This window comes from Herbidospora solisilvae (assembly GCF_009901565.1).
GTDB lineage: Bacteria > Actinomycetota > Actinomycetes > Streptosporangiales > Streptosporangiaceae > Herbidospora > Herbidospora solisilvae.
In genome coordinates, this window is sequence record NZ_WXEW01000003.1 from 219,273 (window position 1) to 276,585 (window position 57,313).

The window sequence follows — 57,313 nt, forward strand, 5'->3', positions numbered from 1 at the left end:
ACGCGCGAGCACTTCGGGAAAATAGGATAGGTCGAGGAGCCCCAGTTCTGACACTGCGGCAGGAAGAGCGGTTGAGGTTCCTGCGCAATGCAGTAGAGCATTCCGACGAGAAGATCTTAGGGAATCAGAAATATAAAAAGAGTCCGGTTTTCGACCGGGCTGACCCATACTCTCTCCGGCTTGCTAATACATCCATGGTGATCGGCGCGCATGTTCTGACGTACAAGGAACTCGTGTCCGCCATGACGAAATGCCATCAGACGATTGAAAAAGTACGGGGAGTTCCAACTGGAACGCCTAGTCCAAGCTTTCCAAATAGCAAACTACGGACTACTATAGACGGCGCCACTCCGAAGCCGAGTTCAACTCGGTATAGCGATTACTTTAGAGAGTTAACTCGACTCGTCATTACTCACTCCTGAGAGGCGCATGTGGGCCGAGACGGGCGGAGTGAATCACAGGAGCATGCCTAGCGGTCGGATGCTGGCTACATGGACGTCTACGCAGTAAGAATTCCTAGATTTATCAGCCGGAAGCCCATTGCTTCAGTGCTTACATCGAATTCTCGCGCCAAGTTCACAATAAGGTCGCTGTGAACGATGGACGGATTTTCGTCCATCAGTCGAGCAGCACTAGAAAGAATCATATCTTCCGGCATGAGGATATTGGCCGCGAATGCGTTCGCTTCGATTTCTTCAACTTTAGTAGCCATGCTGGAGACTTCATCGCGCAAGTCGATACGCAATACTGCTTGATCCACAGTTAGCTCTCTGCCTTCATGTAGGAGCAAGTGGCCCAATTCATGTGCGATGGTGAAGCGTTGACGCCGTCGACTTGTTTGGGTGTTTACGCCAATTATCCAGCGACTTCCATTGCGGAGGGCGAATCCGGATTCGGGTCCTTCGAATCGGTGTCGAGCAATCTCTGCACCCTCGGCCTGAGCTATTTCTTCTACTGGAATCGGCAGAGTTCTAATCGAGTACTTGTTGAGTACACTCTCCGCTTTGTCACGTGCCTTACCCATCTTTCCCCTCGGGGTGTTTGATTCCTAGTTGTGCAACGGCTGCGCGCACGAAATCCTGAGCAGATTCTGGAGAATCGGCAAGTCTTGCGCTCAGATCGGAGATTTCCTCATTGCCATTCATTGAGGATTCTTGTGGCAGAAGGGCTATCACCTCAGTGCTGAGAGCTTTTGCTATCAAGACACAAAGGTGAAGCGCGATGCGCTGCCGACCCGTTTCCAAGTTTGCCACGGAAGAACGGGTAAGGCCCAAATGTTCGGCGAGTTCGGCTTGACTCAGTCCAGCATTCAATCGGGCACCCCGAATCCGGAGCCCCACAAGGCGATAAAAGTCATCTATGCCGACATTTCGGACTTCAGGCACCATAGCTCCCCGCCGTTGCGTGCGCGAATTCTACCCTATCGTGTCAGTGCTTTGGATGTGATCTTGGAAACGTCAAAAATGATGACGTTGACTCTGTCTGTGGCTGCTGTTGACGAGCGGGATGCGTGAGGCTATGGTCGTTTGCCGTAAGAACAGAGCGCGATCGAGTGTCAGAAATACTGACGCTCGTGCCATGGAGGTGATCGTGGCGAAGAACACGGGCCGGAGCTTCCGGCTCGGAGCTGTCCGTCGGCGTAGCCAGGTCCAGAACCCGGTTACCGGCATCTGGACCAAGCGTGATGCCACCAGCGGACGGTTCATGGACGGAAAACAGCAGGGCACCTTCAAGGGTGTCCGTAAGGAGAAGTAGAGATCTCGTGGCCAGAAAGATCTACCGGGTGGTGCCTGCCGCCTCGCAGTGGCAGGTCAAGAAGGATGGCAACGTCCTTGCCACCTTCAACCTCAAGACTGACGCGGTCAGTCATGGTCAGCAGCTGGCCAAGGCCAACATGCCGAGCCAGCTCGTCATCTACCTGAAGGACGGAACCATCGAGAAGGAGTACACCTACGGCTCGGACCCGTACCCGCCCGCCGGCTAGAGGCACCCAGGACGGTGACCCTTCGAAGTAGCCGTCCCAGGTACCCCATGTTCATAGAACCGCTTACATACTAGAGGGCTCCCACGACATTCGTGGGGCCCTCTAGTTCGTTTGGCAAATGAGGTTGAGGCGCTGTTCTCCTTGCTCAGGGAGGTGGGTGAGTGGTTCAGGCTGTCGCTACTGGTACGCCGAGGCGCGGCAGAGCTCATCCTGTGGCACTCGCTCCGCTTGTATTCCGGGCCATCAGGGGATAGACGGCGGAACCACGCAAGCTGGAGAGCTAGTGATTCGGGTTGCAGTTTGGGTTGCAGTTCCACATTGACCATGGCCGTCCCAGGTCGAGCGCGGCAGCACCCCGGTCCACATGACACGACCTGAGACGATCACGCCCCGAGCTGCTAATGCGGTTTGGGTCTTAAGCCCATCCGGGGTTCAAATCCCCGAACCTCCGCAGTTCAGAGGCCCTCTTCCCAGTAAGGGACGAGGGCCTTTTTGCTGCCTGAAACGGGTGAAGGTTGCAGTTATGAGCCCCAGAGGGCGGAGCGCGAGCGGTCGCCGACGTCCGTCATCTTCGCCGGCATGAACAGAGGGGGTTGAGCAGCCGATCCGCATGACACATGAGACGCACGCGACGCCGACATTTGACCGTTGTGACCCCCCCACGATGAAACCTGGCAGACCGCGGCGCGGGGTAGTGGTTTCACGGTTGCGACTCCTCGCACAAGCGATGCCAGGCACGTGGCAAGGTGTTACGACCCCTCGCAGGGAGGGCTTGCCCCTTCGGCTACGAACGCGATTCGGTTGACCTGTTGTGCTTCCGGGCTGCAGATGCATTTCCTCGCTCAGGAAGCAGGCCAGAATTTTGGCGGAATCTCAGATGGTACGCAGAGTTTGTACCTGGAGCCGGGGCTCGGGTCGATGCCGGTCAAGACGACGAGATGCTGGGCCGTGGCATGGGTGAGCAGGCTCAGGACGCCCGGGAGCGCCGCGCAGACGGTCGCGATCGCGATGCCCGTGCCGGTGAGGCCAGCGTGCTTGTGCGGGTACTGGATGCGGTGGATGCCGGAGCGTGCGATTGCTTCGACCTCATAGGGGCGCTGCATCTGCTTGGCATCGTTGGTCAGGACTGCCCCGAACCCTTCGCCGGCGGCCTTCGGCCACAAGGCCGAGTCCTTCGTGCCCTTCCAGCCGTCGAGGTCGAGGACGTGAGTGATCTGGCGGAGATCCTCGACGAGGTTTCTGATGGCTGCGGCGACGGGGGTGGCGACGTCTCGTCGAGCAGCAGCCTCAAGCGGCCGTCCCGATCTGAGGGCGGTAGCTCTCGACGTACCTTGCGAAGTCCAGGCGTCTAGGCGTCTAGGGCGGCTTCGGGGGAGACCTGCGGGTAGAAACGCTGGATGCGTTCGGGGGCGACGCCGTCGCGGAGCAGGGCTGCGACTTCCTCGTAGGGTACGCGGGTTCCTTCGATGACCGGTTCCCCGCCACGGATCTCCGGGTCGACTTCCAAGTGCTTTCGGGGCTTCATGAGGTCAGGGATCTGTCGACTCTGGACGTAGAAGGGCCGGAGGACGTCGATGAACTGGTCGATGACGATCTGCCCGCCGCGTTTTACCAGGTCGGTCGCGTGTTCAGGTTCGACCAAGTAGATCGTCGAGAGGTCGGCTACCAGCTTGTACGCCGAGAGGTGCTCGGCGAAACCGAGCCCGAAGCGGAGCTCGGTGAGAGCCTTGCGGATGCTCTGCAGAGACTGCTCGCGGCGAAGGCTGACGCAAGTTCGGAGGGCGACGAGGTCCTTGAAGGAGTAGAGGATCGGGCGTTCCGGTGAGATCTCCGGGACGAGGATCGGGGTTCCGTCCGGTCCGGGTTTCCGCCAGTGCTGGAGTTGCCTCAGCGTGGCGCCGGACAACGCGGCCGCGAGTCTCGGCTATACGACATGGATCCTCACCCCCTCTCGTCCACACCCATCATCGCAAACGAGTCCAGCCTGACCCCGGCGAAGCGGGACGTGCCGAAACAGTGCAGGGTGGTGGAGCTGTAGATGCGTGACCATCTCGCTAGGCTCGCGGGACGTTCGGGTTGTTTCGGAGGGATCGTCGGATGGAAGTCCAGATCGTTCAAGGGCGGCTTACCGAAGTGCCGACCGCTGATGCGAAGGGTATGGAGCGGCGCGTCTTTGGCGAGTTCGTGGGCCCTCGGGGTGAACTGGCCTCCTACGCCTTCGGGTGGACGACTGGGGAGGAGCCGAGAGTGGCTCGCTTGACGGTCGGGATCGGCGCCGGCAATCCCGAGGGCGGCACATTCCACGCCATGGTGTTCGAGAACGAGGACGGCCATGCGTTCTCGCTCACCGATGAGCCGTTTGAGCAGGTGCCGGAGGGTGGACCGGACCTGACTGCGGACCAGGCCCGGGCCCATGCGGACCTGCCGTTCATCTGGTGGGTCGTAGACCAGGTCATGGAACGTGATCAACGTGCGTTGTGGATGAGGCACTGGCTTCTCGGCACCCACTGCATCCAGACCGCTGAAGTCTTCGACCTTCGGGAGCCTATTCTCCTCATCAGTCATGACGCCGAGGGCGGCCTCTGGCAGCTCATCGGCACTACGAACGCCGACAGCAGAGGAAAGATCGGCCATCTCCACCATGCGGTGGACACGGATCCGACCTTGGCCGAGGTGCTTGACCTGCCTCCGGGCCACACCGCGACCCGTCCCCACGTCGGAGCACCCTGGACCCGCCACCACGGCTACCCGGCGTAGATGCCTTAGGGCGTTCCCTCCGATTGATGGTCAGGAGCGCCTTCATGATTTCCTGTGATGTCGCGTCATAGCCGATGCGCGTCCCGGTTGGTGACGAAGAACCGGCAGGAATGGGTGATCTACGGAAAGTCATGTAGGCAGTACGTCGCCTGTCGAAGTGGCTGCTGCTCCTCTCGCGTCTGAACTTCGTCCGCTCGCGGATAGGACGTCCAGACTGCAGTGAGGGCCAGGGCGATAGAGGCCCTATTCGGGTTGCAATTCCACGTAGGTCCAGGCCGCCTCGTGCCGACTGCCCGGCGTCCCGAGCTTCATGGAACGGCCTGGGACGATCACGCCCTGAGCGGCTAATGCGGTTCTGGTCTTAAGCCCATCCGGAGTTCACATCCCCGAACATCCGCAGTTCCCTGTAAGGGACGAGGGCCTTTTTGCTGCCCGAAATAGCGGCAAGTCGCCTTTGGTCAATCGTTAGGCTGGGCCCAGCCTCCGAAGGGACCGCCTTGTCGCACTCGCCCCGAATGTCGAGACCGGCACTGGCGACCTGGTTGCTGGCCGCCGCCGTCGCCGCCTTCCCGACCTGGGAGGAATGGCGTTTCCGCCTCGCCCCCGGTGCCTTCGAGGGGTTCTCGTGCATCGGTAGCGGGTGGTCTGAGCCGTCGCCGCTCGACCCCTTACGAGGCGATCTCGACGCCCTTCTGCTGAACGTCGAGGCCTGGGCCATCCCCCCGCTGTTGATCCTGGCCGCACTGCTCGCCCGCCGGAATCCCCGCCGCGCAGGCCGGCGAACGGCGGTCGTTCTCGTCCTGATCGCGGTCGTCGAACCGGCCACCCCCCTCTACAGTTTCCCGGACGAGTGCGGCGGCCTGATCCCGCTCCTCACCGCCGAGTGGTTCACCACGGTGATGGACAGCTGGGGAAGCACCCAGTTGTGCCTCATCGGCGCCGCCGTCCTCATCCTGCTCGCCACCTGGCGAATGAGCGACGCCACCCCGGGAGAGGCGACCGGGGTGACCTGGCGGCGGCCGGTCGCGCTCCTGGTCGACTATCTGCTCGTCGTCGCCGTCCTCACCTTCGTCGTCGAACCGATCCTGTGGCTGCCCGGCGTCGACGAGCTCCCGCTCTCCGTCAGCGTGCACCACGGGCTCCTGAACCAGGCGACGATCAGGTCGGACACCGTGGATTTCGAGGGGCTCATCATCCTCTTCGTGGTGTTCCTGTACTTCTGGGGTCAGCACACCCTGTGGGGACAGACGCCGGGCAAGCGCCTGCTGCGCATCCAGGTCACCCCCACCCGGACCGCGAAACGGATGGCCCTCCGCACGCTGATCTTCGCGCTCCTCGTCTTCGTGTCGCTCGTCGGTCCCGTCGTCCTCATCGTGAACGGCATGTGGACGCTCCTCGACCCCGAGGGTCGGGCGCTGCACGACCGATTGCTCAACACGGAAGTGACCCGTAAGGCCCGATCAACGGGTCAGCGCGAAGCGCGCGTCCGGCCGTTCCCCGGTCAGCGCTAGGTCGGCCAGGACCCGGCCGACCGCGGGCACGAACTTGAACCCGTGCCCCGAGAAGCCGGCCGCCACGACGACCGGGCCGACCCGGTCGAGGACGAAGTCGGAGGTCGGCGTGGTGGTGTAGGTGCAGCTGATCGGGGTGAAGGCGGTCGGGTCGACCCCCGGGAGCCACAGGCGCGCATACTCCCGCAGCATGAGAAGCTGCCGAGGTTCGGCGGTGAAGTCGCGGTCGTCGGGGTCGACCACCGGGCCGGTGCCGTGGAAGCCCACCTTGACGCCCTCGCCGGGGGTCGCCAGCCCGTACACGCCGGAATCGTCGAAGTGGTGGACGAAACTGGGCCACTCGTCGGTGTCGCGACGCGGGGCGAAATGGGCGGGTTGTTCCTGCGTGACCCGCAGGGGCGGCAGCGGCACGAGGCCGCCGAGCAGCTTCTTCGTCCACGCGCCGGCGGCGACCACGACCCGTTTGGCGCGGTAGGCGTCGTCTTCGGTGACGACGTCGACGGCGTCGTCGCCGCGGACGGTGATCGAGAGGACCGGGGTGCGGTGGCGGACGTCGGCCCCGAGCGCGGCGGCGCGGTGCTGGAGCGCGGTGACGGCGTGGTCGGCGTGCAGCCGTCCACTCGCCGGGTGGAAGAAGACCTTTCCGTCGTAGCGCAGGCCGGGCCAGCGCTCGGTGGCTTCCTCGGCGGCCAGCCATTCGCCCGGCACGCCCGCCGCCGCGACGGCGTCGGCGAGGACGTCGAGGTCGGGGGTCCGGCCGTGGTCGACGCTGCCGGTGATGGTGAGCAGAGGGGTGCCCGACTCGGCCTCCAGCTCCCGCCAGAGGCCGTGGGCCTCCTGGGCGAGCCGGATGTAGACCGGCTCGCCGTAGGAGACCCGGAAGATCCGGGACGCGCCGTGGGAGGCGCCGCGCACGTGGCCGGGCTCGAACCGCTCCAGCAGTACGACGTCGGCGCCGTGTCCGGCCAGCCGCCATGCCGCCGCGGAACCCATGCCGCCGCCACCCACGACGACGACGTCGACCTCATGCCTGGCCACGCGCAACTCCCGTTTATTGCATGTATTTCCTACCTATAATACTAGTTATAGGGGTTGTCGTACGTCGCGCTGCTCCGGGTCCTCATCATGTACTGGCCCGAGCTGGCGAACCAGCCTCCCGTCACGTCGAACCGCACGTTCTGGACGGTGCCGCCGAAGTTGACGTCGGCACTGTAGTTGTAGACGAACTGGCATCCGGGGGCCGAGCTCATCCCCGTGTAGACCGGCGACTGGGTGGTCGAGCCGTTGACGTTGATGAGGAAGTAGGGCTGCGGGTAGGCGCTCTGCCAGCACAGGGTGAGGTTGTAGCGGTAGCGCGTGTTCCCGTCGTCGAACGCGACCGTGCCCTGCAACAGGGCGAGCATCGGGCCGCCGCCGGTGGCGTTGAGCTGGACGTACACCGGCTGGTCGGGGCCGTAGGTGGCGTGGGCGGGGGACGCCGGCAGGATGATGAGCGCCAGGGCGGCGAGGATCGCCGCGGTCAGCCTTTTCGGGTGCGTGATCAATTCACACCTCATCCGGTATTCGGGGATTACGGGATACCGGAGGGTATGTTTCGGTTCCTTGGACGTCCAGGAAATCGATGGACCGGCCCATGAACGCCGGTTTCACCGGTGAACGTTTCAGATCTCGACGATTTCCAACCGCCGATAATCCGAAACAGCCCTTTCGGCCTTCATTTCCAGCACTCCGCCGAGTACCTTCAGGCCCCATTCGCTGACCAGGCCGTCATCGGCGTGGTCACCAGGAGCGTCGACGACGGTCAGCGCGTCGCCGGGGTGGCTGAAATGGTGTTTCTCTCCTGCGACGGAGATGTCGAATCCGGCGACGGAGAATGGTTCCGGCATGGACGGCGCGGGCCAGGCGTGGCCGTATTTTGTGATCTTCACGATTTCGAGGGTAGGTCCAGACCATGCTTACCGGTTGGTGGGGTGTCGTCCTGGATGCTCCGGATTCGCGAAAGCTGGCCCGTTTCTACGCCGATCTCCTCGGCTGGGAACTGGTCAACGACGGCGAGGCCGTCCACCCCCGCGAGGGCACCTCTTACATCGCCTTTCAGACCTCCCCCGACTACCAGCCGCCCACCTGGCCCAACACCGAGGGCCGGCAGCAGATGATGCTGCACGTCGACGTCGGCGTCTCCGGCCTGGACGAAGAGGTCGCCCGGGCGGTCGAGCTGGGCGCGACCGTCGCGGAGTTCCAGCCTCAGGACGACGTCCGGGTCATGCTCGATCCGGCCGGTCATCCGTTCTGCCTCTACCTTGACGCCGGATGACAAAATAAAGTTCGAGTCATGCGGATCTTCTCGAACGTCACCGAGCTCAAAGCCGCTCAGGGTACGCATCTCGGCTTCACGGAGTGGCGTACCGTCACCCAGGAACAGGTCAACCTGTTCGCCGACGCCACCGGCGACCACCAGTGGATCCACGTCGACACCGAGCGTGCCGCCCAGGGGCCGTTCGGCGGGACGATCGCCCACGGGTTCCTGTCGTTGTCGTTGCTGCCCACGATGACGAGCGAGCTCATCCGGGTCGACGGGCTGGCCATGGGGATCAACTACGGGCTCAACAAGGTCCGGTTCCCCACCCCCGTCCCGGTCGGGTCGCGCGTCCGCGCCGGGGGCGAGATCCTCGACCTCACCGACACGGCTCAGGGGGTGCTGGGCACCCTCAAACTGGTCGTCGAGGTCGAGGGCGTACCGAAACCGGCCTGTGTCGCCGAACAGCTCATCCTCTACATTCCGGCGTAATAGGCGGCCGCTTGGGCCCGGCTCTGCAGGCCGAGCTTGGCCAGCACCCGGCTGACGTGCGTCTTCACAGTTGGCTCGGCGATGTCGAGGGCGCGGGCGATCTCCGCGTTCGACAGGCCGCGCCCGAGGCACGACAGGACGTCCCGCTCGCGGGCGGTGAGGTTCTCCGGCACCGCCGCCGGTCGCGTGCGGGCGAAGGCGGAGATGAGCTTCCTGGTCACCTGCGGGGAGATCAGCCCGTCGCCGCCGGCCACCAGCCTGACCGCCTCGACGAGCGTGGCGGCGTCGGTGTTCTTCAACAGGAACCCGGCGGCGCCCGCCCGCAGCGCGCCGAAGACGTATTCGTCCAGGTCGAACGTGGTCAGCACGAGGATCTCGGTCAGCCCGGCGAGTTGCCGGGTGGCCTCGATGCCGTCGAGGCGCGGCATCCGGATGTCCATGATCATCACATCGGGCCGGTGCTCCTCGGCCAGCGCGACCGCCGCCCGGCCGTCGGCGGCCTCCCCGACGACCCGGATGTCGCTGGCGCCCTCCAGCACCAGCCGGATGCCCGTGCGCACCGCCGCGTGATCGTCGGCGATCAGAACCGTGATCATGTGGACAGGGTGGCGGTCACCCGCCAGCCGCGCTCACACGGCCCCGCCTCGAACGTGGCGCCGAGCAGTGTGGCACGCTCTTTCATGCCGATCAGCCCCGCCCGCGCGCCCGGCAGGTCGCGCGGCCGCTCGGTGACCGGGTTGTCGATGGTCAGCACCAGTTCGTCCGGACGATAGTCGATCGCCACGGAAACCGGCGCGGCGCCGTGTTTGAGCGCATTGGTCAGGGACTCCTGGACGATTCGATATCCGGCCAGATCGACCGCCGGAGGAAGATCCCTGGGCGTGCCCTGGACGTCGACCACGGCCGTCACCCCCGTGCGTTTCACCAGGTCGTCCACCTCGGCCAGGCTGGGCCGCAGCGCCTCGTCGGGGCCTTCGGCCCGCAGCAGCCCGATCATGCCGCGCATCTCGGCCATGCCCTGGACGCTGTTCTCCCGGATCGACTCCATGATCTGCCGGACGGACTTGGCGTCCAGATCGGTTCTGGACAACACCGCGCTCGACTGGATGGCGATCGCGCTGAAGTGGTTCGCCACCATGTCGTGCAGTTCCCTGGCCATGCGGGTGCGCTCGGCGGTGATCGCGGCCCTGCGGTCGTATTCGGCCATGAGCGCCGCCTGCCGCGCGTTGTCGCGCAGGTTCCGGACGATCGCGGCAGAGGCGACCGGCATGACGGTGATCAGCCCGACCTGGAAGCCCATCACCGTCCCCCACGCCCACGACTGCGTCTGCAGACCGGTGGCGACCCCCGCGGCCAGCACCCACAAGGGGGTGATCCGCAGCAGCACGGTCATCAGCCGGCGGGGCCCGTAGAGGGTGGCGGCGTAGATGTTGTCGGTGAACACGACGGCCGTCCCGAGCGAGGGCCCCATCGCCGCGTCGGCCGCCAGCGCGGCCACCCCGATGACGAACGCCGTCACCGGCCTCCTCCGGCGGATCACCACGCCGACACAGGTGAGCGCGAGCGGAACGAGGAAGAGCTGGATCGGCACGCCCTTCGAGTGGTCGTAGGCCCCCGCGACCAGCAGCACGACCCCGACCACGAAGGCCGCGACGGCCATCAACGTGTCCTGCCGGTGGGGGGTCATGCGTGCAATCCCACCACAGGCCATCTGAAATGGGCATACATCTTTGGATGTACTGAACTTCGTCCGTTCCGGCGAGGCCGGGCCCGGCGAACCCGGCAAGCATGGTTCTCATGCTGTGGCTGATCATCGCGGCCGAGGCCGGCTTCTGGATCCTGCTCGCCACGGGCCTTCTGGTCCGGTACGGCCTGCGCCTGCGCCGCACGAGCTGGGCGATCCTGGCCTTGACCCCGGTGCTCGACCTCGTCCTGCTGGTGGCCGCCGTGATCGACATGCGCTCGGGCGCCGTGGCGACCTGGCAACACGGCCTGGCCGGGGCCTACATCGCCTACTCGATCGTCTTCGGCCACCGGACCGTCAAGTGGGCCGACGAGTGGGTGGCCCGGGGCTTCAGGAAGCCGCCGAAGGTGCTCGGCGAATGGGCGATCTGGTTCAGGATCGCAGGGGCGTACACGATCATGTGCCTGTTGCTCTTCGGGGCCATGGTCATGGTGGACGACCCCTCGCGGACCTCCGCCCTGACCGGTTTCATGCTCAACGCCCTGAAAGTGCCGCTGATCGCGCTGATCTGGCCCGTCGCCGACTCACTGGGGCGTCAGTTCGGTCGGAAGCCGGACGGTGACCCGCCATCCCCCCATGTGCGGCCCGGCATGGACGGTCCCGCCGAGCGGAGTGGCACGGGCCCGCATCAGCCTGACCCCCGACCTGCGCGACGGCCGGACGCCGATCGGGCTGTCGATGGTCAGCGTGATCGATGACGGATGGTAGGAGATCATGACCGTCGCCGAGGTGGTGCCGTGCTCGAGCGCGCTGGTCAGCGCTTCCTGGACGATCCTGTAGCCGGCCAGATCGACGTCTCTGGGCAGGTCCCGGGTGGGCCCCTGGATGTGGAGGCGCGTCGTCAGCCCGGCCTGCTTGCTGCGCTGGAGCAGGTCCATGGGGTCCGAGAGGCTGCGGTGATCGGCCCCCAGGACCCCGTTGATGCGCTCGACGAGCAGACGCTCGGCCTCCTCGGTACGGCGCCTTTTCCGGCGGTGAATGATCGTTGAGGTGGCTAGCAGGATGACGATGGCGAGGATGCCCAGGTTCAGCACGTTAGGCCCCTGATCTGTGCGGTTATGTCGGTTCTTAACCGGCGGTGATCGGGGGTATGCCCGGGGGGTTGGGGACTTTGCCGGGAGTTGGACGAGGGTCTCTTCGGGTAACTGGTTCGGAGTAGGGGCCGGGACCCGCTATGCTTACTTCTGCAAGCGGCCGTAGCTCAATGGATAGAGCATCTGACTACGGATCAGAAGGTTAGGGGTTCGAGTCCTCTCGGCCGCGCTCACTTGAAAGGCCCGCCTACCAGGGGTTTCCTGGGGCGGGCCTTCTTGTTTGTGGACCTCGTGCGGCGATCTTGCTAACGCCCTTGCTAACAGCACTACTGGCCGATGGCCTTGGCGAAGGTCTCCGCTGCGGATGCCTCCGCCGACTTGATCACGTGGGCGTAGACCCGGAGGGTGATCGAGGGGTCGGCATGGCCCAGGCGGGCGGCTACGACATGGACAGACGTTCCGGCGATCAGGAGCGTCGTGGCGTGGATGTGCCGAAGGTCGTGCAGCCGTGCGTGAGGGAGTCGCGCGTTCTCGTGAGCGAGGTTGTACCGCTTGATCAGGACGGCCATAAGGGAACTGACCGTATCGGGGTGGATCGGTCCGCCCCATCCGGTGGTGAAGACGTGGCTGCCCTACCCCCGCCACCGCTACGCCATCGCCGACTTCCTCCAGGTCGCCGAGAGCGAACTATGGCCAGAGATCGCACAGCGGCAACGCGTCATCGCGGACGAGGTGCAGACGGTTTACCCCACCGATGGGCGGTCCCGCAGGCCGCATGGAAACAACTATTCAGGGGCGCTACCAAAGAGATCGGCATCCTGACCTACAGCGGGTTGTTCCTCGCCGAGGACGCCGGGCTTCTCCGGCTGATCGCGGAACGTGCCCGCGCGGGAGTCTCGGTCCGCATCCTTCTTGGAGACCCGGACAGCCGGCAAGTCGCCGCCCGAGGTGCCGAAGAGGGCATTGGGCCAGAGGTCATGGCCGGAAGGACTCGGAACGCGATCACGCTCTACGGGTGCCTGCGGGACGTCGAGCGGATCGAGCTTCGGTTGCATGGAACGGTGCTTTACAACTCGATCTACCGAGCGGATCGGGACGTGCTGGTGAACACCCATGCGTACAGCACGTCGGCGGCCGACGCGCCCGTCATCCACCTACGGAGTAACAGCGACGCAGGAACGGCAGCGGTCCACCTGACGAGCTTCGAGCGCATCTGGAACCAGTCGCGACCGCTAGTGGACGCCTGATCAGTTCGGGGAGCCGCCTTAGCCATGATCAAAAAGAAGAATATCTGTACGTCTTCAAGGCCGGCCCGCCTGCGGCGGTCCGGCGCGCGTCGGGCGGTCGCGGGCCGCGCTGCGGCTCTTCGGCCGGTCGCGGCCCGCACCGCCCACGCGCCGAGCGGAGCAGGTGATCAGCAGATACCCGGGAAGGCGCTGTCAGCAGCCACCAGGCATCACGAGGTGGGAGGCCATCGAAGGCCGCAGCGTCCCAAGACAAGGGCTGTTCAGCGGCCTGTCGAGATTCCCGGCAGACTACGGCCTCGGACGGTGGCGACGGCCCCATGAATGGAGCCGCCGTTACTTCTGCAGCGACGGGCTTTGAGGTCTCTAGTTGCTGCACACGACGCTCTGCCAGTCAGATACGGCATGCTTGGGCTTGTTCCGCTGATGCGAGTCGCGGAAAGTGAGGGCCTTCATGGCATTGGACTTCGGCGTCGACAGGCTGGCGCTGAGCTGGTCACCATGTGTGGCCTCGACCGCGTTGCTCAAGCGAGCGTCGGCTTCGCCAGTCGAGACAAGGTGATGATGTGAGGCGAACACCGCGCGAAACCCCGACATCGGTATCTGTGCAGGTCGTCAACGTTTGAGCAGCTCAGGAAGTCCAGTCCCCGCGCCCGTGGGGGTGAACCGTCTCTGGGCGAGAGTCTCTTCCAGGAACACCGCCAGTCCCCGCGCCCGTGGGGGTGAACCGCTCATCGCGCACCCGCCTTGCGGGTCGCGGCCCCAGTCCCCGCGCCCGTGGGGGTGAACCGGTGAACGTGCTGACGGGGTACTTTTCCCACGACCAGTCCCCGCGCCCGTGGGGGTGAACCGTCGGCATCGTCCTCACCCCCACCGGCTGGGACCCAGTCCCCGCGCCCGTGGGGGTGAACCGACGACCGGGTTGTCGGGCTCGGGGATCACCCCCCAGTCCCCGCGCCCGTGGGGGTGAACCGTTGGGCGTTCGGCAGGTCACCGACCCGCAGCCCCAGTCCCCGCGCCCGTGGGGGTGAACCGCGGGTCCTGGCCCGCTGGTCCGGGTGGGGCTCCCAGTCCCCGCGCCCGTGGGGGTGAACCGGCGCCCGAGGGATGGCGCGACGCGCTACACAACCAGTCCCCGCGCCCGTGGGGGTGAACCGTGCCGGCGGGCGGTCGCATTCACTCCACCCGCCCAGTCCCCGCGCCCGTGGGGGGTGAACCGGCCGTCGCCGCCGCCCTGTTCGCCATGGTCTGCCAGTCCCCGCGCCCGTGGGGGTGAACCGCTGCGGATCACGCTCGCCCCGGGCAGCGAGATCCAGTCCCCACGCCCGTGGGGGTGAACCGTCGAACAGCTCACGCTCGCGCCGGTCGCGGCCCCAGTCCCCACGCCCGTGGGGGTGAACCGGGCAACCCGGTCCCCGTGGCTGGGATGGCGGTCCAGTCCCCACGCCCGTGGGGGTGAACCGCGGGCGGCCGGGACGGCGGCGGATGCGTCGAGCCAGTCCCCACGCCCGTGGGGGTGAACCAAGACAGAGTGGATACCCTCACAGTCGGCCGGGCCAGTCCCCACGCCCGTGGGGGTGAACCGGACCTGCACTCCAAGGACGTCCGGATCCTCCGCCAGTCCCCACGCCCGTGGGGGTGAACCCCCGTCACGCGAGCGACTACCTGCAGTCCCGAGCCAGTCCCACGCCCGTGGGGGTGAACCGGTCGGGCGCATCTTCGGGGTTGCGGACCGGCTCCAGTCCCCACGCCCGTGGGGTGAACCGGGAACCCTCAGCACGCGGCTCACCCCCGACGACCAGTCCCCACGCCCGTGGGGGTGAACCGGGCGAGATGGTCGTGCCTGCCAAACAGGCCGACCAGTCCCCACGCCCGTGGGGGTGAACCGCGCGACCTGCTGGAGGCGGTCGCCGCCGCGTCCCAGTCCCCACGCCCGTGGGGGTGAACCGCGATTTCAGGTCATGTGCGCACGGCAAGAGGCCCAGTCCCCACGCCCGTGGGGGTGAACCGACGCACAGTTGGCCGCCGTCCGGGGGGATCAGCCAGTCCCCACGCCCGTGGGGGTGAACCGCGACAGAACTTCGCGGCGACATCGAGCGATGGCCAGTCCCCACGCCCCGTGGGGGTGAACCGGTCAGGCCGACGGCGTCCTGGTCTGCGCCACGCCAGTCCCCACGCCCCTGGGGTGAACCGCTCGCGGCTATACGGCCGCCCGCCCGGCAGATTCAGTCCCCACGCCCGTGGGGGTGAACCGTCGCCGCCGCGGCGGACGTCGTCGTCGAGGGCCCAGTCCCCGCGCCCGTGGCGGTGAACCGGAGAGGAACGAAAAACATGGCAAAGAACAGCGCCAGTCCCCACGCCCGGGGGGTGAACCGAGCGGACAGAGTCCGAGGTGCGAGAGATCCCCCCAGTCCCCACGCCCGTGGGGGTGAACCTACATACCAGTCGTCCCGGACGGGGGCACCGGCACCAGTCCCCACGCCCGTGGGGGTGAACCGACCGCACCCCAGCCGCCGGAGAGCCTCCTGACCCAGTCCCACGCCCGTGGGGATGAACCGTATGGCGCGACCAACATGACCGATTCGGCCCCCCAGTCCCCACGCCCGTGGGGGTGAACCGAGCTGGCCCGTGTAGTTGGGCAGGTTGAAGGTCCAGTCCCCACGCCCGTGGGGGTGAACTGTACACCCCGATCCAGAACCGCGATCTGTTCGTCCAGTCCCGCGCCCGGGGGGATGAACCGCGAGCGCACAGGCGATCGTGGACTTCCTCGCTGTGCGATAGTCCCGACCTGCGCCAATGCCGATGTCGCCATTTGTCGGCCTTTTTCATTTATCGCCCGAACTTGATTCTATAACCACCAATCAGTCGCATTCTCGTGCAGGCCGCTCTCTTTCGACATATGCTCTCGCCGAACACTAGCCGCCCCGCTTGATCCGAACACGAGGGTGATATGGCAGTCCCGCCAATCAGTGAGGACGTGGATCTTGATCTATGGGGAAAATCAAAGGGCCTCCTCAAGCCATATCCCCTGATCTGCCATCTCCTTGACACCTCGGCCATGACCTTCACCCTTTGGGATGACTACGTATCATCCGGCCTGCGGAAGTACATCACCACCTCCCTCGGTGTCGACGACGGTGGAGCGCGCAAACTTCTAGCCTTCTGGGCCGGCCTGCACGACATAGGCAAAGCTATCCCTTGCTTCCAGATGATGGATGAAAGCGCCTATGAGAATCTCCATGGCTACCCGAGCTCTCCGGATGGAAAAAACCGACACGAATTCGCAACCCATGCCTCGCTCGGCGCAGCCTTGAAAGAATTGGGCTATGACGCACGTCGCGCGGCGAGTTCCGCATTCATCGTCGCTCAGCTGCTTGGTGGCCACCACGGCAGATTCTCTCCCCGTGATCCGAACGAGTGCCGCTACCCGCCAACCCGGCTCTTTCCAGAGTTCGGCTCGGGTAAGTGGGATCTCCAGCGCAGTGCCATCCTCCATGCCGTCGAACGAATCGTCGGCTCACCGCCGCCACCCGCCTCGGTTCCTGCCGAATGCGCGGCCCTCCTCTGCGGCATCGTCATCCTGGCAGACTGGCTCGTCAGTCAGGAAAACCATCTCGTCGGACGTCTGACCCATTTGCCCCGAACGCCAGACGACCTCCCGGATCATTTCAAGCGCTCATTGCAAATCTCCCCGTCGCTGCTCCGCGACGCTGGACTTTTCCCCGTACGCCTCCGGCCGGCCGCCTTCGCCGACGAGTTTCCCCAGATCCCTCAGCCGAACGACCTGCAAAACTCCATCTCGACCGAGTTGCCGGGCCTTGTCGGCTCTGGGCCGGGGATACTGCTGATCACCGCTCCGATGGGTGAGGGCAAGACCGAGGCGGCCTTCCACGGTGCCCGACTGCTGGGCACGTCTAGCGGCTCGCCGGGGTTCTTTTTCGCTCTGCCGACTATGGCAACCGCCGACCAGATGTATGGCAGAGCCCGCGCTTACGCCGAACGACAAGCGGACAACGACTCCGCACTGACGCTGCTGCACAGCATGTCGTGGCTCAACGAGGCATACACAGCAACTGGCGATGCCGATCCAGCGGTACTCGCTGACGTCGCCGCGCCCGAGTGGCTCCACGGCCGCAAACGGGGACTACTGGCCTCTATGGCGGTGGGCACCGTCGACCAGGCGTTGCTGGCCGCTCTCCCACTCAAGCACATGCCGCTGCGCACGCTCGGACTAGCGGGCAAAGTGCTGGTCGTCGACGAGGTCCACGCCTACGACGCGTACATGCAGGCATTGCTGAACACGGCGCTGACTTGGCTCGGGCATCTACGGGTCCCCGTCGTTCTCATGTCGGCCACCTTGCCCCGGCGGATCGCCCGGCGGCTCGTCGGGGCCTATCTCCGAGGCTCGGGTCACCCTGACGCGGATCTGCCGGAGATCCCCTATCCGGGGTGGGCTTATGCCGACGCCGCCACGGGTCAGGTCACCCCCTTCGAGGTCGCGGCGGACGCGAGGGAACTACAGGTTGGTCACCACCTCGTACCGGTCGGCTCCGATGGTGTGGAGCGCTTCGAGGCCCTGCGCGAGTTGCTGGCACCGCTGGTGGACGAGGGCGGCTGCGCTGCGATGATCTGCAACACCGTGGCCGAGGCCCAGCTGACCTACCGAATGCTCGCTGACTGGTTCGAGGAGCTCGGCGGCGAACCGCCCGAGCTGATACTGCTGCACGCCCGGTTTCCGGCCAGGTGCCGGGAGGAACTCACTCGCGAGATCATCAGCAAGTACGGCCGGTGCCGATCGTGTCCCACTCTCGAAAAGTGTTTCCACAGGCCGCGTAAATCCGTTCTCGTCGCGACCCAGGTGATCGAACAGTCACTCGACCTCGATTTCGATCTGATGGTCAGCGATTTGGCACCCATCGCGCTGCTCCTTCAGCGGGCGGGCCGGTGCTGGCGTCATCACCGTGCGAATCGTCCGTCATGGGCGACCGAACCCCGGCTGGCCGTTCTGCGTCCGACCGGTGACAACGGAAAGCTACGCCTTCCTAAGTCGTGGCCGTTCGTCTACCCGCGTTCCCTCTTACGTCGCACCGACGAAACCCTGCCGGACGGGGTGATCGCCATTCCCGGAGATGTCCAGAAGTTGGTCGAGCAGGTATATGACGACTCCTTCGCCGACGGAGACGCGGCGGAGGAGGACATCGAATGGCTTGCTGCGGAGATGGCCGAAACGGGGTTGGCGGAGATGGTGGCGATCGACACCCCGGGCAACATCCGTGGCCTCCATACGCTGACCTCGGCGGAGGTCGACGAGGAACTGATCTCCACCCGTCTGGGCGCCGAGTCGGTCAGGGTGCTCTGTGCCTACCGCGACCCGGCCGGGAGGCTGTTTCTCGACCCCGCATACACCCGTCCTCTGCCGACGGGTCCCAAGCTGCCCCGAGCCGTAGTGAAGGAGATCCTGGCAGAGACGATCCCTCTCCGCGCTTCACTCGTCCGAGGCCGGGATGAGCGTAACGCTCCACCACCCGGCTGGGGCGACAACCTCTGGCTGCGGGACCTGGTCGTCATTCCGCTTCAGGAAACCAAGGGCTTCGATAGCCCCGCAGGCCAAGCTGGTGATCAGATTTTCGTGCTCGACCCAAAAGTGGGACTGATGATGCCCTAAATGTAGGACTTTCTCCAGATGTCGCGTATTAACCCATGGTGCTTCTTTGATTGGCGTATCTTCCATGCGATGTCGATGACGTGGAGGCATGTCGCGCTTGAGCATCACACTGTCCGAAGTCGACGGAGTCGTCTCAGCTGGCGGCCCTGAGCGCGGTTCTCCCGAATCGAGAGCTTCACTCTTGCTTGTCGCTGCGATAGCCGTGCATTTCCCTCCCAAGGGGCCGATCGAGTGCCACGAATTTAGGCACCCCCGTACCCCTGCGGTGTGGGGAATCTCTGGTGACAGGACGCCCACCCAGTCCTGGAGCGCGGCTCACCCTCAAGAAATGAGAAAAGGTGTCAATGCTGCCCGACAGGCCTTACTCATGTGACCTGCTCACCTACCCGTGGTTGCCGATTCCCCCCGGGGGGTCGGTTGGTCTGCGGGAGCTTTACGTGCGGGCACATGAAATCCCGGATGTCGATGCGCCCTTCGCCCCGGCGGGTGCGGCCTTGTGGCGGATCCTGACGGTGATCGCCGCCAGAATCACCGGCCTCGATCGAGCCGACAACATCAACGAGTGGCAGGATCGGCGGGACGGGCTTCTCGACATCAGCATGTTCTCCGGGAACGATGTTGAGAAGTACTTCGCGCAATACGGGGATAGGTTCGACCTCTTCCATCCGTCTCGGCCGTTCCTCCAGGACAGCCGCTTGGCAGACGAGTGTGCCAAGACGTCCGGCATCAACAAGCTGGTGCTGTCCCGCCCGGCCGGCAACAACCAGGTCTGGTTCGATCACCACACTGACGTGGACGCCCAGCGCATCCCGGTGGAGGAGGCGGTCTGGCATCTGCTCGCGCAGATGTACTACGGCCCTTCGGGGCGCTGCACCTCACGGACGGTTTACGGCAGGTCCGAGGCCAACAGCACGGCGGGGCCGTTACGCGGCACGATTTCTTACCACCCGCTGGGCCGCAACGTCTTCGAATCGCTGGTCACAGGCATCCCGTACCCCGGACCCGCAGTGGGCCGAGATGTCGCCGTCTGGGAGGAGCCCGAACCGAAAAATCCTCTCGGAATTTCGCCGACGCCAGGAGGTCTGGGCGGGCTCCTGGCCAACCGGTTCCGCCACGCCATCCTGCTGTCGCGTCAAGACGAACTGATCGAGGACGCCTGGATCACCTGGGCGTGGCGGCAACCCGCCATTCCGGCGGAGGATCCTTACCTGATCTACCAGCACAACAAGAAGGGCGAGTTGTACGCGCGCGGCGCGAGCGCCGCCCGTGCTCTGTGGCGTGACCTTGACGCACTGCTGATGCGCGATGTGGGAGAGGAACGCTCCAGGCGGCCCAAGGTTCTCGACCTGGCCAGGACGCTGCCCTTCGACGTCTTGGACAACTTGCGGGTCCGGGCCTTCGGTTTCGATCAGGACGGGCAGACCCGGGACAAGCAGTGGTTCACCGCCACGACGCCGGCGGTGCTCTCACTGCTGCTGGAGCCGGAGGCCATCAGCGGCGTGAGCCGTGTCCGGAGCGCAGCCGAGGAGGTCGCACAGAAGTTGCGAACGGCGCTCCGCAACGTCTGGGTGGCCCTGAACGACCCGTCCAATGGAGACGGCAAGCCAACCCGAAGCGAGATCCCGGCCGGACCGTGGAGGGATCAAGGAGCAGCGCACTACTGGCCGCGTGCCGAACGCCTGTTCTGGCGCAAGGTTGACGCCAGAGACTTCACCGCCCCCGCATTCGATTTCGTGCGGGAGGCGCTGGAGGTCTACGACGCGATCACGCAACGCGCGGGCAACACCCCCCGGGCACGACGGGCCGTCGAACGCGCCCGCGGGCTGATCTTGGCCGCCCGTGGTCCCCGCCTGTCAGGGAGTGGAGATGACTGACCGATCCGAACTGGAAAGATCCGCAGCCCATCTGGTGAACGTCGCTCTGCGTACGTTGACCAGCGAGGACAAACGCCCTCGCGTCGCGCTGCGACGAGCCCTGGGCAGACCTCCTGAGCATCCGGCGGTCCGCGCCGCCGACATGGTCATCGCACCCGCCCTTCCCGAGAGGCGGGACATAGCGACCGAGCGGGCCTTCTACACCGTAGCCGCCATGATCGCCGCCCAGCCGCGCGAGGCACGCGACGAAACGACCGGCAAAACCGGAGAGCCGGTCCCCGACCGCCCGGCGGTCCCGGTCGCGCAACAGGAGACGCTGGGGGCGACTCTCGGCCGTGCGGTCGCCCAGGCCAAGCTTCGGGAGGACACCACCGAGGCCCGGCTTCACCTGCTGTGCCGTCAGGACGTCGACGGAATCCACCGCCACCTCCCTCGCCTGGTCTCAACGATGCGCGGCGACCTCGTCTCGGTCGACTGGGCCCGGCTGACCGTCGATCTCGCCGACTGGGGCAGGAACCGCGACTACGTCACCAAGCGGTGGTCGCAGGACTACTACCGAGCGCTTTATACGACTCGGGCGACCCAAAACAAGAAGCAGAAAGAGGAGACCAAGTGACCATCCCTCGATACGTCGACATCCATTTGCTCCAGACCCTGCCGTACAGCAACATCAACCGCGATGACCTCGGGTCGCCGAAGACCCTGGTGTACGGCGGTGTCAACCGCACCCGGGTCAGCAGCCAGAGCTGGAAACGAGCCGTCCGGCTGGACATCGAGCGCCACCTGGGCGACCCGGCCGCCCGTACCCGCTGGATCCCCCAGCAGGTCGCCGACCGGCTGATCGAACGAGGATGGCCAGCCGAAACGGCCGCCGCCGCAGGCGCGCAGGTGGTCCTTTCCGCAGGCAAGGGACTGAAGATGGAGGACGACGGTGTCACTTCCGTCCTGCTCTACCTTCCGGTCACCGCCCTGGACGCGCTAGCCGACCTGGCCGCAGAACACCGTGAGGCCATCGAGGCCGAGATGGCCAAGAAGAAGCCCGCCGCAGCGCTGCCCGCCCAGGAGATCTCCGCGATACTGTCCCAGCGCAACGGCGTCATCAACCTGTTCGGCCGCATGATGGCCGAGATGCCTGAGGTCGAGGTCGACGGGTGCGTACAGGTCGCGCACGCCTTCACCACCCACGCCACCAGCGCCGAAGTCGACTTCTTCACTGCCGTCGACGACCTCAAGCCGAGCGAGACGCGAGGGAGCGGCCACATGAACTCGGCCGAGTTCTCCTCGGGCGTGTTCTACCGGTACGCCAGCGTGGACATCGCCGGGCTGGCGGAGAACCTCGGCGACACCTCGTCGGCCGCCGACCTCACCTGCGCGTTTCTGAAGGCCTTCATCGTCTCCATGCCGACCGGCAAGCAGAACTCGACCGCCGCCTACACGGTCCCCGACCTGGCCTACATCGCCGTCCGCGCCGACCGGCCGGTCTCCCTCGCGCCGGCGTTCGAGACCCCGGTGAAAATGTCCGGCGAAGGCGGTTACGCGGCATCGTCCCGGGACACGCTGAACGGCTACGCCACCCGGCTCCGTGCTCTGTGGGGAACCGACGGCATCGTCGCGGACGGCCACGCCGGTATCGACGAGAAGGCCTTCGCGAGCCTCGGTCCGGCGGTTACCGGCTTTGCCGACCTGATCGAGAAGGTTGTGGCCGCGGCCTACCCGCAGGCGGTCCAGGGGTGAGCGGACTCCTGGTGCGGCTCGCGGGACCGATGCAGTCCTGGGGTGAACACAGCACGTTCTCCGAGCGCGACACCCAGCGCTTCCCGACCCGATCGGGCGTCATCGGCCTGCTCGCCGCCGCTGCCGGTATCCGCCGGGGCGAGTCGCTAGGCAGGTTCGATGATCTGCGGCTGACCATCCGGATCGACCGCCCGGGTCTGCCGATGACCGACTTCCATACCGTCGGCGGTGGCCAGCCCCGGCACGCGACTGTACCGACCTCTGAAGGTAAGCGCCGCAGCCTGGAGACGGCCACGATCGTCACCAGGCGCCACTATCTGGCCGACGCGGTTTTCGTCGCCGCGCTCACCGGACCCGACGACCTGATCGATGACCTGGCCGGCCATCTCAACCGCCCTAAATGGCACCTCTACCTTGGCCGCCGCTCCTGCCCGCCCGATCCGCCGGTACTTCTCGGCCGGGTGGACAACCCGGAGACCGAACTGCGCGAGCGGGTGCCGGTCGCCCGCCGCGCCACCCCTGACCTGTCGCTGGACTTCGTCATGGAAGACAGCAGGGGAGCATCGGGCGCGGTCACCGAACTGCTGGACAGACCGGAGAACTTCGACCGGCTCCGCCGCCTCTACCGCCGGCGAACGGTCACCATCACCCCCCTGCCGGTCCCCGAAGCTCTGTGGGCAGGGCGGGGTCGCGGCTACCAGGACGCCTTATTCGCCTATGTCGGAGGGATCGCGTGACCATCTGGCTGACCCGCATCGTCGTCGAACCCCGTTGTGAGGCCGCCCGCCGCGACCTGCGCGACGCCGAAGCGCTGCACCGGCGTGTCATGTCGCTGCTCCCCGACGGGTTGGGCGACCAGGCCCGGAACAAGGCCGGCGTGCTCTACCGCCAGGACGACTCCGCCAACACAGGGCACCACCTGCTCATTCAGACGGCGTTGCCCGTCGACTTCGGCAAACTCCCCGACCGATACGGCACCCTCGCCACCCGTGACCTCACCCCACTGCTGGAAGCACTCACCGAAGGAACGCACGTCAACTACCGCATCGTCGCCAACACCACCAAGCGTCTGGGGCGCAACGCCGATCGTCCCGGCAAACTCGTCTCCCTACGGGGGGAGTCCGCCGAGCAGTGGTGGCACGACCGTGCCGCCGCCAACGGCCTGCTCCTGCACACGGTCACCGCCACTGACTTGCCCGACATCCGAGGCAGGCAAAAGAAGGTGACCCACGCCGCCACCCGCTTCGACGGCGTCGCAACCATCAAAGACGCCGAACTGGTCCGCCAGGCCGTCGCGGCCGGAATCGGCAAAGGCAAAGCCTACGGCTGCGGCCTGCTGAGCCTGGCCCCCGTCCTCGCATGACCCAACGGCCCGCAGCCAAGCAACGACTCGGTCAGCCGACCCTGGCCATGCTCCCGCGCGTGGCCGACTCCCTGTCGTTCCTGTACGTGGAAACAGTCCGCATCGTCCAGGACGACACCGGGATCTGCGCCCAGGTCGAAACACCCTTAGGCGTGGAACGCGTCTACCTGCCGACCGCGTCCCTGTCCTGCGTCCTCCTCGGCCCGGGAACTTCCATCACGCAACCGGCACTGGCGACGTTCGCCCGCCACGGCACAACCCTGGTTTGTGTCGGCGCGGGCGGCGTGCGCTCCTACGCCGGCATCACCCCCGCCCAGCTCACCACCGACTGGCTCGAACACCAAGCCCGCGCCTGGGCCGACCCCGACGAACGACTCCGCGTCGCGGTCCGCATGTACGAACACCGCTTTTCGGCCGTTCCTCCCGGCACCACCCTGGCCCAGCTACGCGGCCTGGAGGGACAGCGGGTCAAGGCCCTGTACAAGATGCTGGCCACCAAACACGGCATCGCCCGCTTCCGCCGCGCCTACGACCCGGCAGACTGGGATGACCAGGACCCGGTCAACTTGGCCCTGTCAGCCGCCAACGCCGCGCTCTACGGCATCGTCCACTCCGCGATCATGGCCATGGGCTGCGCTCCCGGCCTCGGCTTCATCCACTCGGGTAGCCAAATGGCATTCGTGTACGACATCGCCGACCTCTACAAGGCGAAGTCGACCATACCCCTCGCCTTCTCCCTGGCCGGCTCGATGAAGCCCGAACGAGACGCGCGATTGCACCTGCGGGAAGAGTTCCGGCTGATCAGGCTCATGCCTTCCATCGTCTCCGACATCCAGCGGATGATCGCTCCGGAAGCGGCGGGAGATCCCGTTCCCCCGGCTCAGGCGACGGACATCGTGCAGCTATGGGATCCCGAACTCGGCGCCCTTCCCGGCGGGGTCAACTACGGTGACGACTCCGCTGCGGACGTGCCCTGGTAACCATCCTCACCGCGACAAGGCGACCACATGGCATCCATGATCGTCATCTCGACCACCGCCGTCCCCGACCACGTTCGCGGCGCCCTGTCCCGCTGGCTCATCGAGCCCGCACCTGGCCTGTACGTCGGAACGGTCTCGGGCCGCGTCCGGGATGAACTTTGGTCGGCCGTGAGCGGATGCGTCGGCGACGGGGCAGCAGTTTGCATAAGTCCTGCCGACAACGAGCAGGGCTTCACCATCCGCACGGCGGGCCAACGTAGACGCGTTCCGATGGACTTCGATGGACTCCAACTCATCAGGTTCCTGCCCAGCGAGCTCGGGTGATGACGTGAGGCCAGCATGGAGCAAAACCCCGACATTGGCGTCGGCGCAGGTCAGCGACGTTTGAGCAGGTCACGGAGTCCGATCCCCACGCCCGTGGGGGTGAACCGCGATGCCGCCCGTCGTGGTCGTCACCGACGCCCCGATCCCCACGCCCGTGGGGGTGAACCGTGGATCCACGGGGACGACGAGAACAACGCGGCCCGATCCCCACGCCCGTGGGGGTGAACCGGGTGAGCGGGTGCTGGCCCTCATGAAGGCCGTCCGATCCCCACGCCCGTGGGGGTGAACCGTCCGCTTAGTCGGTGACAGGCGTGAGGTCCAGCCGATCCCCACGCCCGTGGGGGTGAACCGCTCACGCGCGCGCAGAAAAAGAGCGCATGGAGCCGATCCCCACGCCCGTGGGGGTGAACCGATGGGCCTCACCTTCGACCGAGCCCAGACCAGCCGATCCCCACGCCCGTGGGGGTGAACCGGGGCCCGGCGCCGTGGTGTACGGCGGCGAGCCCCGATCCCCACGCCCGTGGGGGTGAACCCGCGCCGATCACGATGAACCCGGCCGCGCGGCCCCGATCCCCACGCCCGTGGGGGTGAACCGTCACGTGTTGGGAGCGTGCCACAGGTAGACGCCCGATCCCCACGCCCGTGGGGGTGAACCGGAGGCGTAGACGCGACGCCGCCAGATGAGTCCCCGATCCCCACGCCCGTGGGGGTGAACCGCCACCCCCGAACCTGAGGAAGAACCGCAGGTCCCGATCCCCACGCCCGTGGGGGTGAACCGTGCGCTGCGGAGATCGGCGCCCGATACCCCCGCCGATCCCCACGCCCGTGGGGGTGAACCGGCCGGGCTGCGCGACGTCCGCTGCTACCACCGCCGATCCCCACGCCCGTGGGGGTGAACCGGCGATCGTGAGCGGCATCAGCTGCGCCGCCCTCCGATCCCCACGCCCGTGGGGGTGAACCGGCAGTAATCCCGTAACGCAGTAGAGGAGAACGCCGATCCCCACGCCCGTGAGGGTGAACCGCCGACGAGCTGAATGGGCGTGTACATGCCGAGCCAATCCCCACGCCCGTGGGGGTGAACCGCTGGAGAACGGGAAGCTTCCGAGCCCGCCGGGCCGATCCCCACGCCCGTGGGGGTGAACCGCCGAACGGGACAGTCCAGAGGTGGTCACAGCGCCGATCCCCACGCCTGTGAGGGTGAACCGCGTCGGGCGAGCCCGTCGACGTCGGAGTTGAACCGATCCCCACGCCCGTGGGGGTGAACCGACGGCTACGCCTGGTCTATTTCCAGGAGGTCCCCGATCCCCACGCCCGTGGGGGTGAACCGCCGCAAGACAAGACGCTCGACTCACTCATTCGCCGATCCCCACGTTCCGTGGGGGTGAACCGGTGGCCTACAGCTCGACCGCCCAGGAGGCCACCCGATCCCCACGCCCGTAGGGGTGAACCGCAGCTTCGGTCGCCGGGGTCTCCATCCGCACCCCGATCCCACGCCCGTGGGGGTGAACCGCGCGTCGGCGATCTGTTCGCCGCTCGACCGGTCCGATCCCCACGCCCGTGGGGGTGAGCCGTTGGCCGCGTCCACCGTCAGATACGGGTGACGCCGATCCCCACGCCCGTGGGGGTGAGCCGCGCCTGGTCATCAACCAGTGGCAGTCACACGGCCCATCCCCCGCGCCCGTGGGGTGAGCCGCGGACCATGCAGTCGTCGCCGCGCGCCCCGTCCCGATCCCCACGCCCGTGGGGGTGAACCGCCGGTTCTTGGTCTCCAGGAACCGGTCGTTGACCGATCCCCACGCCCGTGGTGGTGAATCGTCCTCGTCATGCTCCATGAGCGGGTAGCCGTCCCGATCCCTACGCCCGTGGGGGTGAACCGTACTACGTATCGTGGTACCTCAGTCGGTCAGGCCGATCCCCACGCCTGTGGGGGTGAACCGACCATTGTCGGGTCGTCCGCCCGGCGACGGCCGTGGTTCCTACGCTCGTGGGGGGTGAACCGGCCTCCGTCACGGCCCTCGACTCCTACCTTGGGTGGTCCCCACGCTCGTGGGGGTGAACCGGGCAGGCGGTTCTCGACGTACGCCTCGGCGCGGTCGTCCCCAACTCGTGGGGGTGAACCGCGGTAGCGGGTGTGGAGGACGTCGGTCCCCACGCTCGTGCGGGTGAAGCTCCGTCATCCTGAAGTGAGGAAACGATGACACCGTAGTCCCCATGCACGTGGGAGTGAACCGAACACGGCGGCGCAATACCTGTTGCCCCTTGAGTGGTCCCTACGGCCATTGAGGTGAACCGTTCTCGGAGGAGCTTGCCCGAGCCCTCGGCCCAGTGGTCCCCACGCCCGAGGGGTGAACCGCTGATCAAGGGCGAGGGCCCGCGGACCTCGGGTGCTCCCCATGCCCGTGGGGGTGAGCCGTCCAGGTGTCGCTGCGTGATGGAGGCGTAGGTGTGCTCCCCATGCCCGTGGGGGTGCACCGCTGCCAGACCTGCCCGTTAACGTCACAGTGCTTCGTGGTCGCGACGCTCGTGGGGGTGAACCGTAGCGGGGGAGCGTCCCGTCAACGTTCGGGATGTGGTTCCCACGCTCGTGGAGGGGAACCGACGTACGCCTCGTAGCATCACGGGGGTAGGTGTGGCACCCACGCTCGTGGAGGTGAACCGTCAAGGCCAGTGCCGACCAAACGGTGCCGCGCCTGGTCCCCACGCTCGCGGGTGAACCAGCGGACAGAGCAGGCGGGCGGCGCCCCGGCGGTGTGGTCCCCACGCCCGGGGTGAACCGATCCTGTCCGTCATGCTCCACACCGGCCGGCCGTGTCCCCACGCCCGTGGGGGTGAACCGCGCTCGTGATCCGGTCCATCTGCATCCCGAACGTGGTCCCCGTGCCCGTGGGGGTGAACCGCCCTTGCCGCGCTGCTGTCGGGTGCCGAGGTGCCGCTCCCCAGGCCCCTGGGGGTGAACCGTTCCCCGACGCGCCGTAGAGGACGACGGCCCGGTGGTCCCCACGCCTGTGCGGGAACTGCGCGGCGGGCACCTCGGCAGAGGTCACAGCCGTGGTCCCGACGCCCGTGGGGGTTAACCGCCGGGGAGGTGGTTGACGACTTCGGCCAGGGCGTGGTCCCCACGCCCGTGGGGGTGAACCATCGGCTGTCATCGTCGCGTACGGCCCCGGGCTGTGGTCCCCGGCCTGCGCGGCCAGGTAGCGGAAGACTCGCGACGGGTAGCGGCTGCACAGCGGCCCTGGTGATCGTGACGGCACTGCGACCCAAAGAGGCGCCCGCTGATCAAGAATTGCCCGTGTGGACCCAGCGATCTACGCACTGATCCTCACATACACCCAGACCAAGGACCCCGCCGACCTAGCCACCGTCCGCACCCGCGCAGAGGAGCTCGGCGACCCCCACGTGATCGAATTCGCGGACAACCTCCAGGCCATGGCCGACGGTAGGGAACGGCGAATCGCCACCCCAGCGGACCACGATCCGCTCCTGACCATGATCCCGGCCTTTCTCGCCAACGACGTCTCCGGCCTCCGCGACGCCGCCAGGGCATTCCCGCCCGACTCGGTCACCGGTAACTACCTCCGCTGCCTCCTGGCAGGGGATGTCAAGGGCCTGCACCGCGCGATCCGGGGCCTGCGCCCGTCGTACCGCATCGCCCTACTGGTCCTTGCGGTAGAGGCCCAGCAGGAAATGTACGAGTCGACAGGTGACCAGCGCCTGCGCAAGGCGTCGGTCAGGCACCAGAGGGAGGCCACCCGCCTCCGTGAACCGCGCCCCCGCTGGTGGCGGCTCACTCGCCGGTGACGCTCTTGGCCAGCTATGGGCCGCCAAGCCCGGGCAACCAGGAAAAGCCGCTTGAACAGTGGGGGGCATCCCCGCCAGCTACAAGCGCATGGTGTCCGTAGAATGCCCTATGCGCTTTCAGATTGAGGTAGACCACAACATCACTCTCGTATTCGAGCCAACGGCGCGCGAGTATTCACTTCATGCAGGCGAGATAATCACGGTCGAATGGTTCGACGGGGCCGAAGGGGGGATGGTGCGCCTGACTGATGGGATTATAGAAGTCTCGTCCACGCATGGCGGATATACGCGCGCTTGGGATTCGCAGGGAATTGAAATATACGTCGGGCCGGAGTCTGGAGATGATGCCCGTATTTAACTGTCAGAGCCGGCGGACCGGTTGTAGGGCGCAGCCAGGTAGCGGCGGACACGCAATTCGGTAGCGGCTGCGCTACCAATGGCGCTACCTCCTGCACCCCTGCTGAACAGGCGGGACCGCTGCGGGTAGTGGGTAGCGGCATCCGGGGCGGGCGGCGTGCCGGAAGAAGGTGTGGAAGTGGTCCTCACGCTCGTGGGGGTGAACCGCCAAGAGAGCACAGAGAGCCCAGTGGGAGGCCCTGGTTCCCCTGCCCGTGGGGGTGAACCGCGGTGCCCCGGTGACGGCATGGCCGGGCGGATTTCGTTCTTGGCTTGCTAGGTGAGCCAAGGTCGTCGTGGCCTTCCCTGCTGGTCGTCCAGAGCATGTTCGACTAAACCTTGAATTGTCCACGATCAGGGGATTCTAGCCGGTCTCCGGGGATCGCAGTCTGTCTTCCAGAGGGCCAGTCTTTCGGCCGACCGGAGGTGCGCGCACGAGAGGCGGGCCAAGAAACTCTTCAGATGGTACTCGCACTTGAAAGGCCGATGTAGGTTGTCCGACTGGGATTTCCGGGCGCGTGCAACTTAAGCCGTAGCGTCGGCTAATGCGATTGCTCAGGTAGCCATGTTCGCAAACGCCGGGTTACAGAACGCCCCGTCGGGCGCGATCACTCAGGGTAAATGACGTCTCATCTTTCGCAGCCATGTTCGACGAGCGAAGCATCAGCCCCGCCACCGTGGTGGGTGCGCCGGCTGGAGTGGGTTGTGTGTGTGGTAAGTCGCATTCCGTCACTCTTGGGCCTCGAGTCCTAAATGTGATCAATCGGCTGATTGATCGCCTTCATGTGCCGGGTTAACGTCCTGATCGTTGCTGCTTGATCGCTCCAAATCCGCTGTGTATCCGATCCGTGAGCTCTGTGTCGAGCGTCATTTGACGCCGAGGTGAAGGGTGTGCAGGGTGTTTGGACTGGTCCGACGTGGCGTGTTGGTGACCGTTGTCATCTCTCTGGGTATGAGTTTGCTGGGAGGGATACCCGGATCGACGACTGCGTTGCCCTTATGGGCAGGCATTGCGGATGCGGCCACCACGGATCTGCCAGACGGTGTCGCTCCGACGCAGTTACCGGGGATCCCACCAAGCCAGGATCATCTCGTCGAGAGCGCCGACACCACACGCGGAGGGGTGGCGCTCTTGGCGGCGGGTGCTGGTTCGCGCCCTGCAGATTCTCTGCCGATCGAGACGAGGCATGAGCCCACGGAAGTGCCGGCGACGGGTGGGTTGCTGGAGCCTCCGCCATCACCCGAAGAGCTGGAAAGTGCCTTGGAGCGCTCTAGCCCTGATGTGGACCGGCCGAGCGCGGTGGCCGAGGCGCGCCGGACTGGCGAGCGTGTGCTGATCGATTCGGCGACTACGGAATCGTCGCTCACGTACGCGAACGCGGACGGCACCTTCACCACCGAGATGACCACCGGAATCGACCGTGTCGAGCGAGAGGGTGACTGGGTCCCCGTTGACACCTCTCTGGTCCCAGGTGATGGAGTGCTGCGCGCTAAGGCGAACAAAGCAGACGTGGAGTTCTCGGCCGGCGGAGATGAGGCACCCCTTGCTCGCATGAGCTTGGAGGGCGGCGAGTCGGTTGACTTTATCTGGCCGAACTCACTTCCGAAGCCTGTCATCAAGGGCAACAAGGCTACCTACGTCAATGCGGCGGGTGAGAACGCTGACCTGGTCGTAACCATGCTCCCGGGAGGGTTCACTCAGGATGTCGTCCTGCGTGAACGGCCGGAGGGGCCGGTTAAGGTCAGTATCGACGTGGAGAGTGATGGCCTCACCCTGTCTGAGAATGCCGATCAGAGTTTCAATGTGACGTCTGGAACCGGCCGGGTCATAGCTCGGGTGCCGAAGCCGTTCATGTACGAGGCCTCCGGCGATGGCGGCGAGGTGGCGGAAATCGACACCACGATCCTGAACGCGGGCGACCGGCAAACCTTGGTCCTTGAGCCAGATCCGGAATTCCTGGCCGACCCGGATACGGACTATCCGGTCACTGTGGACCCTACGGTCATGCGGTGGGCGAGTCTGGACACGTATGTCTTCAACAACCGCGCTAACACCGAACATGATGGGGAGAACCAGCTAGAGGTCGGTGAATCATCGAGCGGTGGATGGGCGTACCGCTCATTCCTGGAGTTCGATCTGCCCAACCTCTGGGATGCCACCGTGACGGCAGCGACGCTCTCCGTCCGACACCAGCTTCCCCCCTGCTCCACCATGACCGCCAAGCGCCTGACCCAGTGGTTCTATTTCGACACCACGTGGAATGACCAGCCGGCGGCGACCAATACCGGGGCGGCCACCAGCTCGAATTCCGCCTGTCCCGAATCGCGGTTCAACGTGGCCGCCATCGTGCAGGCATGGGCCAACGGGTCCACCAATTACGGTTTCCAGCTCAGCAAGACCTCAGCCTCCGCTGTTCAGACGCTGTATTCAGAAGAGAGCGGTATCGAGCCGGAGCTGTCGATCACCTACTCCTTTGGTTCAGCGCCAGCGGTGCCCACGCCGAACGTCTCACCAAGCCTCACGGCTGAGGACGGAAGCACCATCACATCGTTGACCCCCGCGATTTCCGCTGTGCTGAGTGACCCTGACGGTGGAACCTTGTCGGCGGACTTCGAGGTACGAGTCGGCACGACAACCGTGTGGACGGCCTCTGCCACCGGCGTCTCCTCCGGTGGAACCGCGTCCGTCGGTGTCCCCTCCGGCACTCTGACGGACGGGCAGTTGATGGAATACCGCGTCCGGGCTTCCGACGGCAGCAACACCTCGTCGTGGTCGAACTGGATACCGGCCAGGGTCACCTCGGTGCCGCTGGTGTCGCTGCCATTCGAGATGTTCAGCCCAGTGGACAACAGTCAGGCCGGCACACTGACCCCGGCACTGTCCGCACATGCGAAGGCCCCGGCCGAGGCGTCCACGTCGTACTGGTACCAGATCTGCGAGGGCGCACCCGGGGACTGGGACTGGTGCGAAGCCTCCACGTGGGTGAAGGGTGCCTGGACGGTTCCGGCGAACAAACTGAAATGGGGCCGCACCTACTGGTGGCACGTACAGGCGGCGACCAGTGTGACCACCGCGACCTCGTCGTGGCGGACCTTCACCACGACGCCGGTTCAGGCTTCCATCAACAATCTGTTGGCCAAGGGTACTGACGGTCGCGAGTTCAACGTTGTCACCGGCAACTACACGCACACCGCGACCGACCTCAGCGTTGCTACCGCCGGACCGCCGTTGTCGGTGACGCGGACCTACAACAGCCTCGACCCGAGGACCGACGGGGCGTTCGGCGCAGGCTGGACGACCCGGTGGGACACCCGGCTGGAGAATGAACCGGCGACCAAGACGGTGCTCATCACCTACCCCGATGGCAAGCAATGGCGGTTCGCCGCCAAGGGCGACGGAACCTACGCGTCCCCGTCGGGGATGCACGCCACCCTGGCGACCCAAACCGGCGGCGGGTGGCGGCTCATGGACAAATCTTCGACCTCGTACTGGTTCGATGCGTCAGGGCGGCTCACCCAGGTAGTCGACAACCGCGGGCGGACCCAGACGTTGACGTATACCGCCGGAAAGTTGACCCAGGCGACGAGCACCGGCGGTCGTACTCTTTCCTTCACGTGGACCGGATCTCACGTCACCAGCGTCTCCACCGCCTCCATCGGAGGTACGCCACTGACCTGGACCTACGTCTACCAGGGCGACCACCTCACCAAAGCCTGCCCGCCCTCGTCGGGTGGTGCATGCATTGAGTACGAGTACGCCAGCGACTGGCGTTACCGCAGCTCCGTCTGGGACTCCTCCCCGGTCGGCTACTGGCGGCTGAACAACACCACCGCCGCGCTGGGAACCTCCGTCGGCAACTTGGCCGCCGACGTCTCCGGGTTCGGTCACGGCAAGATCGCCGGCCAGACCGCCAACGTCACCGTCGGTGCCGCCTCGCCGCTGTCCGGTTCCGGCGACACCGCGATGACCTTCGCAGGCACCACCAACTCTGGCTATGTCTCACTCCCGGCTGGAGCGGTGAACGGCCGGGCCGGCGATGTGACGGTAGAAGCCTGGTTCAAGACCACCACCAAGGGCACCATCCTTGGCTACCAGAACTCCGCCGGAAACACCCCCTCGGTCTACACCCCCGCGATCTACGTCGGCGCCGACGGGAAGCTTCGCGGCCAGTTCTGGACCGGAACTGCCAACCCGATCACCTCGGCGGGCACAGTCAACGACGGCAACTGGCATCACGTCGTCCTCTCGGGGGCGGACGCCACCCAGACCCTTTACCTCGACGGCCAGGTCGTCGGAACCAGGGCCGCCGCCATCACGCATCTGGGTCAGTGGGACGCGCGCATCGGATACGGCTTCGGCTCCTCCAGCTGGCCCTCAACGGTGTCGACCAGCGGTGCCTTCCCCTTCCAGGGGTCCATTGACGAGGTCGCCGTTTACGACCGGCCCCTGCGTCTGGAGCAGATCCTCAACCACTATCGGGGCCGCACCGCCCAGGGGCAGCTGACGAAGGTCAGCCGGCGATCCGGCAAAGTCTGGGCGGAGAACACCTATGCGCCCGACGGTGGCCGCCTGCTGACGCACACCGATGCGCATGGCGGCGAATGGGAGCTCTCGGCCCCGGTCTACTCCGCCGGCACGGGTGGGCTGTCCCGGTCGACGATCACCGTCACCGATCCGCACAACGGCACCCTGAAGTACGTGTCGGATCCGTCGCGGAGCAACCGGCTGATCTCGTGGACCGACCAGCTCAACAAGACCATCACGTACGAGTACGACACCGGGGGTTTTCTCACTAAGGTCACCGACCGCGGTGGCGATGTGACAGAGATGTTCAACAACGCCCGCGGCAACACCATCGGACGCCGCTCCTGCAAGTCGCCTACCCAGTGTGCGACGGCCTACAACGACTACTTCGTCGACGTCGACCAGCCGTTCGATCCGCGCAATGACAAGATGCTGTGGGTGCGCGACGGCCGCTCGGCCGACGCTGAGGATGACACCTACCAGACGACCTGGGCCTACGGCGCCGATGGCGAGGTCACTTCGATCACCTCACCGGCAACTCTGGACTTCCCCACCGGCAGATCGATCGTCTACACGTACACGACAGGAACGGAGCCGGCTGAAGGCGGAGGTCTGACCCCGGAAGGCCTGGCGAAGTCGGCCACCCAACCCGGGGGAGTGACGACCTCGTACACCTACACCTCGGCCGGTGACGTCGCGTCGGAAACCGGCCCAACCGGTGTCGTCACCACCTACACCTACGACGCGATCGGCCGCGTCACATCGGTGAAGGTCACCTCTGACGCCCACCCGGCCGGAGTCACCACCACCTACGGTTACGACGCGCGAGGTCATTTGAACCGGGTGACCGGACCGCCGATCACCAATCAGATCACGATGGTGACCCACCAGGCGGAGGCCCGCGCCACCTACGACGTCGACGGCAACAAGCTGACCGCCTCGGCCGTCGACCTCTTGGGCGGTGATGCGACCAGCACCTCCACCTACACCTACGACGACTACAACCGCCTGGAGACTGTCACTGGCCCCGAAGGCGGGACGGCCGAGTACGCCTACGACCACACCGGCGCGCTCGTCTCGTCCACCGACCCCGTCGGGACGACCTACCACTACACGTACACCGCGCGTGGTGAGGAAGCGACCACGATCCTCAAGCAGTGGCGCGGTAACCCGCTCTCGCCCTCCGCTCCCGTTGACATCGTCCTCAACTCCTACGCCTATGAGCCCGGCGGACGTCTTGCCTCATCCACCACTTCGATGGGCCGCAAGCTGCGTTATACGTACTACGACGATGGTTCCCTTGCCGAGGAGATCGCCGACGACGCCCGTCTCAACGGCTCGACCACCGGCCGGGACGTCGTGCTCAGCGCCTACGACTACGACGCCGCGGGCAATGTCACGGGCATCACCTACGGCGGGGGCAAGAGCCGCTACGAATATCTGTACGACGCCGCCGACCGGCTCATCAGCACCACCACCGACCCGGGCGGCCTGGACCGCAAGCTGACCTACACCTACGACGAAGCTGACAACGTCACCCAGATCGTCCGTACCGGCGCTGTCGCAGGGTCCGAAGGACCCTCTGCCCTCGCGGCAGACACCTTCAGCCGTACGGTTTCCAGCGGACTGGGCTCTGCCGACGACGGGGGCGCGTACAGCACGGTGGGTATGGCGGCCAGTTATGCGGTCGATGGCAACGCCGCCAAACTCACGATGCCGGCGACCGGCGCCAATCGGCGCGCGTATCTGTCATCCACCTCGTCCAGCAGCTCCGACGTGAAATTGACCTTCGCGGCAGACAAGGCCGCGACAGGAAACGGGATCATCATCTGGGGGATCGGCAGAAGCGTCACCGGACAGGGCGATTACCGCGCACGCGCCAGACTGCTGGCCAACGGAACAGTGGCTCTGAGCGTTTCACGGGTGGACAGCGCGCAAGCGGAAACGCTCCTCGACAGTGAAGCGACCGTTGCGGGGCTGACGCACGCGGCCGGGTCCGCCTTCAACCTCCGAGTTAGAACGACTGGAACCACCCCCACGACGATCGAGGCCAAGATCTGGTCATCGTCAGAGGCGGAACCGGCCGGTTGGCACGCAACCGCAACCGATTCAACGGCCGCACTGCAGAATTCGGGAAGCGTCGGTTTCGGCTCATTCCTCTCCGGTACAGCGACCAACGCGCCAGTAGTGGTGACCGTGGACAACTTCACGGCCAGTAACGGAGTGATTGAGAGCGGCGGCCCATCCCGCACCGAGACCGTCTCCTTCGACTACGACTCCGCCAGCCGCATGATCGCTGAGACCGTGGAAAACGGCGCCGACGATCTGGTGACGACCTTCACCTACGACGACCGGAGCTTACTGACCCAGATGACCACGCCGCGCGGCAACGCGGCCGGCGCGGACCCCGACGACTTCAGCTACCTGGCCTATTACGACGCGGCTGGCCAGACCACCCGAATCGAGGCGCCGCCGGTGGCCGTCGAGGAGAACGGCGGCAGCCCAACCACGGCCAGGCCCACGGTTCGATTCGGATACAACACCCAGGGTCGGCAGACCCATACGATCGACCCCGAGGGCCGACTCGCCTCCTTGGCCTTCGACCGTTCGGGTCGGCTCACGACCGCCACCGCACCTTCATACACACCGCCCGGCGGCACCCCACTCCTGCCGCAGACCCATTTCGCGTACGACGCCTTCGGCCGCAACACCGCCATCACCGACGCCCGTGGCAACACCACGACGATGACCTACGACGGGCTCGGCCGAGTGGTCCGCGTGACCGACCCTCCGGCCACGACCGGAGCAACTCCCGGCACGTGGAACTACACCTACACCATCGAAGGCGACATGCTGTCGGCCACCGACCCGACCGGCGCCCGATCGGAGGCTACCTACGACGACCTCGGGCGACAGATCACCTCAACGATCATCGAGCGCAAGCCCACTACGGCGGCACTGACCACCCGCGCTACTTACGACGACGACGGCAACATGCTCACCATGGAGCGCCCCGGAGGTGACACAAGCGAGGTAGAGGTCAACGCGGCCGGTCAGGTAACCGAAATGACCGACGCCCTGGGCGAGACCTCCACCATCGGCTATGACATCGCCGGTCGCAGGGTCCGGGTGACCGATCCACTCGGCCGCTACAGCACCATCGACTACGACCTCGCGGGACGTCCGATCACCGTCACCGAGTTCGACGCCGACGACGACGAGCTCCGAACCACCGGCATGGGATACGACGCCAACAACAACGCGGTCTCCTTCACCGACGCGGAGAACCACACCAGCACCGCACAGGTGGATGCGCTAGGCCGCCTCACCTCTCTCACTGAACCGGTCAGCGCCAGCGAATCGATCACGACGTCGTTCGGCTACGACGCGGCCGGACGACAGACCCGCTACACCGATGGGCGGGGCAACCCGACGATCACCACGTATAACACCCTGAGCCTGGTAGAGAAGGTCATCGAACCCTCCACCGCTCAGCATCCGGCTCTGTCGGACCGCACCTGGACGACGAGCTACGACGTCGGCGGTCTCCCCGTCACTCACATCAAGCCTGGTGGAGTCCGCCTGGACCGGGTCTTCGACAACCTGGGCCGACTGACTCAGCAGACCGGAACGGGCGCTGAGGTCGCAACCGCGACCAAGACATTCGGCTACGACTTGGCAGGCCGTACCACCCAGGCCGGTGAGCTCACCTTCACCCTGAACGACCGCAGCCAGTTGCTCGGCACCGCCAAGAGCGGCATCGCCCAATCGAGCTTCGCCTACGACGCCAACGGCCGCTTAGCCCAGCGAGTCGACGCCGCAGGCACTTCCACCTTCTCGTGGGACGACGACGACCGGCTGACCTCGGTCCAGGATCCGCTGACCGGCTCGACGGTCGGCTACTCCTACGACGACGCCGACCGCCTCACCTCCATGACCTACGGCTCGGGCGGCCCCGTCCGCACATACGGCTACGACGACCTGGACCGTCTCACATCCGACACCCTGGTCAGCGGTGGGAGCACCCTGGCATCGATCACCTACGGATACGACGCCGAGGACCGTCTTACCAGCAAGACCACCACCGGCACCGCGGGTGCCGGCACGAACAACTACACCTATGACTTCTCCGGCCGTCTGACCTCATGGACGGCGCCCGGCGGCGCGGTGACTCCCTATGAGTGGGACGCCTCAGGCAATCGGACCAAGGCCGGGAACGAGACCTTCACCTACGACGAACGTAACCGCCTGACCGGCAGCGTGTCCGGCACGGACACCAACACCTACACCTACACCGCGCGCGGCACCCTCGACACCGAGACCAAGAACAGCCTGACGCGCAACTACTCCTTCGACGCCTACGACCGCCTGGTCACCGACGGCCAGGTCAACTACACCTACGACTCCCTCGACCGGATGGCCACCCGCACCAGCGGCAGTGCCACCACCAGCTTCATCTACGCCGACACTGGCAATGATCTCGCCGCCGTCGCGGACGGAACCGGAGCCATCCAGGAGAAGTACGCCCGGGGAGCCTTCGGCGAGACGTTGTCCAGCAAGACGGGCACTGCCGCGGCGCAGTTCCTCATGGCCGACCGGCACGGCGACATCGTGGCTGGCTTCAGCGCCGGAGCAAGCTCACTGAACTTCTCGGTCGCTTACGACCCGTTCGGCAAGGTCACCTCGTCCTCAGGGACCCGCCCGCAGCTCGGCTATCAGGGCGAATGGACCGACGCCGAAACCGGCAAGGTCAACATGCACGCCCGCTGGTACCAGCCGGGTACCGGCAGCTTCATCAGCCGCGACACCTGGACCCTCGTCCCTATCCCATCGGCCAACGGCAACAGGTACGAATACGGACTCGGCGATCCCATGGGGCACGCCGATCCCACCGGCCATACGGACTGCGCATACCAGGTGGTGAATGGCAAGTATGTATGCGTCCCTGTGAGCACTACGCCCAGCCCGAAGCCGGGGTCGGAGTCGGATCCGTTGCCTTGCTTGCACGTGCCTACTTGCGAACAGAAGAAGAAGGCCAAGGCAGAGCAGGAACGACAGAAGAAGATTGATGAGGCCAATAAAGCAGACGAAGCGAAGGGAAATAATCGCAAGAATCATTGCAATGCGGATCGCGGGGACGGGGACGGGAAATGTAATAAAAAGTCGAATAAACCACCCAAGCCGGAGTCTAAGCCTAGACCGAAGCCTAAGCCGTCTGGCGGCGGCGGAAACGAGCATTCCTCCAGTAGTTCGAGTAGCGGAAATCAAGGGAAGACCAAACCCAAAAATTCGCAATCTCGGCCAAAGGAGCCCAAACGAGCTCCAACCCACGTCACGGAAAATTGCGACGAATGCAAAGTTTCCGGATCTGGGCCCGGGCGCTCATACATTCCCTGTCCGACCGACCAGCTTTACGTGATGAGTGACTGCGACGGCGTTGAAATAGGCGTCGTCAACCCCGCTCAGAGCGGCGGAGGTGGGCGGGGCCTGCCCACGCTTGTCGGAGTCGATGAAGGAGAGGAAGAGGGCGGGAGACGCCAGGTCCTCTGCCCGGACGGACATACCCGGGCCGACAGCCTCGTGGAGTGCCCGAACGATGGAGGCACCAACGAACCTGAACCACCTACAGGTGAGGTTGAGCAATGTAACGCCGGCCATGGCCTCTACTGCGAGCCCCCCTGCTACGGGATCGAAGACGCCTGCGGCGGCTGGGATCCGATTCCTGACGGCCCCTGTGGCCCCAGCTGGCAAGGGTGCGGCTACACCATCCCCGACTGGGATGAGTGCGACCTGATCTTAGATGGCTGCGGAGAGGTGCCGATCCTCGATGGCGAAGTCATCGATGGCCCCGGCTCCTGGGATCCATGCCCATCCACCTTGGTCTCGACCTGCCCGGGCGCACACATTGACTATAATTCTGATGACGAACCCGAGCCTTGCTGGGATTGTGAAGTCGTTGTCGATGGGAAGAAATATCCTGAATCGGCACAGCATATAGAAGATGCCCAGAACGCCGGCCACCCCGATATCCTTACAATCAACCGACCTGGAGCGACGAAAAATAGAAGAGAAGCAATGAGGGGAAATCCTCCGGTTCGCGGAAAGCAGCGCGACGAGTATCCTCTGGCTATGTTTGAGGAAGGTGGCGCCGGTGCAAGTGTCAGAGCGATCGACCCCGGCGACAACGGTGGGGCCGGTTCAACAATAGGTAATATTCTGCGCCCCTATCCAGATGGAACAAAAGTGCATATCAAGGTGAAATGGTGATTGGTAGATCTGCTTCTCTGGAGCGTCTAATCAGCCTCGGGTCCAGCCCGCTGGGCCCCGCGTTGTCATCGCCGGACGAGGTGCCCGAACCCCTCTGGCCGCTTCTTTCACAAAAGAACGGATTCTATGCATTCGAATCCGCGTTGCATATTTTCCCGTGGGGCACCGACGGCAAGGAGGGTGCGGCGTTCTGGAACGGTGACGATCTGTGGATAAAGGAATACGGAGAACCTGTTCGTGATCTAACTTTCTTCGCGGAAGATGCTTTCGGGTTCCAATTCGCTCTTGGGAAAAATGGTTTTTGGTCTTTCGATCCGGAGACCGCAGAACGCGAGCTTATCTGTCGTAACATCGCAGAGTGGGCCTCGCTTATAATCGAGGATTTCGAGTTTCGAACCGGTTTTCCAGTGATGCATCAATGGCAGCAGGCGAATGGGCAACTGCCGGCTGGTCGCAGACTTGCTCCTGCCGTACCCTTTTTCCTGGGCGGCGAATTCGACGCCCGCGTGATGCGCATGAAGGATTCGGTGGAATTGCTAAGATTTCGGGCTGATATTTATCGCCAAGTCAAGGATCTCCCAGACGGCGCGCAGATCAAGTTGCGGATTGAGCCATAATCACTGGCATAGTCGAAGACAGGTTCCTAAGCGCCACGCCTTTGACGGAGAGGTGGGCGACAATGTCGAGTGCCTGATCGGATTGACGGGCAGGCGAATCCGACGCTCACCAGAGAAGGGATGAGAGGTTCGGCATCCGAGCCGATCCGGAAGGCAACTACTTCCGCAGCTTTACCAGAAACATTTCCGGAGAGCTGAGTGAGTCGGGAGTTAGAAGTCCCCTCAAGATCTTGTGTTCTGGCCTCGCCTGTTTTGGGTCTGGAGTCATAGTGGTCGAGCTCCGTGCAGGATGCGAGCGAGATCGAATCTGCCCTGAAGGGGATCTCTGGGCAGCTCAGTGCGATGACGCCCGACGCCCGGCTCGATTTGCTGAGCGACTCCATGAGTCGCTCTATCAGATCGACAGGAGAGAACTAGCGGAGGTGTCAGTGACGCTCGCCAATGGTGTGCAGCTTCCGCAGACCAGCGACCACTTCCTCTATGCGCGATGCGCGTGCATCTTGGCGGGAGAAGAGGTGTACGACGAGGTCCTGAATTCTGGCGTCGGATTCGATCGCTTCGTCGCACCGTTTGTGCCGCTGGCTCTGCTGCTCGTGCTTCCGGCGTCGTGCTCGTACTACATCGCGAACTACAACAACCGGTTGCCCACACCACTCGACGGCACGTGGGATGTGACAGCGGGCGCCTTCCAGCCGGAGGGCCTGCCCGGCCCCGTCGAGCGTGTCTACTTCGAACACAACCGCGCTTACCAAGTCGTGCTGCGCAGCGAACACACGTGGCGGCGACACCATTTCGAGGTGGATCCAGCCGCCTCGACCATCACGATCTGGCGGACCTGGCTCAGCAAGGGCGAACAATTGTTGTCCGGCCGCTACGTCCTGACCGGCGACCGGCTGGCGATCACAGCCACCGATACGACCTCAGGGCGACCACTGCTTTGGGAACTACGGAAAAGGGCAACCTCAGAGATCGGGTCTTCCGAAAACTGATCACGGCCGGAAAGATGGAAGGCCATTGACGGTGTCCGCAGAAGGACGGTGCTCCTCGCCCGTCATCGCTGTCCCAGCCTGCCGAGCCGGAATACGGCGATCGTTCCCGAATGATCGTCGAGATTCAGGACAACGGTCACGACGGCGGAGGCCGGGATCTGCGTTGCTGGTGATCGATGCGGGCGCTAGCCGAGTGCGTGGCGGCGCATCGACTCCAGGCCCGAGACCCCGTACACCTCCTCCACCGCGTTCGCCAGCAGGTGGCAGGTGCGGAAGCGGTCGAGCGGGGTCAGGCCCAGCCTCGTCAGGTGCAGGTAGGTGTAGTTGAGCACCACCCGGTAGCGCAGGAAGTCGGGGCGGTTGAACATGTCGCGGCGGTAGTCGGGGGTGCCGAACATCAGGGTGTGAAGTTCGCCCCGGGTCTCGGCCGGGGTGTCGTCCATGGTCGGCAGCAGGTGCACCACCCGGTCGGCTCTCTCGCGGTAGGTCTCCACGAGCGCCGCCCACTCCGGGACGAACGGGCTGTCCCCGTCTCCGTCGATGGTGTCCACGACCTGCCTGACCCGTTGGGTCAGCAGGGCGCGGCGGGAGTCGTACACGCCGTCGAAGGAACGGCGGGCGGCCTCGGGGTCCTTGGACCACATGAGGTAGCCCTCGGCGTGCACCCGGAACGACAGGTAACTGCGCTCGATCGGGTGGGAGGTGTGGGCGACCGTCAGGAGCAGGGCCATGGCCAGGTCGGACTTGCCGTCGCGGCCGTCGCGGCAGTGGTCGAGCATCGTGAACAACAGGCGGGTGCTGTCGCTGTAGAACGACGTGAGCAGGTCGACGGCCTCGTCGCCGCCCAGGACGTGGCGGCGGTCGTCGAAGGGGAACTCGACGATCGAGTTGTCGGCGGGCCACGGCGTGAGCGGGCCGTGTTCCTGCTCGCGGGCGGCCATCAGGCGGTGCCGGGCCAGGCTCTCGGCCTGGTCCACCACGTAGGTCGACGGGTGGGCGCGTAACCAGCCGCCGACGACCGTGTCGATGCGGGGGCGCACCACCTCGTCCCAGATCCGCTGGTCGGTCTTCACGTTGACGCGCACGTGGGGGCCCTGCCGCCAGTGGCGCACCACGTACGCCGCCTCGACGTAGTCGCGGATGTCGGCGAGCAGGGGCCGGACGGCGTCCAGGAGCAGGGGGTCCTTGTCCGGTTCGTGGTAGAAGATGTGGACGCTGTGCCACATGGCGATCACCTTCGCAACGCGGCCAGCGCGCGGGCCGCCAGAGTCGAGATGTGCGATTCCGGGCCGGGGCGCAGGCCGATCCGGTTGTGGAACAGGTGGGCGCAACGCAGCAGCACGCGGGCCCGTTGTGCGTCGTCGCCTATGACGACCAGGTCGCCGGTCGTCTCCGGGAGGCTCGCCGCGAGGTCGTTGATCGAGGCGGCCCAGGTACCCAGCAGGCCGTCTTTCCGGTGCCAGAAGGGTTCGGTCTGGGTGACCGGCGCGGGCGGGAGCAGGCGGCGGGCCGCTTCGGCGAGGTCGGGCTGGCAGGCGGCCATCGTCAGCGTGAGGACGGCGAGGCCGACGGCGGTCCTGCGGTCCAACGCGGGCGCGCCGTGGAGGACGTCGAGTGCGGGGGAGCTGGAGATGGCGAAATGTCGTTCGACGGCGGGCATGTTTCCGTAGACACGCTCTTCCGGCTCATACGGGATGAATACCACGCTGCCGACCGGGTGGAGGGCCGGGTCGTGATTCTCGCGGCCTTCCCCTTTCGCCACCACGGCCGCCGGTAGGCCGGGGCGTCGACGGGTGGTCGGCGAACCATCGGGCGGCTCGGGCCCTGATCTCGTCGCGGGCACCCCTTTCAGGCGCAGCCGCACGTACGGGCGCGACTCTCAGTAGCGCAGGTCGTCGAGGTCGCCGGTGTGGAACAGGTGACGTGCAGGCCGCCGGCGCGGGCGAATTCACCAGGCAGTCATCAAGTCATTGTTGCCACTGTTTTATGGGCCGTAATCAAGGAATTGTCTGGAAGGGGATCGGTGAAACTTTCAACGCCATTGACCATATTCGATGCCGATCGTACCGTTCCGCTAATCGCCTGTGCCCGCCGATTCAGAGCGTGCACTTCCTGACAGGAGAGGCCCATGACAGAACGACGTGTCCGACGGCGCCTGGCCGTGTGGCTGGTGGCCGCCCTGGTCGGCGTGTTCACGGTCGTCACCCCCGCCGGCGCCGCCACCACCTGCACGCTCACCTTCAAGGCCAACTATCGGGGAGACGTCGGCAGCCAGTACAGATGGCAGGTCGATGCGACGCTGACCAACACCGGCACGACCACGTCGACCACCTGGCAGGCGGTCATCGACTTCCCCTTGTCGTCGGGCGCGGTCATTCACCAATTCTGGAACGCGACCAGGCCGTCGGCGAATGTGTGGGGCCCGATGGGGTGGAACGGAGCCCTTCCGAAGAACCAGCGGGCCACCTTCGGGTTCGATATCGGCATGCCCATGCCGAACACCTCGCCGCCTCTTCCCACCTCCAGTTCGTGCACCATCACTTATTAAAAGGAAACGGGCGAGTCTCCGTGAGGCTCGCCCGTCAGTTCGGGAGATTACGAGATGACGAACTTCTCGTAATCTCCGACTACGTCGGCGCGGGCTCGGAGAATGCCGTAGCCGTCGCCCGTGTAAGCCGGTTCGGTGCTCACGTACTTGTTGTTGGCGAGGGCTTCATGGTGCAGTATTCCTCGCCCTTGCACTCGATCACGGATTGCGTCGACGCCCTTGTAGTTCTTCTCGGCGCTCAGCCGGTTGCAGCCGTCTTCGGGGCAGATGGTGAACTTCTCCCAGTCGCCGACCGCTTGCGCGCGGGCGCGAAGCATGCCGTAGTAGCTCCCGGGATATTCGGTCTCCGATTTGATCTGGACTGCGGAGCAGTGGTCGTCGCCGATATCCCAGCCGGGGCCCCTGTGGGCCTGCTGCGCGGCGACGATCGCCGGTGGCGTGGTGGTGAGGGCGGCCGATCCGGCCGCCGCCACCATCCAGTGGTTCGTTCTTGATCGCGCGCAGCTTCAGCCGACGCCGGCTCACTTGTGCCGAGACTTTTATATTCCCCTTTTCGTGACTTTTGTCGCCGCGGGCGACGAACGCGATTGCGGGAAATCCATGCGATTAGCGTGTATCGGCGCCACAGAAATGCATTCACAAATCATCCACTCGTTTTCTATGGTTCCGGACGGTCGTAGTGGTGCGACCAGTGCCGATCATGCCCTACCCTCAAGACGGAAAAATCGGTACAGAGAATGGCTCTCGCGTGAACCCGGATTTCTTCGATCTGCTGAGGAGTTGTCACCTCCGTCTCGTCGGCGCCCCGCTCGGAGGGCCCGACGCCACGGCGCGATGGCTGTATGAGGACGCGCCTTTCTGCGTGCTGGCGCACGACGCGTCCGACGACCCGCGTTTCACCTATGCGAACCGCACCGCCCAGCGCTGCTTCGAGTACGACTGGGCGGAGCTCGTCGGCATGCCCTCCCGCCTCTCGGCCGAGCCGGATCGGAGGGAGGACCGCCAACGGCTTGTGGACGCCGTGCACCGAGACGGCTTCGCCGAGGGTTACCGCGGGCTGCGGATCGCCAAGTCGGGCCGCCGGTTCTGGATCGAGGACGTGACGATGTGGAACCTGGTCGACGACGGCGCGCTCGTGGGCCAGGCGGCGACCTACGGGCGCTGGCGAGACGCCTGATGCCCCCTGGGGCTCAGGTTCCAGTCGTCGCGTGTGTACAGGGACACGAAGCCCGCCCTCTTCAGGCCTCCTGGGACTTCGGGACCGCGCTCCCGTTCCGGGCTCCTCCCTGTCACGTGCGCTCGCCGGAGTCGAGTTCGTCGTTCAGACGACGAAGGGCAGTTCCGTCGCGAACGCCACCGAATACGAGGTGCGCCCGGGCGTCAAGGTGACGCTGAACGGCTTACGTCCATGACGAGGCCGCCGCAGGGGCGAGGATGACCAGCATCAAACAGGTCCGTGCCCGCATCATGTGACGCCGGCCCGGATTCACCAGCTGATCCCGGCCGCCACCGGGAGATGGTCGCTGCCGGTGGCGGGCAGTACCCACGACCTTCTCGGCTGTACGCCGCGCACCAGCACCTGGTCGATCCGCACCATCGGAAACGCCGCCGGATAGCTGAAGCCGAAGCCCTCCCCGGCCGCCTCCTGGGCCGAGCGCAGGTGGGCGGTCAGGCCGGTGAACGCGCGGTCGTCGGTCGTGCCGTTGAGGTCGCCGAGCAGGATCAGCCGCTCGTTCTCCTCGGCCGCGACGGCCTTGGCGAGGGCGCGTGCGCCCCGGTCGCGGCTGTCGGTCCAGAAGCCGTTCCTCGGAAAAACTCGCACGGAGCCCAGGTGGGCGACGTACACCACCAAGGGGCCCCGGTCGGTGGCCACGGTCGTGCGCAGCGCCCGGTTCTCGGCCAGTTCGGCGGCGGCGGGAATGGTGTCGGCCAGCGGGCCGGCGTTCGTCTCCAGGTCGACGGGGCGGGTGTCGGCCAGGGGCAGTCTGCTCCACAGGCCGACCGTGCCCCGGACCGTGTGGTGCGGGTACGCCTCGGCGAGTTCCTTCTCGTACACGGGCCTCGCCTGGGGGGTGAGCTCCTCCAGGGCCAGCAGGTGGGCGCCGGAGGCGGCCAGGGCGCGGGCGGTGCCGGCCGGGTCGGGGTTGGCGGCGCCGACGTTGTGAGTCACCACGGTCAGGTCGCCGCCCGGCTGGGACTTGTCGACGAGCAGGCCGCCGAAGAGAGCCAGCCATACACCCGCCGGGAGCAGCAGGGCGACCGCCGCGACGGCGGAGCGGCGCCACAACGCCCCGGTCAGCAGCAGGGGGATCAACACGCCGAACCACGGCAGCGTGGTGTCCACCAGGTTGCCGAGGCCGCCGCGATCGGTGATCTGGGCGTGCAGGAGCATGATCAGGCCGAGCAGCAGGGCCGTCGCCGTGAAGATCGGTCCGCGCTTCCACGGGGTGGTGGTCACTGGTGCATCCTCGGGTCCTGGGTGGGGTCGTCGTACATCGCCGGGCAGGCATTCTCGGCGCGGAGTTCGTAGTGCCAGGGTTCGTTCCGGTAGATCTGGCACAGGCCGTAGCGGGCGCCGTGCTGCGACAACCAGGAGATCGTGTCGGTTCCGCCGAGGTCGACGGCGTCGCCCACCACGTGGCGTGATCTCTTCGCGGTGGCGACCCATCGGGCCGCCTCCTCCTTCGAGCCGTACGTCTTGACCGCGTCCCGGAGCAGCTGGTTCTGGCGTTCGGGGGAACGCCAGCCGCTGTTGACGTAGAAGGTGACGCCCTCCTCGGCCGCGTCGGTCGCCGCCTCGCGCAGGGCGTGCAGGAGATCGGGGTCGAGGTTGCGCACACCCGGATAGCCGTCGTCGAACACCGTCACGCCTTCGGGGAGCGCGCCGTCGGCGCAGGTCGTGGGGGCCAGTGCGGTGAGGGCCACGACGAGGAACTGGAGGATCCGGTTTCGGGGCATGCCGCCAGTGAAGGGAGGGCGGTGTTGCCGGTGCGTATGCGGTTTTCGATACGTGGACGATATGCGCCGATTCGTAGCATCGAGACCGTGCGTGTGCTGATCGTCGAGGACGAACCCTATCTGGCCGAAGCCGTCCGCGACGGTCTCCGGCTGGCCGCGATCGCCGCCGACATCGCGGGTGACGGCGACACCGCGCTGGAGTTGCTGAGCGTCAACGACTACGACATCGCCGTCCTCGACCGCGACATCCCCGGCCCGTCGGGTGACGACATCGCCCGGCACATCGTGGCCTCCGGCAGCGGCCTGCCGATCCTCATGCTCACCGCGGCCGAGCGTCTGGACGACAAGGCGTCCGGGTTCGAACTCGGCGCCGACGACTACCTGACCAAGCCGTTCGAGCTGCGGGAGCTGGTCATGCGGCTGCGGGCGCTCGACCGCAGGCGGGGCCGGACCCGCCCGCCGGTGCGCGAGGTCGCCGGGCTGCGGGTCGACCCGTTCCGCAGGGAGGTCTTCCGCGACGGCCGCTACGTCGCGCTGACCCGCAAGCAGTTCGCCGTGCTGGAGGTGCTGGTCGAGGCCGAAGGCGGCGTCGTCAGCGCCGAAGAGCTGCTCGAACGGGCCTGGGACGAGAACGCCGACCCGTTCACCAACGCCGTGCGCATCACCGTCTCGGCGCTGCGCAAGCGGCTCGGCGAGCCGCCGGTCATCGTCACCGTGCCCGGCGCCGGATACCGGATCGAGGAGGGCGACCGTGGCTAGAGCACCCGGGACGAGTGTGCGCCTGAGGCTCGCCCTCAGCTACGCGGGGTTCCTCATGCTCGCCGGCGTCCTGCTGATCGGGGTTGTGTGGGTCTTCACCCTGCGCCATCTGCCCGAGTACACGGGTGTCCCCGGCGGCGTGCTGGTCCGCTCGACCCTGCTGGGCGACTTCGTGTCGGCCACGGGGGTGGTGCTGGTCTTCCTGCTCGTCTTCGGCCTCGTCGGTGGGTGGATCCTCGCCGGACGCATGCTCGCCCCGCTCACCCGCATCACCGACGCGACCCGGCTGGCCACGACCGGGTCGCTCTCCCACCGGATCCGGCTGCCCGGTCCCCAGGACGAGTTCCGCGAACTCGCCGACGCCTTCGACGGCATGCTCGAACGGCTCGAAGCCCACGTCGCCGAACAGCGGCGGTTCGCCGCCAACGCCTCCCACGAGCTGCGCACCCCGCTCGCCGTCTCGAAGGCTTTGCTGGACGTGGCCCGCACCGACCCCGGCCACGACACCGGCGAGCTCCTCGAACGCCTGCACGCCGTCAACACCCGGGCGATCGAGCTGACCGAGGCGTTGCTCCTGCTCAGCCGGGCCGACGAGCGGTCGTTCACCCGGGAGCGCGTCGACCTGTCGCTCCTGGCGGAGGAGGCCGCCGAGACGCTCCTCCCCCTGGCGGAGAAACGCGGCGTCACCGTCGAGACCTCCGGTGACATCACCCCGACCATCGGGTCGCAGCCGCTGCTGCTGCAGCTGACCACGAACCTCGTGCAGAACGCGATCGTCCACAACCTGCCCGCCCGGGGCGCCGTGTGGGTCAGCACCAGCGTCCGCCCCCGGAGCGTGGTGCTGGCCGTCGAGAACACCGGCCAGGTGCTCAGCCCGCAACGGGTCGCCACGCTGACCGAGCCGTTCCAGCGCGGCACCGAGCGCATCCACGCCGACCACGCGGGCGTCGGCCTCGGCCTGGCGATCGTCAAGACCATCACCCACGCCCACGCCGGAACCCTGACGCTCAGCCCGCGCGCCGCCGGGGGTATCCGCATCACCGTCGAACTGCCCGTCGCGAGCTGATTCCGCCACTGGCGCCGGGTCAGGTCACGCGGGTGCGCAGGAGGCAGAACTCGTTGCCCTCCGGGTCGGCCAGGACGTGCCAGCTCTCCTCGCCCGTCTGCCCGACGTCGGCGGGCTTCGCGCCGAGGGCCAGCAGGCGCTCCAGCTCGGCGTCCTGGTCGCGGTCGGTGGGGCTCACGTCGATGTGCAGAGGCAGTTTGCCGGTCTTCGGCTCGTCGCTCGAACTGAGCACGAGCACCGGCCGGTGGCTCTCGTCTTCGGGACCGATCTCGATGAAGGTCTCCTCGCGCCCGATGACGACGTAACCGAGCACCTCACACCAGAACGCGGCCAGCCGCTCGGGGTCGCGACAGTCGATCACCAGTTCACTGATACGGCATGCCATCCCGCCGGTGCTACCCGGCGATCTTTGTCGTACGCGCCTGAAGACCGGAAAGCCCAGGCCGGGCGACCACCCGGCCTGGGCTCCTCTCGTCAAGGCGTCAGCCGCGCAGGCCGGGCACGTCGATGACGATCACTTCGGTGTCGTCGGCGCGGCCCGGGATGCGGCCGTCGTTGCCGGGGAAGTTGTTGTCGTTGGCCACGATCACGCGGTCGCCCGACAGGGGCAGGACCGACTCGACCGACTGGAGCGGGAAGGAGAACAGGTCTCCGACGCCGTACTCGTTCGGGCGGGCCGGGGTGGAGACGCCCTTGGGGTCGGCGATGCGCATCAGGTCGACGGCGGTGCGGCGGGGGAGCACGCCGTTCGCGTCGGCCTTGTCGAGGTCGGTGACGACCAGCTTCTTGACGAACGAGGTCTGGCCCATGCCGTTGTCGCGCTCGATCAGCAGCAGGCGCTTGCCGTCGAGGATCTGGGCGTCGCCCACGAACAGGCCCGGCTCGTCGACGCGGAAGGTCCAGGTCTTGCCGGTGTAGGCGCCGGCGCGGACATCGAACTCGTACACGATGCGGCGACGCTGGTCGGGGTCGCCGGTCTTGGCGCGTTCGAGGATCGGGTAGAGGGTGTGGCCGTCCTCGCTGGCGGCCATGGCCTCGAAGCCGCCGCTGCCGGGCAGCGTCGGGGTCTCGCCGGGCTTCAGCTCGTTCGACTGGGGCGACTTGGTGCCGTCGAAGAGGGGAATGGGGGCGCGCAGGACCTTGCCGGTCTTGTCGACGTTCACCAGGTAGGGGCCGAACTCGTCGCCGATCCACAGGGTGCCGTCGGCGTCCCACTGGAGCGACTCGATGTCGAAGTCGGCGCCGGTCAGCAGGCGCTCGGAGGTGTTGCCGTTCACGATCGGGAACGGCACCTTGCGGTCGGGGTCGCGGAAGCTGATGTGGCTCTTGACCTCGATCTCACCCGACTTGTAGTCGGGCTCGATGTAGTAGGCGCGCAGCAGGAAGTCGGGTGAGTTGTCCTTCGACCCGAAGCCGTTGTCGGGCATGCCGAGCAGGCGGTTGGCGTTCTTCGAACCGCGGGTGTGCGGGATGACCGCGGAGAAGCCGGGGATCGGCTGGCCGGGGAACGGCGGGGTGATGCCGTTGACCGGGGTCTTCGGCATGAAGTTGCCGGAGATCGGGCCGGGCTGGTAGTCGGTCGCCGACAGGATCGCGCGGTCGCGCAGCGTGGCCTCGTCGGGGACGTTCACGCTCAGCTCGTAGAGGCGGGTGATCTGCGTCGCGCTGTTGTTGTCGTCGGAGATCAGGTAGAGCACGCGGGTGTCGTCGTCGAGACGGTCGCCGAGCGCCATGCCCTCGATGTTGTCGAGCAGCGGGTTCGGCTGGGGCTGCTTGGTGGTCGCGCCCGACGGGGGGCAGTCGGCGATGTCGGCCAGCAGTTTCTTGCCGAGCCAGGCGCGCGGGTCGGTCAGGGTCGAGAGCGAGGCGACGCCCGACACGTCGGGGGCGCCGGTGGCGGTGACGCGGTAGATCCGCACGGTGTTGCCGACGCCGGCGGTGAAGCCGCGCTCCATCGCGAGGAACTGGTCGTCGCCGAGCGCCACCAGTTCGACCAGCCCGAGGTTGGGGTCGGTCTTGTACGCGTACTGCGCGGCCGGCGTGTAGTCGCCGCCGGGCGTGCCGGTGTAGCGCAGGATGCGCTGGCGGCCCGCGCCCGACGCCTCACGGCCGTCGGTGAGCAGGGGGCCCTCCATGCCGGCGTACAGGGACGTGCCGTCGGGCGAGGTGGTGAGCGCCTCGAAGGCCAGGTTGACCGGCGACTCGCCCGCGGGGGTGATCCGGAACCGGGCCGGGACCTCGAACGAGGCGGTCTGCACGCCGTCGGACAGGCGGAACCGCCGGATCGACGGCTCGGTCTCGGAGCTCGCCAGGACGGTGTGGCCGTGGGGTTCGACGACGAGCCCTTCACCGTCGAAGTCGGTGCCGTTGTAGGGGGTGCCGTCGGCCCGCTTCAGCGTCGTCATGCCGACGACCTGGGCGTCGTCGCCGGAGAGGGCGACGTCGTAGACGCGGGCGGGGACGGTGCCGGTGTTGTCCGAGAGCGCCAGGACGCGGTCGTCGCGCAGCCGCGCGATGGCGGACAGGCCCCCGACGGGGGTGCCCTCGAACGTCTTCTTGTCCAGGCTGTCGGTGAAGCCGCGCAGGCCCGCGTCCGCAGAGCAGGGGGCGCCGAGGTTCACATCATTGGACGTCGCCGCGCCGGCCGCCGGGACCGTCACGCCGAGCATGGCGATGACCGCCGCGGTGGCGAGGGCGGGGGCGGGCCACCTTGTGCTGGGCACAAGTACCTCCGGAATTTCGTGATGCGGGGTGATCCACCCGCTGGAGACGAGCGAAGTCCCCGCAGCCCGCCAACGCAGAACCATGCGTCAAACACACCATGAACATCTGCGCTCGGGATTCACGACGCGCGGGCGCCCATGTCGCCGGTGGCCGGTGTGCCCTCGGCGAGCCCGTAGCGCAGCAGCACCGCTCCCTTGGCCGAGGTGACCGGCGGCTCCAGGAGGGTGAGGTTGGCGGGGACCGCGCCTCCGTCGAAGACCTTCTTGCCGACGCCGAGCACGATCGGATGGATCCACAGGTTCAGCTCGTCGAACAGCCGCTCACGCAGCAGGGTCTGCACCAGGTTCAGGCTGCCGATCACGTGCACGTGCTCGTGCCTGTCGCGCACCTCGCGCACGGCGCCGGCCAGATCGGGGCCCAGCAGCGTCGACCCGGCCCAGCCGAGTTCCGGCTCACCGCGGGAGGCGACGTACTTGGGGAGGCCGTTGAACAAGGTGGCGATGCCGCCGTCGACGCCGTCGGTCTGGTTCGGCCAGTGGGCGGCGAAGATGTCGTAGGTCCGGCGGCCGAGGAGCAGGGCGTCCATGCCCACCATCCCGGAGCCGACGTGCCGCCCGACGGTGTCGTCGAACAGGGGCGCCTGCCAGCCGCCGAACGGGAAGCCGCCGTCGGTGTCCTCCTCGGGGGTGCCCGGCGCCTGCGCGACCAGGTCGAGGGTGGCGAACAGGTCGATGTGGATCAGGCCCATGGTGATCTCCTGGTAGGGGGCGTTCTACGTCGGGCGTCAGGTGCGCGGAATCGGCCAGTCGGCGTTCTCGAGCTCCCGGTCGGCGTCGGGGCCGCGCCACTCCACGATGACCACCGTCGCGTCGTCGCGCAGCACGCCCTTGTGGTAGACCAGCACGGCTTGGACGAGCCGCCGCAGCGTCTCGGGCACCGGCAGGCCGCTCTGGTTGTTGCGGATCACGAAGTCGACGAACCGGTGCACGCCGAACTCCCGGCCGGAGGCGTCGCGGATCTCGGTGATTCCGTCGGTGTAGAGGATCAGCCGGTCGCCGGGCTCCAGTTGCTCGCGGCAGGTGGTGACCGGCAGGCCCAGGTCGAGCCCCATCGGATGGGCCGGCTGGCAGTCGAGCATCGTGGTCCAGCGCCCGCCGCGCAGGAGGATGGGCAGCGGATGGCCCCGGTTGACCCAGGTGAAGACACCGGTCCGCAGGTCGAGGTCGCCCATGACGGCGGTGACGAACCGCTGCGCCCGCCCGAACTCCTCGATGAGCACCGCCTCGATGTCTTCACTGTTCTTGGCCAGCGAGTCGCCCTGGCGGCGATTGTTGCGGGAGGCCGCGATGGCCAGGTTGGCCGTCAGTCCGGCCGAGACGTCGTGGCCCATGGCGTCGAAGACGGCGACGTGCAGCACGTCGCTCGTTATCGCGTAGTCGAAGGCGTCGCCGCCCACCTCGTAGGCGGGTTCGAGCACCCCCGACACGCTCACCCGGTCGCTGGCGAAGGTGAGAGGAGGGATGAGCCGCCACTGCATCTCGGCGGCGACGTTCATCTCCCTGGTGCGGACGATGCGGGCCCAGGTGTCGCTGTAGCTGTGCATGCTCGTCAGCAGCAGGGCGACCACCGACGAGAGGTGACGGGCGGACATGTGGTCGAAGGGGGCGCCGCCCATGTCGACCCTCAGGACGCCCAGCCGGCTGGTGCCGTTGAGGATCGGGATCCACCAGTAGTGGGGCTCGCCGTTCTCGTCGTGTTGCGTGAGGGTGCGGACCTCCTGGAAGGCGAGGCCGGGCAGGCTTCCCTCGACCGGGAACTCCTCCGGTACGTCGCCCGTCTCGCCCCCGCGGCCAGGCAGCAGCCGCAGCACCTGCTGCTGGAGGTCGACCAGGTAGATCACGACATGCGCGAATCCCGCCTGCGGGGTGTGGGTGGCCAGGAGCGACGGCAGGTCGTCGATGGAGCGCAGATGACTGCTTTCGATCAGGCCGGCCAGCATTCGCTCGTAGCCCGCAGACATGATGCCAATGGCCTACCCGCATGTGAACTGGAGAAACGACGGCCTAGCCGTGACCGGGCTCTTCGGGATCGGTGGGGGCCATGACGGTGTCGTCCATGACGCCGACCAGCTTGCCGACGGGCACCAGCGCCACCAGCACGACCAGGCAGGTCCAGAACAGCGGCATGGAGCCGATGATGAGCCCGACGCCGCCCAGGATGAACACCAGCAGGAAGACGCCGGCGTAGATCCACGAACGCGGTCGGCCGTGTCGGTTCCGGGTCATGGTGAGCCCACTGCCCGAGCGGGTCCCGCCCATGCCTTCAATTGGACATAAAGGACAAAAGTTAAGGTCTACCGAACATCGGGACACCTGCGAGGGGTAGGGGGCCAAGACGTCCGAGAACCAAGGGAGTTCGCCATGGACACCCAGCAGATCGATGTCGTCACCTTCCTGAAGCATCAGCATGAAGAGATCAAGGCCTTGTTCGCCGAGGTCGAGTCGGCCCAGGGCGACGCCCGCGAGGAGGCCTTCCGCCGGCTGGTCCACCTGCTCGCCGTGCACGAGACCGCCGAGGAGGAACTTGTCCACCCGTACGCCCGCAAGGTCGTCGGCGACGGGAGCATGGTCGTCGACCAGCGGCTGGAGGAGGAGAACGAGGCCAAGCAGGCCCTGTCCGACCTTGAGGAGATGGGCACCGACAACCCCGACTTCCTCAAGCACCTGGACGCCCTGCGCACGGACGTCATCGCCCACGCCGAAGCCGAGGAGCGGTTCGAGTTCCCGCAGTTGCAGACCGAGGGCGACCCCGACCGCCTGCGCCAGATGACCGCCGGGGTCAAGGCCGCCCAGAAGACGGCCCCCACCCACCCGCACCCGGGCGTGGAGTCGGCCAAGAAGAACATGCTGCTCGGCGCGCCCGCCGCCCTCATGGACCGGGCCCGCGACGCCATCCGCAAGATCATGCACCACTGATCTCCTCGAATCGGGGTAGCGGTGGGGCATCCCGATCGGAGGAGCAGTGATGGCAGGACAGGCCAACTCACGCGACGTGGTGAGACAGGAAGACGGGCAGTGGGCCGTCACCAAGCCGGGCGGCAGCCGGGCCAGCGCGTTGTTCAGCACGCAGGACGAGGCGATCAGGCGGGCGACCCAGATCCTCGCCGCCGACGGCGGAGGCGAGCTGCGCGTCCACGGCACCGACGGCAAGGTGCGCGACCAGCGCACGATCGCACCCGGCAACGATCCCCACCCGCCCGCCGGTTGATCGGCCGACTACCTGTGGGCGCCTCGGGTAGCGCGTACCGGCATGAACAAACTAGCGGTGCGTGGCGCGAGCGCGCTGAGCGGCATGATCGGCGGCGCGGTGGCGAGCCTGATCTTCAAGCAGGTCTGGAAGCTGGCCGCCGGTGAGGACGAGGCGCCGCAGGCGACCTCGCCCGACTACGGATGGGGCGAGGTGGTCGTGGCCGCCGCGATCCAAGGGGCCATCTTCGCGGCGGTGAAGGCGGCCATCGACCGGGCCGGCGCCGAGGCCTATCGGCGCTCGACCGGCGAATGGGTCACGGACTGACCCGCCGATCTACCCCACCGGCACGGGATGGTGACCGTTTGCCCATCCCATGCCGGGCAGGGGGTGGGTATGACCGTGACACGATTCAAGGACCTGCCCCTCGCCGACCGTTCGCGGGAATGGGACGGCAGCGCGGCCGAGAGCCGCGTCCGTGAATGGGCGGGTGCCGAAGACGAGCCCGACGCCGCCTACCGCGACGCCCACGTCTGGTACGACGGCGACGCCCCCGGCAACTTCGGCAGCTACAAGCTGCTCATCGCCGACGTCGTCGACGGCAAGCTGAAGGCGGTGCCGCGTGCCGTCATGGCCGCCGGCGGCGTCCTCCAGGGCGCGCGCGGCGGCGTGAAGATCCCCGAAGACGAGGTCGGCCGGGTCAAGGCCCACCTGGCCAAGTACTACGAGAAGATGGGCGAGACCGCTCCCTGGGAGCGGTGAGCAGACATGCGGAGGCCCGCACCCGGGCGTTCGGCCAACCCCCTGTCGCCGAACGCCGGATGCGGGCCCTGCCGCGTCACGGAAGCTGGTTGTAGCCGGTGTAGTAGTTGCCGACCTGCTCCCGGTAGGCCGGGTCCTTGTAGGTGTCCTGGTCGAACTCCGGCGCGTTCTTGATCTCTTCCTTCGTCCGGGCGAGGAAGACCTTGCGCTGCTGGGGGTCGATCTCGGTGATCGTGCTCGCGGGCATGATGACCTTCTTGCCGAAGATCCAGAAGCCCGTGTCGACGACGATGTAGGCGTCGCCGACGGCGTCGCTCTGCTCGTCGACCTCGCCGATCTTGCCGTCGACGGCCTCGACGTCGAACCCGATCACGCTCACCCCGGCGCCGGAGACGACGCCTTCCTGGTAGCTCCACGGCTCGTACATGTAAGCCCCTTTCGCTGGTTGCTGCCAAGAGGGCCGCTACCCGTCGCGCGAGGGCCAAACGTGCCGCGAACCGATCGATCTTCGATTCCGTTTCAGGGGCATGTGGCGTCGTCTTCTTCTCGTCCTCGCGCTGGCCGCGGGGACGCTCGTCTTCTCGTCCGTGCCCGCCTACGCCTGCAAGTGCGCCCTCACGCCGGTGAAGGAGCGGGTGCAGAACTCCGCGGTCGTCTTCACCGGGGTGGCCACCGGGTTCAAGGCCGCCGGGTCGCCCGTCCGGCAGCACGTCTACACGTTCCGGGCCGATCATGCGTACAAGGGAAAGCCGAAGGCGACCGTGAAGGTGGCCACCAACACCGAGAGCGCCGCGTGCGGGGTGAAGTTCGCGCGCGGCGCCCGGTATCTGGTCTTCGCCTACAAGTCCGACGGCCGTCTCGTGACCGGGAGTTGCTCCGGGAACACCCGGGTCGCCAAGGGGACCGGGCCGTTGAAGGCCGCCGATCTGCCCACGGGTGTCGACCCGGCCACGATCAAGCAGCTGGGGAAGGCCAAGCCGGTCCGTCAACCCCCGCAGGCGGCGTAGGTGAAGGTGTCCTTGAGGATGTCGTAGCGGTCGCGGACCGTGGTGACGCCGGTCTTCGTGTCGTGCTCGAAGACCGTCATGCGGTTCGGGACCTTCGGCAGGTTCTGCGACACGTGGAGGGTGACCTGCGCGGGGCCGGTCCAGTCGAGCATCTCGACGGTGCCGCCCTTGGGCAGCTTGATCGGGTTGCTCCGCTCCACCTGGGCGGTCTCCAGGTCCGAGACGACGAGCTTGTCGCCGGACACGAGGGTGGCGACGGTCCGGGCGTCGGCGTGGAGGGCGTTGGGGCCCCAGCCGTTCACGTCGTCGGCCGGGCGGCCCTGGCGCAGCAGGCGGCCCGACCGGTCGTAGACGCGGAAGACCTCGTCGGTCGCGCTGGTCAGGATCTCCTTGCCGTCGCCGCTGAAGCCGATGAACTCGCGCTTGGTGGGCAGCAGGCCGAGCCGCTTGCCCTTCTTGGTGTCGAAGATCATCGTCCGCCGGTCGGTGACGGCCAGGCTGGCGCCGTCGTCGGACAGGCGGAACCACACGTTGTACTGCACGACGTTCTTGGGCAGCGTGCCGACGGGTAGCAGGGTGACCCCGCCGCCCAGCGTCCGGACGGCGATCCGGCCGTCCTTGCGGAAGTAGGCGATCTTCTGCCCGT

General features: G+C 66.3%; 52 protein-coding genes, 1 tRNA gene and 3 CRISPR repeat arrays (1 of these 56 running past the window's edge). Of the genes, 31 read left to right on the top strand and 22 right to left on the bottom strand.

Annotation, left to right across the window (positions count from 1 at the left end):
* Nucleotides 1-499: 499 nt before the first annotated feature.
* Nucleotides 500-1,024: an ImmA/IrrE family metallo-endopeptidase gene (locus GT755_RS10705; RefSeq protein ID WP_161479571.1), complete on the bottom strand. Its 525-nt coding sequence runs from the start codon at nt 1,022-1,024 to the stop codon at nt 500-502.
* Nucleotides 1,017-1,388 carry a helix-turn-helix domain-containing protein gene (locus GT755_RS41555; protein WP_407929403.1) on the bottom strand — a complete coding sequence of 124 codons (372 nt, stop codon included), beginning with the start codon at nt 1,386-1,388 and terminating at the stop codon, nt 1,017-1,019. The genes GT755_RS10705 and GT755_RS41555 overlap by 8 nt, the downstream gene beginning before the upstream one ends.
* Before the next feature lie 190 nt (nt 1,389-1,578).
* On the opposite strand from GT755_RS41555, the gene GT755_RS38535 reads away from it, so the two are divergent.
* Nucleotides 1,579-1,755: a hypothetical protein gene (locus GT755_RS38535; protein WP_202609886.1), complete on the top strand. Its 177-nt coding sequence runs from the start codon at nt 1,579-1,581 to the stop codon at nt 1,753-1,755.
* A 7-nt stretch (nt 1,756-1,762) separates the two neighbouring features.
* On the top strand, nt 1,763-1,984 hold the full coding sequence (locus GT755_RS10715; RefSeq protein ID WP_161479573.1) for a DUF2188 domain-containing protein: 222 nt from the start codon (nt 1,763-1,765) through the stop codon (nt 1,982-1,984).
* A gap of 842 nt (nt 1,985-2,826) precedes the next feature.
* Here GT755_RS10715 and GT755_RS10720 read toward each other — a convergent pair.
* Together GT755_RS10720 and GT755_RS10725 are read right to left on the bottom strand one after the other, a co-directional pair.
* Complete coding sequence (locus GT755_RS10720) at nt 2,827-3,147, bottom strand: hypothetical protein (RefSeq protein ID WP_407929404.1); 321 nt, start codon at nt 3,145-3,147, stop codon at nt 2,827-2,829.
* Between the two features lie 185 nt (nt 3,148-3,332).
* A complete protein-coding gene (locus tag GT755_RS10725; RefSeq protein WP_161479574.1) occupies nt 3,333-3,890 on the bottom strand; it encodes a DUF433 domain-containing protein in 558 nt (185 codons plus the stop codon).
* Nucleotides 3,891-4,081: 191 nt separating this feature from the next.
* Here GT755_RS10725 and GT755_RS10730 point away from each other — a divergent pair, with 191 nt between their 5' ends.
* Nucleotides 4,082-4,741: a hypothetical protein gene (locus GT755_RS10730; protein ID WP_161479575.1), complete on the top strand. Its 660-nt coding sequence runs from the start codon at nt 4,082-4,084 to the stop codon at nt 4,739-4,741.
* A 515-nt stretch (nt 4,742-5,256) separates the two neighbouring features.
* On the top strand, nt 5,257-6,252 hold the full coding sequence (locus tag GT755_RS10735) for an RDD family protein (protein ID WP_161479576.1): 996 nt from the start codon (nt 5,257-5,259) through the stop codon (nt 6,250-6,252).
* Here GT755_RS10735 and solA read toward each other — a convergent pair.
* The 3 genes from solA to GT755_RS10750 form a co-directional block, all read right to left on the bottom strand.
* Entirely contained in the window at nt 6,202-7,290 is a 1,089-nt protein-coding gene (gene solA / locus GT755_RS10740; protein WP_161479577.1) for an N-methyl-L-tryptophan oxidase, read from the bottom strand. The two genes, GT755_RS10735 and solA, sit on opposite strands and share 51 nt — an antisense overlap.
* A gap of 41 nt (nt 7,291-7,331) precedes the next feature.
* The gene (locus GT755_RS10745; RefSeq protein ID WP_062347343.1) at nt 7,332-7,796 is read right to left on the bottom strand and encodes an ELAV/HuD family splicing factor; all 465 of its coding nucleotides are present in this window, start codon (nt 7,794-7,796) and stop codon (nt 7,332-7,334) included.
* A gap of 117 nt (nt 7,797-7,913) precedes the next feature.
* Entirely contained in the window at nt 7,914-8,180 is a 267-nt protein-coding gene (locus GT755_RS10750; RefSeq protein ID WP_161479578.1) for a hypothetical protein, read from the bottom strand.
* A gap of 23 nt (nt 8,181-8,203) precedes the next feature.
* Here GT755_RS10750 and GT755_RS10755 point away from each other — a divergent pair, with 23 nt between their 5' ends.
* Nucleotides 8,204-8,566: a VOC family protein gene (locus GT755_RS10755; protein WP_161479579.1), complete on the top strand. Its 363-nt coding sequence runs from the start codon at nt 8,204-8,206 to the stop codon at nt 8,564-8,566.
* A gap of 18 nt (nt 8,567-8,584) precedes the next feature.
* Nucleotides 8,585-9,040, top strand: a complete 456-nt coding sequence (locus GT755_RS10760) for a MaoC family dehydratase (protein ID WP_161479580.1) — start codon at nt 8,585-8,587, stop codon at nt 9,038-9,040.
* On the opposite strand, the gene GT755_RS10765 is transcribed toward GT755_RS10760, so the two are convergent.
* Together GT755_RS10765 and GT755_RS10770 are read right to left on the bottom strand one after the other, a co-directional pair.
* Complete coding sequence (locus tag GT755_RS10765; protein ID WP_161479581.1) at nt 9,025-9,636, bottom strand: response regulator; 612 nt, start codon at nt 9,634-9,636, stop codon at nt 9,025-9,027. The genes GT755_RS10760 and GT755_RS10765 overlap by 16 nt on opposite strands.
* Nucleotides 9,633-10,727, bottom strand: a complete 1,095-nt coding sequence (locus tag GT755_RS10770; RefSeq protein ID WP_161479582.1) for a sensor histidine kinase — start codon at nt 10,725-10,727, stop codon at nt 9,633-9,635. The genes GT755_RS10765 and GT755_RS10770 overlap by 4 nt, the downstream gene beginning before the upstream one ends.
* Before the next feature lie 110 nt (nt 10,728-10,837).
* On the opposite strand from GT755_RS10770, the gene GT755_RS10775 reads away from it, so the two are divergent.
* From GT755_RS10775 to GT755_RS10785, 3 genes are all read left to right on the top strand, one after another.
* On the top strand, nt 10,838-11,482 hold the full coding sequence (locus GT755_RS10775; protein ID WP_161479583.1) for a hypothetical protein: 645 nt from the start codon (nt 10,838-10,840) through the stop codon (nt 11,480-11,482).
* Nucleotides 11,483-11,521: 39 nt separating this feature from the next.
* Nucleotides 11,522-11,773, top strand: a complete 252-nt coding sequence (locus GT755_RS10780; protein WP_161479584.1) for a hypothetical protein — start codon at nt 11,522-11,524, stop codon at nt 11,771-11,773.
* Between the two features lie 201 nt (nt 11,774-11,974).
* Nucleotides 11,975-12,047: transfer RNA gene (locus GT755_RS10785), tRNA-Arg, on the top strand.
* Between the two features lie 97 nt (nt 12,048-12,144).
* Here the strand turns inward: GT755_RS10785 and GT755_RS10790 are convergent.
* Nucleotides 12,145-12,387 carry a tyrosine-type recombinase/integrase gene (locus GT755_RS10790; protein ID WP_161479585.1) on the bottom strand — a complete coding sequence of 81 codons (243 nt, stop codon included), beginning with the start codon at nt 12,385-12,387 and terminating at the stop codon, nt 12,145-12,147.
* Between the two features lie 264 nt (nt 12,388-12,651).
* Here GT755_RS10790 and GT755_RS10795 point away from each other — a divergent pair, with 264 nt between their 5' ends.
* The 13 genes from GT755_RS10795 to GT755_RS10855 all read left to right on the top strand — a co-directional run bounded on the left by GT755_RS10795 (nt 12,652) and on the right by GT755_RS10855 (nt 41,597).
* A complete protein-coding gene (locus tag GT755_RS10795) occupies nt 12,652-13,065 on the top strand; it encodes a hypothetical protein (RefSeq protein ID WP_161479586.1) in 414 nt (137 codons plus the stop codon).
* Nucleotides 13,066-13,702: 637 nt separating this feature from the next.
* Nucleotides 13,703-14,709: direct repeats of the CRISPR family, unit length 29 nt; unit sequence CCAGTCCCCGCGCCCGTGGGGGTGAACCG.
* Between the two features lie 151 nt (nt 14,710-14,860).
* A CRISPR array of direct repeats spans nt 14,861-15,134; the repeat unit is 29 nt.
* Nucleotides 15,135-16,012: 878 nt separating this feature from the next.
* The gene (cas3, locus tag GT755_RS10800) at nt 16,013-18,727 is read left to right on the top strand and encodes a CRISPR-associated helicase Cas3' (RefSeq protein WP_161479587.1); all 2,715 of its coding nucleotides are present in this window, start codon (nt 16,013-16,015) and stop codon (nt 18,725-18,727) included.
* A 344-nt stretch (nt 18,728-19,071) separates the two neighbouring features.
* The gene (gene casA / locus GT755_RS10805; protein ID WP_161479588.1) at nt 19,072-20,601 is read left to right on the top strand and encodes a type I-E CRISPR-associated protein Cse1/CasA; all 1,530 of its coding nucleotides are present in this window, start codon (nt 19,072-19,074) and stop codon (nt 20,599-20,601) included.
* Nucleotides 20,594-21,217 carry a type I-E CRISPR-associated protein Cse2/CasB gene (gene casB / locus GT755_RS10810; protein ID WP_161479589.1) on the top strand — a complete coding sequence of 208 codons (624 nt, stop codon included), beginning with the start codon at nt 20,594-20,596 and terminating at the stop codon, nt 21,215-21,217. Before casA ends, casB begins: the two co-directional genes overlap by 8 nt.
* The gene (gene cas7e, locus GT755_RS10815) at nt 21,214-22,335 is read left to right on the top strand and encodes a type I-E CRISPR-associated protein Cas7/Cse4/CasC (protein WP_328794286.1); all 1,122 of its coding nucleotides are present in this window, start codon (nt 21,214-21,216) and stop codon (nt 22,333-22,335) included. Before casB ends, cas7e begins: the two co-directional genes overlap by 4 nt.
* Nucleotides 22,332-23,072 (top strand): type I-E CRISPR-associated protein Cas5/CasD, encoded by a 741-nt coding sequence (gene cas5e, locus GT755_RS10820; protein ID WP_161479590.1) that lies wholly within the window; start codon nt 22,332-22,334, stop codon nt 23,070-23,072. The genes cas7e and cas5e overlap by 4 nt, the downstream gene beginning before the upstream one ends.
* Nucleotides 23,069-23,698 carry a type I-E CRISPR-associated protein Cas6/Cse3/CasE gene (cas6e, locus tag GT755_RS10825; RefSeq protein ID WP_161479591.1) on the top strand — a complete coding sequence of 210 codons (630 nt, stop codon included), beginning with the start codon at nt 23,069-23,071 and terminating at the stop codon, nt 23,696-23,698. Before cas5e ends, cas6e begins: the two co-directional genes overlap by 4 nt.
* Nucleotides 23,695-24,678, top strand: a complete 984-nt coding sequence (gene cas1e / locus GT755_RS10830) for a type I-E CRISPR-associated endonuclease Cas1e (RefSeq protein ID WP_202609887.1) — start codon at nt 23,695-23,697, stop codon at nt 24,676-24,678. Before cas6e ends, cas1e begins: the two co-directional genes overlap by 4 nt.
* 27 nt (nt 24,679-24,705) lie before the next feature.
* Nucleotides 24,706-25,002, top strand: coding sequence for a type I-E CRISPR-associated endoribonuclease Cas2e (gene cas2e, locus GT755_RS10835; RefSeq protein WP_161479592.1), 297 nt, complete (start codon nt 24,706-24,708; stop codon nt 25,000-25,002).
* Nucleotides 25,003-25,080: 78 nt separating this feature from the next.
* Nucleotides 25,081-26,330: a CRISPR direct-repeat array (repeat unit 29 nt; unit sequence CCGATCCCCACGCCCGTGGGGGTGAACCG).
* Between the two features lie 1,966 nt (nt 26,331-28,296).
* Entirely contained in the window at nt 28,297-28,803 is a 507-nt protein-coding gene (locus tag GT755_RS10840) for a hypothetical protein (protein ID WP_161479593.1), read from the top strand.
* A gap of 1,324 nt (nt 28,804-30,127) precedes the next feature.
* The gene (locus GT755_RS10845) at nt 30,128-39,991 is read left to right on the top strand and encodes a LamG-like jellyroll fold domain-containing protein (protein ID WP_161479594.1); all 9,864 of its coding nucleotides are present in this window, start codon (nt 30,128-30,130) and stop codon (nt 39,989-39,991) included.
* Complete coding sequence (locus GT755_RS10850; RefSeq protein ID WP_202609888.1) at nt 39,985-40,608, top strand: hypothetical protein; 624 nt, start codon at nt 39,985-39,987, stop codon at nt 40,606-40,608. The genes GT755_RS10845 and GT755_RS10850 overlap by 7 nt, the downstream gene beginning before the upstream one ends.
* Before the next feature lie 269 nt (nt 40,609-40,877).
* Nucleotides 40,878-41,597, top strand: coding sequence for a DUF4240 domain-containing protein (locus GT755_RS10855; RefSeq protein ID WP_161479595.1), 720 nt, complete (start codon nt 40,878-40,880; stop codon nt 41,595-41,597).
* Between the two features lie 185 nt (nt 41,598-41,782).
* Here the strand turns inward: GT755_RS10855 and GT755_RS10860 are convergent, their stop codons facing one another.
* Nucleotides 41,783-42,823 carry a thiopeptide maturation pyridine synthase gene (locus GT755_RS10860; RefSeq protein WP_161479596.1) on the bottom strand — a complete coding sequence of 347 codons (1,041 nt, stop codon included), beginning with the start codon at nt 42,821-42,823 and terminating at the stop codon, nt 41,783-41,785.
* Nucleotides 42,824-42,828: 5 nt separating this feature from the next.
* Nucleotides 42,829-43,461 carry a lantibiotic dehydratase C-terminal domain-containing protein gene (locus GT755_RS10865; RefSeq protein WP_328794287.1) on the bottom strand — a complete coding sequence of 211 codons (633 nt, stop codon included), beginning with the start codon at nt 43,459-43,461 and terminating at the stop codon, nt 42,829-42,831.
* Nucleotides 43,462-43,725: 264 nt separating this feature from the next.
* Here GT755_RS10865 and GT755_RS10870 point away from each other — a divergent pair, with 264 nt between their 5' ends.
* Complete coding sequence (locus tag GT755_RS10870) at nt 43,726-44,145, top strand: cellulose binding domain-containing protein (RefSeq protein WP_161479598.1); 420 nt, start codon at nt 43,726-43,728, stop codon at nt 44,143-44,145.
* Nucleotides 44,146-44,192: 47 nt separating this feature from the next.
* Here the strand turns inward: GT755_RS10870 and GT755_RS10875 are convergent, their stop codons facing one another.
* Nucleotides 44,193-44,621, bottom strand: a complete 429-nt coding sequence (locus tag GT755_RS10875; RefSeq protein WP_161479599.1) for a fascin domain-containing protein — start codon at nt 44,619-44,621, stop codon at nt 44,193-44,195.
* A gap of 272 nt (nt 44,622-44,893) precedes the next feature.
* Between GT755_RS10875 and GT755_RS10880 the strand changes: the two genes are divergently transcribed.
* Entirely contained in the window at nt 44,894-45,322 is a 429-nt protein-coding gene (locus GT755_RS10880) for an MEKHLA domain-containing protein (protein ID WP_202609889.1), read from the top strand.
* A gap of 309 nt (nt 45,323-45,631) precedes the next feature.
* Here the strand turns inward: GT755_RS10880 and GT755_RS10885 are convergent, their stop codons facing one another.
* Nucleotides 45,632-46,603 carry an endonuclease/exonuclease/phosphatase family protein gene (locus tag GT755_RS10885; RefSeq protein WP_328794288.1) on the bottom strand — a complete coding sequence of 324 codons (972 nt, stop codon included), beginning with the start codon at nt 46,601-46,603 and terminating at the stop codon, nt 45,632-45,634.
* A complete protein-coding gene (locus GT755_RS10890) occupies nt 46,600-47,103 on the bottom strand; it encodes a M15 family metallopeptidase (protein WP_161479600.1) in 504 nt (167 codons plus the stop codon). Before GT755_RS10890 ends, GT755_RS10885 begins: the two co-directional genes overlap by 4 nt.
* Nucleotides 47,104-47,190: 87 nt before the next feature.
* On the opposite strand from GT755_RS10890, the gene GT755_RS10895 reads away from it, so the two are divergent.
* Nucleotides 47,191-47,862: a response regulator transcription factor gene (locus tag GT755_RS10895; protein WP_161479601.1), complete on the top strand. Its 672-nt coding sequence runs from the start codon at nt 47,191-47,193 to the stop codon at nt 47,860-47,862.
* Nucleotides 47,855-48,928, top strand: a complete 1,074-nt coding sequence (locus GT755_RS10900) for a sensor histidine kinase (RefSeq protein ID WP_161479602.1) — start codon at nt 47,855-47,857, stop codon at nt 48,926-48,928. The genes GT755_RS10895 and GT755_RS10900 overlap by 8 nt, the downstream gene beginning before the upstream one ends.
* 19 nt (nt 48,929-48,947) lie before the next feature.
* Here GT755_RS10900 and GT755_RS10905 read toward each other — a convergent pair whose 3' ends face one another.
* The 5 genes from GT755_RS10905 to GT755_RS10925 all read right to left on the bottom strand — a co-directional run bounded on the left by GT755_RS10905 (nt 48,948) and on the right by GT755_RS10925 (nt 53,937).
* A complete protein-coding gene (locus GT755_RS10905; RefSeq protein WP_161479603.1) occupies nt 48,948-49,313 on the bottom strand; it encodes a VOC family protein in 366 nt (121 codons plus the stop codon).
* A 97-nt stretch (nt 49,314-49,410) separates the two neighbouring features.
* A complete protein-coding gene (locus GT755_RS10910) occupies nt 49,411-51,651 on the bottom strand; it encodes an esterase-like activity of phytase family protein (RefSeq protein WP_202609891.1) in 2,241 nt (746 codons plus the stop codon).
* A gap of 119 nt (nt 51,652-51,770) precedes the next feature.
* Nucleotides 51,771-52,400: a dihydrofolate reductase family protein gene (locus GT755_RS10915; RefSeq protein ID WP_161479604.1), complete on the bottom strand. Its 630-nt coding sequence runs from the start codon at nt 52,398-52,400 to the stop codon at nt 51,771-51,773.
* A gap of 36 nt (nt 52,401-52,436) precedes the next feature.
* Entirely contained in the window at nt 52,437-53,672 is a 1,236-nt protein-coding gene (locus GT755_RS10920; RefSeq protein ID WP_202609892.1) for a PP2C family protein-serine/threonine phosphatase, read from the bottom strand.
* A 43-nt stretch (nt 53,673-53,715) separates the two neighbouring features.
* Nucleotides 53,716-53,937, bottom strand: a complete 222-nt coding sequence (locus GT755_RS10925) for a hypothetical protein (RefSeq protein WP_161479605.1) — start codon at nt 53,935-53,937, stop codon at nt 53,716-53,718.
* Between the two features lie 135 nt (nt 53,938-54,072).
* On the opposite strand from GT755_RS10925, the gene GT755_RS10930 reads away from it, so the two are divergent.
* The 4 genes from GT755_RS10930 to GT755_RS10945 all read left to right on the top strand — a co-directional run bounded on the left by GT755_RS10930 (nt 54,073) and on the right by GT755_RS10945 (nt 55,660).
* Nucleotides 54,073-54,627: a hemerythrin domain-containing protein gene (locus GT755_RS10930; RefSeq protein WP_161479606.1), complete on the top strand. Its 555-nt coding sequence runs from the start codon at nt 54,073-54,075 to the stop codon at nt 54,625-54,627.
* Between the two features lie 49 nt (nt 54,628-54,676).
* The gene (locus GT755_RS10935) at nt 54,677-54,919 is read left to right on the top strand and encodes a DUF2188 domain-containing protein (protein ID WP_161479607.1); all 243 of its coding nucleotides are present in this window, start codon (nt 54,677-54,679) and stop codon (nt 54,917-54,919) included.
* Between the two features lie 42 nt (nt 54,920-54,961).
* Nucleotides 54,962-55,225: a DUF4235 domain-containing protein gene (locus GT755_RS10940; RefSeq protein WP_161479608.1), complete on the top strand. Its 264-nt coding sequence runs from the start codon at nt 54,962-54,964 to the stop codon at nt 55,223-55,225.
* Nucleotides 55,226-55,294: 69 nt separating this feature from the next.
* Complete coding sequence (locus tag GT755_RS10945; protein WP_161479609.1) at nt 55,295-55,660, top strand: hypothetical protein; 366 nt, start codon at nt 55,295-55,297, stop codon at nt 55,658-55,660.
* A 76-nt stretch (nt 55,661-55,736) separates the two neighbouring features.
* Here the strand turns inward: GT755_RS10945 and GT755_RS10950 are convergent, their stop codons facing one another.
* Nucleotides 55,737-56,087 (bottom strand): hypothetical protein, encoded by a 351-nt coding sequence (locus tag GT755_RS10950; RefSeq protein ID WP_030455339.1) that lies wholly within the window; start codon nt 56,085-56,087, stop codon nt 55,737-55,739.
* 100 nt (nt 56,088-56,187) lie between these two features.
* Between GT755_RS10950 and GT755_RS10955 the strand changes: the two genes are divergently transcribed.
* Nucleotides 56,188-56,667 carry a hypothetical protein gene (locus tag GT755_RS10955; protein WP_161479610.1) on the top strand — a complete coding sequence of 160 codons (480 nt, stop codon included), beginning with the start codon at nt 56,188-56,190 and terminating at the stop codon, nt 56,665-56,667.
* On the opposite strand, the gene GT755_RS10960 is transcribed toward GT755_RS10955, so the two are convergent.
* Nucleotides 56,646-57,313: the 3' portion of a WD40 repeat domain-containing protein gene (locus GT755_RS10960; RefSeq protein ID WP_161479611.1), read on the bottom strand. It continues 274 nt past the right edge of the window; the window shows 668 of its 942 coding nt (coding positions 275-942); the start codon falls outside the window, past its right edge; it ends in the stop codon at nt 56,646-56,648. The genes GT755_RS10955 and GT755_RS10960 overlap by 22 nt on opposite strands.

What these genes read in the sequence shown, in the direction of transcription:
- GT755_RS10850 (WP_202609888.1), top strand. Translation starts at nt 39,985, where the DNA reads ATGGTGATTGGTAGATCTGCTTCTCTGGAGCGTCTAATCAGCCTCGGG.
- GT755_RS38535 (WP_202609886.1), top strand. Translation starts at nt 1,579, where the DNA reads ATGGAGGTGATCGTGGCGAAGAACACGGGCCGGAGCTTCCGGCTCGGA.
- cas1e (WP_202609887.1), top strand. Translation starts at nt 23,695, where the DNA reads ATGACCCAACGGCCCGCAGCCAAGCAACGACTCGGTCAGCCGACCCTG.
- GT755_RS10735 (WP_161479576.1), top strand. Translation starts at nt 5,257, where the DNA reads ATGTCGAGACCGGCACTGGCGACCTGGTTGCTGGCCGCCGCCGTCGCC.
- GT755_RS10905 (WP_161479603.1), bottom strand. Translation starts at nt 49,313, where the DNA reads ATGGCATGCCGTATCAGTGAACTGGTGATCGACTGTCGCGACCCCGAG.
- GT755_RS10935 (WP_161479607.1), top strand. Translation starts at nt 54,677, where the DNA reads ATGGCAGGACAGGCCAACTCACGCGACGTGGTGAGACAGGAAGACGGG.
- GT755_RS10870 (WP_161479598.1), top strand. Translation starts at nt 43,726, where the DNA reads ATGACAGAACGACGTGTCCGACGGCGCCTGGCCGTGTGGCTGGTGGCC.
- GT755_RS10915 (WP_161479604.1), bottom strand. Translation starts at nt 52,400, where the DNA reads ATGGGCCTGATCCACATCGACCTGTTCGCCACCCTCGACCTGGTCGCG.
- cas2e (WP_161479592.1), top strand. Translation starts at nt 24,706, where the DNA reads ATGGCATCCATGATCGTCATCTCGACCACCGCCGTCCCCGACCACGTT.
- GT755_RS10940 (WP_161479608.1), top strand. Translation starts at nt 54,962, where the DNA reads ATGAACAAACTAGCGGTGCGTGGCGCGAGCGCGCTGAGCGGCATGATC.
- GT755_RS10890 (WP_161479600.1), bottom strand. Translation starts at nt 47,103, where the DNA reads ATGCCCCGAAACCGGATCCTCCAGTTCCTCGTCGTGGCCCTCACCGCA.
- GT755_RS10790 (WP_161479585.1), bottom strand. Translation starts at nt 12,387, where the DNA reads ATGGCCGTCCTGATCAAGCGGTACAACCTCGCTCACGAGAACGCGCGA.
- GT755_RS10955 (WP_161479610.1), top strand. Translation starts at nt 56,188, where the DNA reads ATGTGGCGTCGTCTTCTTCTCGTCCTCGCGCTGGCCGCGGGGACGCTC.
- casA (WP_161479588.1), top strand. Translation starts at nt 19,072, where the DNA reads ATGCTGCCCGACAGGCCTTACTCATGTGACCTGCTCACCTACCCGTGG.
- GT755_RS10920 (WP_202609892.1), bottom strand. Translation starts at nt 53,672, where the DNA reads ATGTCTGCGGGCTACGAGCGAATGCTGGCCGGCCTGATCGAAAGCAGT.
- GT755_RS10950 (WP_030455339.1), bottom strand. Translation starts at nt 56,087, where the DNA reads ATGTACGAGCCGTGGAGCTACCAGGAAGGCGTCGTCTCCGGCGCCGGG.
- GT755_RS10925 (WP_161479605.1), bottom strand. Translation starts at nt 53,937, where the DNA reads ATGACCCGGAACCGACACGGCCGACCGCGTTCGTGGATCTACGCCGGC.
- GT755_RS10930 (WP_161479606.1), top strand. Translation starts at nt 54,073, where the DNA reads ATGGACACCCAGCAGATCGATGTCGTCACCTTCCTGAAGCATCAGCAT.
- GT755_RS10770 (WP_161479582.1), bottom strand. Translation starts at nt 10,727, where the DNA reads ATGACCCCCCACCGGCAGGACACGTTGATGGCCGTCGCGGCCTTCGTG.
- GT755_RS10875 (WP_161479599.1), bottom strand. Translation starts at nt 44,621, where the DNA reads ATGGTGGCGGCGGCCGGATCGGCCGCCCTCACCACCACGCCACCGGCG.
- GT755_RS10730 (WP_161479575.1), top strand. Translation starts at nt 4,082, where the DNA reads ATGGAAGTCCAGATCGTTCAAGGGCGGCTTACCGAAGTGCCGACCGCT.
- GT755_RS10705 (WP_161479571.1), bottom strand. Translation starts at nt 1,024, where the DNA reads ATGGGTAAGGCACGTGACAAAGCGGAGAGTGTACTCAACAAGTACTCG.
- cas3 (WP_161479587.1), top strand. Translation starts at nt 16,013, where the DNA reads ATGGCAGTCCCGCCAATCAGTGAGGACGTGGATCTTGATCTATGGGGA.
- GT755_RS41555 (WP_407929403.1), bottom strand. Translation starts at nt 1,388, where the DNA reads ATGGTGCCTGAAGTCCGAAATGTCGGCATAGATGACTTTTATCGCCTT.
- casB (WP_161479589.1), top strand. Translation starts at nt 20,594, where the DNA reads ATGACTGACCGATCCGAACTGGAAAGATCCGCAGCCCATCTGGTGAAC.
- GT755_RS10775 (WP_161479583.1), top strand. Translation starts at nt 10,838, where the DNA reads ATGCTGTGGCTGATCATCGCGGCCGAGGCCGGCTTCTGGATCCTGCTC.
- GT755_RS10765 (WP_161479581.1), bottom strand. Translation starts at nt 9,636, where the DNA reads ATGATCACGGTTCTGATCGCCGACGATCACGCGGCGGTGCGCACGGGC.
- GT755_RS10860 (WP_161479596.1), bottom strand. Translation starts at nt 42,823, where the DNA reads ATGTGGCACAGCGTCCACATCTTCTACCACGAACCGGACAAGGACCCC.
- GT755_RS10760 (WP_161479580.1), top strand. Translation starts at nt 8,585, where the DNA reads ATGCGGATCTTCTCGAACGTCACCGAGCTCAAAGCCGCTCAGGGTACG.
- GT755_RS10945 (WP_161479609.1), top strand. Translation starts at nt 55,295, where the DNA reads ATGACCGTGACACGATTCAAGGACCTGCCCCTCGCCGACCGTTCGCGG.
- GT755_RS10755 (WP_161479579.1), top strand. Translation starts at nt 8,204, where the DNA reads ATGCTTACCGGTTGGTGGGGTGTCGTCCTGGATGCTCCGGATTCGCGA.